The 56,479-nt window shown below is 56.0% G+C and carries 57 protein-coding genes (2 of these 57 cut by a window edge); 44 read left to right on the top strand and 13 right to left on the bottom strand.

The window, feature by feature from the left end; translation table 11 throughout:
• Positions 1-748 carry the 5' portion of a long-chain fatty acid transporter FadL gene (gene fadL, locus ACERY3_RS11225; protein WP_033146109.1) on the bottom strand. 536 nt of this gene lie to the left of the window's left edge, so only the first 748 of its 1,284 coding nucleotides appear in the window; it begins with the start codon at positions 746-748; the stop codon falls past the left edge of the window.
• Positions 749-1,120: 372 nt separating this feature from the next.
• On the opposite strand from fadL, the gene ACERY3_RS11230 reads away from it, so the two are divergent.
• The 4 genes from ACERY3_RS11230 to sixA all read left to right on the top strand — a co-directional run bounded on the left by ACERY3_RS11230 (position 1,121) and on the right by sixA (position 5,835).
• Complete coding sequence (locus ACERY3_RS11230) at positions 1,121-1,405, top strand: YfcZ/YiiS family protein (RefSeq protein ID WP_045888684.1); 285 nt, start codon at positions 1,121-1,123, stop codon at positions 1,403-1,405.
• 277 nt (positions 1,406-1,682) lie between these two features.
• Entirely contained in the window at positions 1,683-2,993 is a 1,311-nt protein-coding gene (gene fadI / locus ACERY3_RS11235) for an acetyl-CoA C-acyltransferase FadI (RefSeq protein WP_087823068.1), read from the top strand.
• Entirely contained in the window at positions 2,993-5,140 is a 2,148-nt protein-coding gene (gene fadJ / locus ACERY3_RS11240; RefSeq protein ID WP_373225659.1) for a fatty acid oxidation complex subunit alpha FadJ, read from the top strand. The genes fadI and fadJ overlap by 1 nt, the downstream gene beginning before the upstream one ends.
• 209 nt (positions 5,141-5,349) lie before the next feature.
• Positions 5,350-5,835: a phosphohistidine phosphatase SixA gene (gene sixA / locus ACERY3_RS11245; protein ID WP_032659231.1), complete on the top strand. Its 486-nt coding sequence runs from the start codon at positions 5,350-5,352 to the stop codon at positions 5,833-5,835.
• Between the two features lie 46 nt (positions 5,836-5,881).
• On the opposite strand, the gene smrB is transcribed toward sixA, so the two are convergent.
• Complete coding sequence (gene smrB / locus ACERY3_RS11250) at positions 5,882-6,433, bottom strand: endonuclease SmrB (RefSeq protein ID WP_033146105.1); 552 nt, start codon at positions 6,431-6,433, stop codon at positions 5,882-5,884.
• A 145-nt stretch (positions 6,434-6,578) separates the two neighbouring features.
• Between smrB and prmB the strand changes: the two genes are divergently transcribed.
• From prmB to ACERY3_RS11280, 6 genes are read left to right on the top strand one after another with little or no spacing between them, the layout of a single operon-like run.
• Positions 6,579-7,511 carry a 50S ribosomal protein L3 N(5)-glutamine methyltransferase gene (gene prmB / locus ACERY3_RS11255; RefSeq protein ID WP_087823066.1) on the top strand — a complete coding sequence of 311 codons (933 nt, stop codon included), beginning with the start codon at positions 6,579-6,581 and terminating at the stop codon, positions 7,509-7,511.
• Positions 7,512-7,571: 60 nt separating this feature from the next.
• Positions 7,572-8,657, top strand: coding sequence for a chorismate synthase (gene aroC, locus ACERY3_RS11260; RefSeq protein ID WP_045888688.1), 1,086 nt, complete (start codon positions 7,572-7,574; stop codon positions 8,655-8,657).
• Positions 8,658-8,659: 2 nt separating this feature from the next.
• Positions 8,660-9,484 (top strand): penicillin-insensitive murein endopeptidase, encoded by an 825-nt coding sequence (gene mepA / locus ACERY3_RS11265; protein WP_058841567.1) that lies wholly within the window; start codon positions 8,660-8,662, stop codon positions 9,482-9,484.
• On the top strand, positions 9,484-10,293 hold the full coding sequence (locus ACERY3_RS11270) for a sulfite exporter TauE/SafE family protein (protein WP_038417370.1): 810 nt from the start codon (positions 9,484-9,486) through the stop codon (positions 10,291-10,293). The genes mepA and ACERY3_RS11270 overlap by 1 nt, the downstream gene beginning before the upstream one ends.
• The gene (locus ACERY3_RS11275) at positions 10,293-10,838 is read left to right on the top strand and encodes an elongation factor P hydroxylase (RefSeq protein ID WP_033146101.1); all 546 of its coding nucleotides are present in this window, start codon (positions 10,293-10,295) and stop codon (positions 10,836-10,838) included. The genes ACERY3_RS11270 and ACERY3_RS11275 overlap by 1 nt, the downstream gene beginning before the upstream one ends.
• Positions 10,839-10,851: 13 nt before the next feature.
• Positions 10,852-11,127 (top strand): YfcL family protein, encoded by a 276-nt coding sequence (locus ACERY3_RS11280; protein ID WP_033146100.1) that lies wholly within the window; start codon positions 10,852-10,854, stop codon positions 11,125-11,127.
• A gap of 97 nt (positions 11,128-11,224) precedes the next feature.
• On the opposite strand, the gene mnmC is transcribed toward ACERY3_RS11280, so the two are convergent.
• Entirely contained in the window at positions 11,225-13,222 is a 1,998-nt protein-coding gene (gene mnmC, locus ACERY3_RS11285; RefSeq protein ID WP_373225663.1) for a bifunctional tRNA (5-methylaminomethyl-2-thiouridine)(34)-methyltransferase MnmD/FAD-dependent 5-carboxymethylaminomethyl-2-thiouridine(34) oxidoreductase MnmC, read from the bottom strand.
• A gap of 158 nt (positions 13,223-13,380) precedes the next feature.
• Between mnmC and fabB the strand changes: the two genes are divergently transcribed.
• Together fabB and ACERY3_RS11295 are read left to right on the top strand one after the other, a co-directional pair.
• Complete coding sequence (gene fabB / locus ACERY3_RS11290; RefSeq protein ID WP_023336433.1) at positions 13,381-14,598, top strand: beta-ketoacyl-ACP synthase I; 1,218 nt, start codon at positions 13,381-13,383, stop codon at positions 14,596-14,598.
• Between the two features lie 208 nt (positions 14,599-14,806).
• A complete protein-coding gene (locus ACERY3_RS11295) occupies positions 14,807-15,985 on the top strand; it encodes an MFS transporter (protein WP_058841565.1) in 1,179 nt (392 codons plus the stop codon).
• An 84-nt stretch (positions 15,986-16,069) separates the two neighbouring features.
• On the opposite strand, the gene flk is transcribed toward ACERY3_RS11295, so the two are convergent.
• Positions 16,070-17,074: a flagella biosynthesis regulator Flk gene (gene flk / locus ACERY3_RS11300; RefSeq protein ID WP_023312569.1), complete on the bottom strand. Its 1,005-nt coding sequence runs from the start codon at positions 17,072-17,074 to the stop codon at positions 16,070-16,072.
• 113 nt (positions 17,075-17,187) lie between these two features.
• Between flk and pdxB the strand changes: the two genes are divergently transcribed.
• The 15 genes from pdxB (at position 17,188) to hisP (ending at position 31,260) form a co-directional block, all read left to right on the top strand.
• Positions 17,188-18,324: a 4-phosphoerythronate dehydrogenase PdxB gene (gene pdxB, locus ACERY3_RS11305; protein WP_058841564.1), complete on the top strand. Its 1,137-nt coding sequence runs from the start codon at positions 17,188-17,190 to the stop codon at positions 18,322-18,324.
• A gap of 67 nt (positions 18,325-18,391) precedes the next feature.
• Positions 18,392-19,405: an aspartate-semialdehyde dehydrogenase gene (locus ACERY3_RS11310; RefSeq protein ID WP_039263237.1), complete on the top strand. Its 1,014-nt coding sequence runs from the start codon at positions 18,392-18,394 to the stop codon at positions 19,403-19,405.
• Complete coding sequence (truA, locus tag ACERY3_RS11315; RefSeq protein WP_023312566.1) at positions 19,405-20,217, top strand: tRNA pseudouridine(38-40) synthase TruA; 813 nt, start codon at positions 19,405-19,407, stop codon at positions 20,215-20,217. Before ACERY3_RS11310 ends, truA begins: the two co-directional genes overlap by 1 nt.
• A gap of 28 nt (positions 20,218-20,245) precedes the next feature.
• Positions 20,246-20,905: a DedA family protein gene (locus tag ACERY3_RS11320; RefSeq protein WP_039263236.1), complete on the top strand. Its 660-nt coding sequence runs from the start codon at positions 20,246-20,248 to the stop codon at positions 20,903-20,905.
• Between the two features lie 154 nt (positions 20,906-21,059).
• Positions 21,060-21,965: an acetyl-CoA carboxylase, carboxyltransferase subunit beta gene (accD, locus tag ACERY3_RS11325; protein WP_003861408.1), complete on the top strand. Its 906-nt coding sequence runs from the start codon at positions 21,060-21,062 to the stop codon at positions 21,963-21,965.
• Between the two features lie 70 nt (positions 21,966-22,035).
• The gene (gene folC / locus ACERY3_RS11330) at positions 22,036-23,304 is read left to right on the top strand and encodes a bifunctional tetrahydrofolate synthase/dihydrofolate synthase (RefSeq protein ID WP_373225668.1); all 1,269 of its coding nucleotides are present in this window, start codon (positions 22,036-22,038) and stop codon (positions 23,302-23,304) included.
• Entirely contained in the window at positions 23,294-23,980 is a 687-nt protein-coding gene (gene dedD, locus ACERY3_RS11335; RefSeq protein ID WP_069303122.1) for a cell division protein DedD, read from the top strand. Before folC ends, dedD begins: the two co-directional genes overlap by 11 nt.
• A gap of 228 nt (positions 23,981-24,208) precedes the next feature.
• Positions 24,209-24,697, top strand: a complete 489-nt coding sequence (cvpA, locus tag ACERY3_RS11340; protein ID WP_000262116.1) for a colicin V production protein — start codon at positions 24,209-24,211, stop codon at positions 24,695-24,697.
• Positions 24,698-24,730: 33 nt separating this feature from the next.
• Positions 24,731-26,248 carry an amidophosphoribosyltransferase gene (gene purF / locus ACERY3_RS11345; protein ID WP_024908947.1) on the top strand — a complete coding sequence of 506 codons (1,518 nt, stop codon included), beginning with the start codon at positions 24,731-24,733 and terminating at the stop codon, positions 26,246-26,248.
• A gap of 89 nt (positions 26,249-26,337) precedes the next feature.
• Positions 26,338-26,907 carry a UbiX family flavin prenyltransferase gene (locus ACERY3_RS11350; RefSeq protein ID WP_029740194.1) on the top strand — a complete coding sequence of 190 codons (570 nt, stop codon included), beginning with the start codon at positions 26,338-26,340 and terminating at the stop codon, positions 26,905-26,907.
• 291 nt (positions 26,908-27,198) lie between these two features.
• Positions 27,199-27,981: a lysine/arginine/ornithine ABC transporter substrate-binding protein ArgT gene (gene argT / locus ACERY3_RS11355; RefSeq protein ID WP_196354936.1), complete on the top strand. Its 783-nt coding sequence runs from the start codon at positions 27,199-27,201 to the stop codon at positions 27,979-27,981.
• 226 nt (positions 27,982-28,207) lie between these two features.
• Positions 28,208-28,990 carry a histidine ABC transporter substrate-binding protein HisJ gene (hisJ, locus tag ACERY3_RS11360; RefSeq protein ID WP_023336423.1) on the top strand — a complete coding sequence of 261 codons (783 nt, stop codon included), beginning with the start codon at positions 28,208-28,210 and terminating at the stop codon, positions 28,988-28,990.
• A gap of 88 nt (positions 28,991-29,078) precedes the next feature.
• The gene (locus ACERY3_RS11365; RefSeq protein ID WP_023336422.1) at positions 29,079-29,765 is read left to right on the top strand and encodes a histidine ABC transporter permease HisQ; all 687 of its coding nucleotides are present in this window, start codon (positions 29,079-29,081) and stop codon (positions 29,763-29,765) included.
• On the top strand, positions 29,762-30,478 hold the full coding sequence (locus tag ACERY3_RS11370; RefSeq protein ID WP_008502590.1) for an ABC transporter permease: 717 nt from the start codon (positions 29,762-29,764) through the stop codon (positions 30,476-30,478). Before ACERY3_RS11365 ends, ACERY3_RS11370 begins: the two co-directional genes overlap by 4 nt.
• A gap of 8 nt (positions 30,479-30,486) precedes the next feature.
• Positions 30,487-31,260: a histidine ABC transporter ATP-binding protein HisP gene (gene hisP / locus ACERY3_RS11375; RefSeq protein ID WP_023312558.1), complete on the top strand. Its 774-nt coding sequence runs from the start codon at positions 30,487-30,489 to the stop codon at positions 31,258-31,260.
• Positions 31,261-31,410: 150 nt separating this feature from the next.
• Here hisP and ACERY3_RS11380 read toward each other — a convergent pair whose 3' ends face one another.
• The 4 genes from ACERY3_RS11380 to yfcG all read right to left on the bottom strand — a co-directional run bounded on the left by ACERY3_RS11380 (position 31,411) and on the right by yfcG (position 33,945).
• Positions 31,411-31,920, bottom strand: coding sequence for a GNAT family N-acetyltransferase (locus tag ACERY3_RS11380; RefSeq protein ID WP_373225673.1), 510 nt, complete (start codon positions 31,918-31,920; stop codon positions 31,411-31,413).
• 44 nt (positions 31,921-31,964) lie between these two features.
• Positions 31,965-32,858, bottom strand: coding sequence for a TIGR01777 family oxidoreductase (locus ACERY3_RS11385; RefSeq protein WP_033146089.1), 894 nt, complete (start codon positions 32,856-32,858; stop codon positions 31,965-31,967).
• 13 nt (positions 32,859-32,871) lie between these two features.
• Positions 32,872-33,240 (bottom strand): dihydroneopterin triphosphate 2'-epimerase, encoded by a 369-nt coding sequence (gene folX, locus ACERY3_RS11390; RefSeq protein ID WP_023312555.1) that lies wholly within the window; start codon positions 33,238-33,240, stop codon positions 32,872-32,874.
• A gap of 75 nt (positions 33,241-33,315) precedes the next feature.
• Positions 33,316-33,945, bottom strand: a complete 630-nt coding sequence (gene yfcG, locus ACERY3_RS11395) for a GSH-dependent disulfide bond oxidoreductase (RefSeq protein ID WP_373225676.1) — start codon at positions 33,943-33,945, stop codon at positions 33,316-33,318.
• Positions 33,946-34,085: 140 nt separating this feature from the next.
• Between yfcG and yfcF the strand changes: the two genes are divergently transcribed.
• Genes yfcF through yfcD form a run of 3 tightly spaced genes read left to right on the top strand, consistent with a single transcriptional unit; the run spans position 34,086 to position 35,948 of the window.
• Positions 34,086-34,730 carry a glutathione transferase gene (gene yfcF / locus ACERY3_RS11400; protein ID WP_373225678.1) on the top strand — a complete coding sequence of 215 codons (645 nt, stop codon included), beginning with the start codon at positions 34,086-34,088 and terminating at the stop codon, positions 34,728-34,730.
• 56 nt (positions 34,731-34,786) lie between these two features.
• Positions 34,787-35,338: a phosphodiesterase gene (yfcE, locus tag ACERY3_RS11405; RefSeq protein WP_373225680.1), complete on the top strand. Its 552-nt coding sequence runs from the start codon at positions 34,787-34,789 to the stop codon at positions 35,336-35,338.
• Between the two features lie 55 nt (positions 35,339-35,393).
• Positions 35,394-35,948, top strand: coding sequence for an NUDIX hydrolase YfcD (yfcD, locus tag ACERY3_RS11410; RefSeq protein WP_023312551.1), 555 nt, complete (start codon positions 35,394-35,396; stop codon positions 35,946-35,948).
• On the opposite strand, the gene ACERY3_RS11415 is transcribed toward yfcD, so the two are convergent.
• Complete coding sequence (locus ACERY3_RS11415; protein WP_029741925.1) at positions 35,949-36,968, bottom strand: LacI family DNA-binding transcriptional regulator; 1,020 nt, start codon at positions 36,966-36,968, stop codon at positions 35,949-35,951.
• A 234-nt stretch (positions 36,969-37,202) separates the two neighbouring features.
• Between ACERY3_RS11415 and ACERY3_RS11420 the strand changes: the two genes are divergently transcribed.
• From ACERY3_RS11420 to ACERY3_RS11440, 5 genes are all read left to right on the top strand, one after another.
• A complete protein-coding gene (locus ACERY3_RS11420) occupies positions 37,203-37,646 on the top strand; it encodes a PTS sugar transporter subunit IIA (RefSeq protein ID WP_023312549.1) in 444 nt (147 codons plus the stop codon).
• A gap of 80 nt (positions 37,647-37,726) precedes the next feature.
• Complete coding sequence (locus ACERY3_RS11425; RefSeq protein ID WP_373225682.1) at positions 37,727-37,999, top strand: PTS sugar transporter subunit IIB; 273 nt, start codon at positions 37,727-37,729, stop codon at positions 37,997-37,999.
• 21 nt (positions 38,000-38,020) lie between these two features.
• Positions 38,021-39,412, top strand: a complete 1,392-nt coding sequence (locus tag ACERY3_RS11430; RefSeq protein ID WP_373225684.1) for a PTS ascorbate transporter subunit IIC — start codon at positions 38,021-38,023, stop codon at positions 39,410-39,412.
• Complete coding sequence (locus ACERY3_RS11435) at positions 39,409-40,239, top strand: transketolase (protein WP_033146083.1); 831 nt, start codon at positions 39,409-39,411, stop codon at positions 40,237-40,239. The genes ACERY3_RS11430 and ACERY3_RS11435 overlap by 4 nt, the downstream gene beginning before the upstream one ends.
• Positions 40,232-41,185 (top strand): transketolase family protein, encoded by a 954-nt coding sequence (locus tag ACERY3_RS11440; protein ID WP_047060614.1) that lies wholly within the window; start codon positions 40,232-40,234, stop codon positions 41,183-41,185. Before ACERY3_RS11435 ends, ACERY3_RS11440 begins: the two co-directional genes overlap by 8 nt.
• A gap of 74 nt (positions 41,186-41,259) precedes the next feature.
• Here the strand turns inward: ACERY3_RS11440 and pta are convergent, their stop codons facing one another.
• A complete protein-coding gene (gene pta / locus ACERY3_RS11445) occupies positions 41,260-43,401 on the bottom strand; it encodes a phosphate acetyltransferase (RefSeq protein ID WP_023312545.1) in 2,142 nt (713 codons plus the stop codon).
• Positions 43,402-43,477: 76 nt separating this feature from the next.
• A complete protein-coding gene (gene ackA / locus ACERY3_RS11450; protein ID WP_033146081.1) occupies positions 43,478-44,680 on the bottom strand; it encodes an acetate kinase in 1,203 nt (400 codons plus the stop codon).
• Positions 44,681-45,017: 337 nt separating this feature from the next.
• On the opposite strand from ackA, the gene yfbV reads away from it, so the two are divergent.
• The 4 genes from yfbV to ACERY3_RS11470 all read left to right on the top strand — a co-directional run bounded on the left by yfbV (position 45,018) and on the right by ACERY3_RS11470 (position 48,639).
• Positions 45,018-45,473 carry a terminus macrodomain insulation protein YfbV gene (yfbV, locus tag ACERY3_RS11455; RefSeq protein WP_023312543.1) on the top strand — a complete coding sequence of 152 codons (456 nt, stop codon included), beginning with the start codon at positions 45,018-45,020 and terminating at the stop codon, positions 45,471-45,473.
• Between the two features lie 92 nt (positions 45,474-45,565).
• Positions 45,566-46,060, top strand: coding sequence for a YfbU family protein (locus tag ACERY3_RS11460; RefSeq protein WP_023312542.1), 495 nt, complete (start codon positions 45,566-45,568; stop codon positions 46,058-46,060).
• 11 nt (positions 46,061-46,071) lie between these two features.
• On the top strand, positions 46,072-46,731 hold the full coding sequence (locus ACERY3_RS11465) for a sugar phosphatase (RefSeq protein WP_033146080.1): 660 nt from the start codon (positions 46,072-46,074) through the stop codon (positions 46,729-46,731).
• A 75-nt stretch (positions 46,732-46,806) separates the two neighbouring features.
• Complete coding sequence (locus tag ACERY3_RS11470) at positions 46,807-48,639, top strand: SLC13 family permease (RefSeq protein ID WP_033146079.1); 1,833 nt, start codon at positions 46,807-46,809, stop codon at positions 48,637-48,639.
• Positions 48,640-48,719: 80 nt separating this feature from the next.
• Here the strand turns inward: ACERY3_RS11470 and yfbR are convergent, their stop codons facing one another.
• On the bottom strand, positions 48,720-49,319 hold the full coding sequence (yfbR, locus tag ACERY3_RS11475; RefSeq protein ID WP_023312539.1) for a 5'-deoxynucleotidase: 600 nt from the start codon (positions 49,317-49,319) through the stop codon (positions 48,720-48,722).
• A gap of 94 nt (positions 49,320-49,413) precedes the next feature.
• Entirely contained in the window at positions 49,414-50,628 is a 1,215-nt protein-coding gene (gene alaA, locus ACERY3_RS11480; RefSeq protein ID WP_008500204.1) for an alanine transaminase AlaA, read from the bottom strand.
• Between the two features lie 937 nt (positions 50,629-51,565).
• Here alaA and lrhA point away from each other — a divergent pair.
• The 5 genes from lrhA to nuoE all read left to right on the top strand — a co-directional run.
• Entirely contained in the window at positions 51,566-52,504 is a 939-nt protein-coding gene (gene lrhA, locus ACERY3_RS11485; RefSeq protein WP_029741933.1) for a transcriptional regulator LrhA, read from the top strand.
• A gap of 631 nt (positions 52,505-53,135) precedes the next feature.
• A complete protein-coding gene (gene nuoA, locus ACERY3_RS11490) occupies positions 53,136-53,576 on the top strand; it encodes an NADH-quinone oxidoreductase subunit NuoA (protein WP_014171000.1) in 441 nt (146 codons plus the stop codon).
• 15 nt (positions 53,577-53,591) lie between these two features.
• Positions 53,592-54,266: an NADH-quinone oxidoreductase subunit NuoB gene (nuoB, locus tag ACERY3_RS11495; RefSeq protein ID WP_003861482.1), complete on the top strand. Its 675-nt coding sequence runs from the start codon at positions 53,592-53,594 to the stop codon at positions 54,264-54,266.
• 89 nt (positions 54,267-54,355) lie between these two features.
• A complete protein-coding gene (gene nuoC, locus ACERY3_RS11500; RefSeq protein WP_023312537.1) occupies positions 54,356-56,158 on the top strand; it encodes an NADH-quinone oxidoreductase subunit C/D in 1,803 nt (600 codons plus the stop codon).
• Positions 56,159-56,160: 2 nt separating this feature from the next.
• Positions 56,161-56,479: the 5' portion of an NADH-quinone oxidoreductase subunit NuoE gene (nuoE, locus tag ACERY3_RS11505; RefSeq protein ID WP_006176513.1), read on the top strand. Its footprint extends 182 nt past the window's final position; only the first 319 of its 501 coding nucleotides appear in the window; its start codon is at positions 56,161-56,163; its stop codon lies beyond the right edge, outside the window.

A 56,479-nucleotide genomic window follows, 5' to 3' on the forward strand; every position in this document is an offset into this window, starting at 1 on the left:
TCACAGGCTTCAGTATGCCGCTCTTGTAATCGCCGTCGAAGTCAATTTTCACTTCGGAACGATAGGTCAGGCCCCAACGGTTGTTTTTGTCCAGCTCGTACAGGATACCGGCGTTCCAGCCATAGCCCCACTCATCACCTTCAAGACTGGCAATTTTATTGCTGTTTTTAGGCAGGCGAGCGGTCTGTTCTCCGGAATAACGTTCGATCTTGGCATCAGCATAGACGGCATCAAAGCCCAGGCCAAAACTCCAGTTATCGTTCAGGCGATACGCACCGCTCAGGTTGAGGTTCAGCGTAGTAAGGTCTGTTTTACCGCCGTATTCACCAGCCGGGTAGTTGTTATTGAACTCGGTAGCCAGACCGTAGTTAGACGTTACGGATGCACCCCAGCCAAACTGTTCGTTGATAGGCGCAACGAAGTGCAGGTTTGGGATCCATGCTGTTGGGGCAATATTGTCCGCTTTAAGGCTCGCACCCGTGTAAGGCGACTTACCAGAAACGTTGACATCAGGATCGATATAAACCGCACCGGCAGAGAAAGTCGGACGATCAAACATCATGATCAACGCGGGGTTACGACTCGCGTTACCCGCATCATCAGCGATAGCGCCTTCCCCGGAATACGCACGGCCAAGGCCAGAGGAAGAAAATTCGTTTAACTGAAAGCCCGCTGACCAGGCGGAAGTGGAGACGAGTGCCACTGCGACTGCCAGCGCAGTCTTGTTGAACAGGGTTTTCTGGCTCATGACCATAACCTCATTGAGTTATTTTTATTCAATAATTGTTACATACCGTAACAGGAGCGCGAAGTGTAGGGTCTGAGGTATGACAGACAAATCAGACCAGTGGCCAGAGTATAGGTCTGACCAGCCGGAATGTTGCAAGTTTGTTTATTAATATTTTCAAACATGTTTCGTGAAACGAGATCTGGTTGGCAAAATTGTGACCATCACGACTCACCCAAAAGGGTGGTTTTTGTTTTAGATCATTTTTTAGTGTGATATTGGTCACTTATCCGCTTTTGCGCCATTAACGGCTGGAGAGCGCCCGCTCCGGGGCGTAAAATATCAGCATCGTGTCTATCTCGCGCGCTGCGCGAATACAGAGGAAATTGAGCTATGAGTAAATGCAGTGCTGATGAAACCCCGGTTTGCTGCTGTATGGATGTTGGGACTATCATGGACAACACCGATTGCACCGCCTCTTACAGCCGTGTATTCACCAACCGTGCCGAAGCGGAAGAGACCCTGACCGCGCTGAGCAAGCGTGCGCGTGACGTTGAATCCGATCCGTGTGAAATCAAGTCTACCTTTACCGAAGTGGAAGGCGGCGTGAAGCTGGACATCGACTTTATCTTCGCCTGCGAAGCAGAAACGCTGATTTTCCAGCTGGGCCTGCGTTAATTTCTGTGGCCTGAAGCCTTCACCCCGACCCTCTCCCACGGGAGAGGGTGCAAACATTAAGAACGGTAACCTGTGGGTTACCGTTTTGCTTTTACCTTGCGCACCCGGCAACAAACCGCACAAATGCCTCTGCCATGCAGGGGCATTTTCTTTTTCTTCTCTGTGTTTTAGCTCGCACTTTTTCGTTTCCCCGATTGGCTGAATGTAAAAAAATGGTTAAGACTATTATCAGGTCAGACCACTTTATGTTTGCGAAAATTTTTTACAGGGGAGTGTTATGAGTCAGGCATTACCGCTTATTACCCGTCAGGGCGATCGCATTGCCATAGTCAGTGGATTACGCACGCCATTTGCGCGTCAGGCAACGGCGTTTCATGGCATACCGGCCGTCGACCTGGGGAAAATGGTAGTGGGGGAGATGCTGGCTCGCAGCGAAATTCCGCCTGAGGTCATCGAACAGCTGGTATTCGGTCAGGTCGTGCAGATGCCTGAAGCCCCCAATATTGCGCGTGAAATCGTCCTCGGTACCGGGATGAACGTGCATACCGATGCCTACAGCGTCAGCCGCGCCTGCGCTACCAGCTTCCAGGCTGTGGCTAACGTCGCTGAAAGCCTGATGGCGGGCACGATTCGCGCCGGGATTGCGGGTGGAGCGGACTCCTCTTCGGTGCTGCCAATTGGGGTCAGTAAAAAGCTGGCGCGCATCCTGGTGGATGCCAATAAAGCCCGCACGACGGGGCAGAAACTCAAACTCTTCTCGCGTTTACGCCTGCGCGACCTCATGCCTGTACCACCTGCCGTCGCGGAATACTCCACCGGCCTGCGCATGGGCGATACCGCCGAGCAGATGGCAAAAACGTACGGCATTACGCGTGAACAGCAGGATGCCCTGGCGCATCGCTCGCATCAGCTTGCGGCAAAAGCCTGGTCGGAAGGCAAGCTGGCCGACGAGGTCATGACCGCCTATATTCCCCCCTACCGTGAACCGCTTGCGGAAGATAACAATATTCGCGGCACCTCAACGCTGGCGGATTACGCCAAACTGCGCCCGGCGTTTGACCGCAAACACGGCACGGTGACGGCGGCGAACAGTACGCCGCTGACGGATGGCGCCGCCGCCGTGATCCTGATGACCGAATCCCGCGCGAAGGAGCTGGGCATCACTCCTCTGGGCTATCTACGCAGCTATGCCTTCACCGCCATTGATGTCTGGCAGGACATGCTGTTAGGTCCGGCGTGGTCCACGCCGCTGGCGCTGGAGCGCGCGGGGCTGACGCTGGCTGATTTAACCCTGATTGATATGCACGAAGCGTTTGCCGCGCAAACCCTGGCAAACGTACAGCTGCTGGCAAGCGAGCGTTTCGCGCGCGATGTGCTGGGCCGCGCCCATGCCACGGGCGAAGTGGATCAGAGTAAATTCAACGTGCTGGGCGGCTCTATCGCCTACGGTCATCCGTTTGCCGCCACAGGGGCGAGGATGATCACGCAAACATTACATGAACTCCGTCGCCGTGGCGGCGGGTTTGGCCTCGTTACCGCCTGTGCGGCGGGTGGCCTTGGCGCAGCAATGGTTCTGGAGGCTGAATAATGGATATGCCATCTGCATTTAATCTGAGGGTTCGCCTCGATAACGTGGCCGTTATCACTATTGATGTGCCTGATGAAAAGATGAATACCCTGAAGGCCGAATTTGGTGTTCAGGTGCGCGCGATGCTAAAGCAGATCCGCGACAACAAAGCGATTCGTGGTCTGGTGTTTATCTCTGCCAAGCCGGATAACTTTATCGCCGGCGCGGATATCAACATGATCGCCCGGGCGCAAAGCGCTCTGGAAGCCGAAGAGCTGGCGCGTCAGGGCCAGCAGGTGATGGCGGAGATCAACGGTCTGCCGATCCCGGTTATTGCCGCGATCCACGGTGCCTGTCTGGGCGGTGGGCTTGAGCTGGCGCTGGCCTGCCACAGCCGGATTTGCACCGACGATGCGAAAACGATTCTGGGCCTGCCGGAAGTGCAGCTGGGCCTGCTGCCTGGCTCCGGCGGAACGCAACGGCTGCCGCGCCTGGTGGGCGTCAGCACGGCGCTGGAGATGATCTTAACCGGTAAACAGCTGCGCGCCCGTCAGGCGCTGAAAGCCGGTCTGGTCGATGACGTCGTGCCGCAGTCCATTTTGCTGGAGGCCGCCGTTGAGCTTGCGCTGAAAGGGCGTCAGGCAAAACGTCCTCTGCCGGTACGTGAGCGCGTACTGGCCGGCCCGCTGGGAAGAACGCTCCTGTTCAACATGGTGGGCAAAAAGACCGAACAAAAAACCAAAGGCAATTACCCGGCGGCAAAGCGGATCCTCGAAGTGATCGAGACCGGGCTGTCGCAGGGAAGCAGCAGCGGCTATGCCGCGGAGGCCAAAGCCTTTGGCGAACTGGCGATGACGCCGCAGTCGCAGGCGCTGCGCAGCATCTTCTTCGCCAGCACGGACGTGAAAAAAGATCCGGGCAGCGAGGCGCAGCCCGCTCCGCTGCGTGCGATTGGCGTACTGGGTGGGGGGCTCATGGGTGGCGGAATCTCTTTTGTTACCGCCAGCAAAGGCAAATTGCCTGTACGAATCAAAGACATTAATCCTAAGGGGATCAATCACGCGCTACAGTACAGCTGGCAGAACCTTGATCAAAAGGTCAAGCGCCGCCATATCAAGGCAAGCGAGCGTGATAAAACCCTGGCGATGATATCCGGTACGACGGATTACAGTGGTTTTGCGCACCGCGATCTGGTGATTGAAGCCGTGTTTGAAGATCTGGCGCTTAAGCAGCAGATGGTGGCAGACGTTGAGCAACATTGCGCCCCGCATACCATTTTTGCCTCCAATACGTCGTCATTACCGATTGGCGATATCGCAGCGAAAGCCGCGCGCCCGGAGCAGGTGATTGGGCTGCATTTCTTTAGCCCGGTCGAAAAAATGCCGCTGGTGGAAGTTATTCCGCACGTGACTACCAGTCCGCAAACTGTTGCCACCGTGGTGAAGCTGGCGAAAAAACAGGGCAAAACCCCGATTGTGGTAGCGGACAAAGCTGGCTTCTACGTCAACCGCATTCTGGCTCCCTACATTAATGAAGCAATGCGGTTGCTGACGGAAGGGGAGAAGATTGAGCACGTCGACGAGGCGCTGGTAAAGTTTGGTTTCCCCGTTGGCCCAATCCAACTTTTGGATGAGGTAGGAATAGACACCGGCACTAAAATTATACCAGTGCTGGAAGCTGCATATGGCGATCGTTTTAGCCCACCTGCAAACATTGTTTCTGCGATTTTGAAGGACGATCGCAAAGGCAGAAAAAATGAACGCGGTTTCTATCTTTACGGCGCGAAAGGGCGTAAAAGCAGGAAACAGGTCGACCCTTCGGTATATGGACTCATTTCGACCACAGGTCAGGGAAAACTGTCCGCCGTTCAGTGCGCTGAGCGCTGCGTGATGATGATGCTCAATGAAGCGGCGCGCTGCTTTGATGAGCAGGTGATCAAGAGTGCACGCGATGGTGACATCGGCGCGGTATTTGGCATTGGTTTCCCGCCGTTCCTTGGCGGCCCGTTCCGTTACATGGATACGCTCGGCGCGGGTGAAGTGGTTGCTATCCTGCAACGTCTGGCTTCGCAATATGGTCCACGGTTTACACCGTGTGACGAATTATTGCAGATGGCGGAACGCGGCCAGACATTTTGGCCTGCAAGGGAAACTGTCCTCGTAAGCTGAGGTCAAAGAAGGGTAAATCCTGAAGTGAATGGACCTGTTCTGGCGATTTTGTAAACAGAGATTGACTATACTTACGCCATTGAGGTAAAAAACAGCGTTTCATTCACCGAATGGATCAGGCACAATGCCCGGCCATCGGGTTTTCTACCTCTTAGCATTTATCGCGGGTAGTTAACGCCGGTGATTCTGGTTAACAAAAGCGGTGCAATATGCAAGTTTTTATCATGCGTCACGGCGACGCGGCACTCGATGCCGCCAGTGACTCAGTACGTCCTTTGACCGTCTGTGGCTGCGACGAATCTCGTCTGATGGCGACCTGGCTTAACGGTCAAAAAGTGGACATCGAACGCGTTCTGGTGAGTCCGTTCCTGCGTGCAGAACAGACGCTGGATGTGGTAGGGGAGTGTATGAACCTGCCGACCAGTGTGGATGTTCTGCCTGAACTCACCCCGTGTGGCGATGTAGGCCTTGTCAGCGCTTATCTTCAGGCGCTGTGCAATGAAGGTGTCGCTTCCGCGCTGGTCATTTCCCACCTGCCACTGGTTGGCTATCTGGTATCTGAGCTGTGCCCGGGCGAGACCCCGCCGATGTTCACGACATCCGCCATTGCCAATGTTTCTCTCGACGAAACGGGCAAAGGTGTCTTCAACTGGCAAATGAGTCCGTGCAACCTGAAGATGGCAAAAGCTATCTGACGTGACGTGCGATATGGCGGGGCGCAATGTGCTTCCCGCCATTCTGTCAGGGCAACTCTGGCGGCTGCCACTCTTCCACTTCAATCAACACCAGCAACGCGGCATCTCCGCCGTATTCTTTCGGTGCCTGATGAAAAGCCATTACGTGTGGGTGCTGAGCCAGCCACAGCGGCGTTTGTTGCTTAAGGATATGTTTACCGTGGCCGTGCATCACGCAGGCGCAAAAAACATGTTCACGGCGACAGGCGGCGATCAACGCCCCCAGCTCCTGTTTCGCCTGCATCTGCGTTAAACCGTGCAGATCGAGAAACAGCTCCGGCGAATAATCTCCGCGGCGTAATTTTTTCAGCTCAAAATGGCTGACGTCTTCGCGTACGTACTTCACAGCCCCTTGCGTGTTGAGCAGCGGCTGAAATTCATCTGAAAAATAGTGGCTGTTATCGGCCTGCTCCTGCAGAAGACGCTTGACCGGTACTTCGCTGATTTTTTTACGCAGCGGGCGATGGACGATGGTGTCCTGCGTGATTTTACGCGTCCCGGTCATCAGCTGACGGAAGAGCGCCTGATCCTCCTCGCTGAGCGATGTTTTCTTTTTCATTCGTCATTCTCATCTCGTATTTCCGACAGTGTACCCGACTAAACGCATTTTTTAACCTCAAGCGCGACGCGTCATTGCTGATTTATCGCCGTCTTCATGGCAAACTAGCCGCCGAAAATTATGCGAGCATGCCCTGGAGGAAAGAGTGGATAAAATATTTGTCGATGAAGCAGTAAACGAGCTGCATACCATACAGGACATGTTGCGCTGGTCGGTTAGCCGCTTCAGCGCCGCCAATATCTGGTACGGTCACGGTACCGATAACCCGTGGGATGAAGCCGTGCAGCTGGTGCTGCCGTCTCTCTACCTGCCGCTGGATATTCCGGAAGACATGCGCACCGCGCGCCTGACTTCCAGCGAAAAACACCGCATCGTTGAGCGCGTGATCCGCCGCGTGAACGAGCGCATTCCGGTCGCCTACCTGACCAACAAAGCCTGGTTCTGCGGCCACGAGTTCTATGTCGATGAACGCGTGCTGGTGCCGCGCTCGCCGATTGGCGAGCTGATCAACAACCACTTTGAAGGTCTGATTGGCCATCAGCCGCAGCACATTCTGGATATGTGTACCGGCAGCGGCTGCATCGCGATTGCCTGCGCGTACGCCTTCCCGGAAGCGGAAGTGGACGCGGTAGATATCTCCACCGACGCGCTGGCCGTGACCGAGCACAACATCGAAGAGCATGGGCTCATCCATCACGTTACGCCAATTCGCTCTGACCTGTTCCGCGATCTGCCGACGCTGCAGTACGATCTGATCGTCACAAACCCGCCGTACGTCGATGCGGAAGACATGTCCGATCTGCCGAACGAATACCGTCACGAGCCGGAGCTGGGTCTGGCGTCAGGCTCTGACGGCCTGAAGCTGACCCGCCGCATTCTGGCCTGCGCGCCGGATTACCTGACCGACGACGGCGTTCTGATTTGTGAAGTGGGCAACAGCATGGTACATCTGATAGAGCAGTACCCGGATGTGCCGTTCACCTGGCTTGAGTTCGACAACGGCGGTGACGGCGTCTTTATGCTGACTAAAGCGCAGCTGCTCGGCGCGCGCGAACACTTCAGCATCTATAAAGATTAATCCAACGGGCTTCGGCCCGTTTCACAACGCTCAAACACAAACTACAACATCGGAGCCGTGATGGCAGGAAACAGTATTGGACAGGTATTCCGCGTGACCACCTTTGGCGAGTCGCACGGGCTGGCGCTGGGCTGTATCGTTGATGGCGTACCGCCAGGCATCGAACTGACCGAAGCCGATTTACAGCACGACCTCGACCGTCGTCGCCCGGGCACCTCTCGCTACACCACGCAGCGTCGCGAGCCGGACCAGGTCAAAATTCTCTCCGGCGTCTTTGAAGGGCGCACTACCGGGACCAGCATTGGCCTGCTGATCGAAAACACCGATCAGCGCTCCCAGGACTACGGCGCCATCAAAGACGTCTTCCGTCCGGGCCACGCCGACTACACCTACGAACAAAAGTACGGCTTCCGCGACTATCGCGGCGGCGGACGTTCTTCCGCGCGTGAAACCGCGATGCGCGTGGCGGCAGGGGCGATTGCTAAGAAATACCTGCAGCAGAAATTTGGCATCGTTATCCGCGGCTGTCTGACCCAGATGGGCGACATTCCGCTGGCGATCAAAGACTGGGATCAGGTTGAACAAAACCCGTTCTTCTGCGCCGATGCCGACAAGCTTGAGGCGCTGGACGAACTGATGCGTGGCCTGAAAAAAGAGGGCGACTCCATTGGCGCGAAAGTGACCGTGGTAGCTGACGGCGTCCCGGCTGGCTGGGGCGAGCCGGTATTCGACCGTCTCGACGCCGACATTGCCCACGCGCTGATGAGCATCAACGCGGTGAAGGGCGTAGAGATTGGCGACGGCTTTGACGTGGTTCAGCTTCGCGGCAGCCAAAACCGCGATGAGATTACGAAAGCGGGCTTCCAGAGCAACCATGCGGGCGGCATCCTGGGCGGTATCAGCAGCGGGCAGCAGATTGTTGCCAACATCGCGCTGAAGCCAACTTCCAGCATCACCGTGCCGGGCCACACGATTAACCGCGATGGCGAAGAAGTTGAGATGATCACCAAAGGACGTCACGATCCGTGCGTGGGGATCCGCGCGGTGCCGATCGCAGAAGCGATGCTGGCGATCGTGCTGATGGATCACTTCCTGCGCCAGCGCGCGCAGAATGCGGATGTGACGACCACCATTCCACGCTGGTAAACATGAAAAAAACCGCAATTGCTCTGCTGGCGCTGCTCGCCAGTGGAGCCAGTCTGGCCGCGACGCCATGGCAAAAAATCACTCATCCGGTGGCGGGGAGCGCGCAGTCCATTGGCGCCTTTTCCAACGGCTGTATCGTCGGTGCCCAGGAGCTTCCTCTCCAGTCTGATACCTATCAGGTGATGCGCACCGATCAGCGGCGTTATTTCGGCCACCCGGACCTGGTGCTGTTCATCCAGCGTCTGGGAAACCAGGTGCATAACCTTGGGCTGGGCACGATGCTGATTGGCGATATGGGGATGCCTGCCGGCGGTCGCTTTAACGGTGGACACGCCAGCCACCAGACCGGACTGGATGTCGATATCTTCCTGCAGCTGCCGAAAACGCGCTGGACCTCCGCCCAACTGCTGAAACCGCAGGCGCTGGACCTGGTGGCGAGCGACGGTAAGCGCGTTGTGCCGTCCCTGTGGACGCGGGATGTATCCAGCATGATCAAGCTGGCGGCAGAAGATAACGACGTCACGCGGATTTTCGTTAACCCGGCCATCAAGCAGCAGCTCTGCCTGGATGCAGGAACCGATCGCGACTGGCTGCGCAAAGTGCGCCCGTGGTTCCAGCATCGTGCGCACATGCACGTTCGTCTGCGCTGCCCGGCGAATAGCCTGGAATGTGAAGATCAGCCGCTACCACCGCCAGGCGATGGCTGCGGTGCGGAACTGCAAAGCTGGTTTGAGCCGTCAAAACCTGGAACCTCTAAGCCTGAGAAGAAGACACCGCCTCCGTTGCCGCCTTCCTGCCAGGCGCTACTGGATGAGCATGTACTTTAATGGATAATTTCGTCGATCTGTTTATGGTGTCGCCGCTGCTGCTGGTGGTGCTGTTCTTTGTGGCCATGCTGGCCGGTTTTATCGACGCGCTCGCGGGCGGCGGCGGGTTGTTAACCGTGCCCGCGCTGCTGGCGGCGGGCATGAGCCCGGCGCAGGCGCTTGCCACCAACAAGCTGCAGGCCTGCGGCGGTTCGCTCTCGGCGTCGCTCTATTTTATCCGCCGCAAGGTGGTGAGCCTTGCCGATCAGAAGCTCAATATCCTGATGACCTTTATCGGCTCCACGTCGGGCGCGCTGCTGGTTCAGCACGTGCAGTCCGATATTTTGCGCCAGATCCTGCCGATTCTGGTCATCTGCATCGGGCTTTACTTCTTGCTGATGCCAAAGCTCGGTGAAGAAGACCGCCAGCGTCGCCTGTACGGCCTGCCGTTTGCCCTGATTGCCGGGGGCAGCGTGGGTTTTTACGACGGTTTCTTCGGGCCGGGGGCGGGTTCATTTTATGCGCTGGCGTTCGTGACGCTGGCCGGGTTTAACCTCGCCAAATCCACCGCCCATGCCAAAGTGCTCAACGCGACCTCAAACGTCGGCGGCCTGCTGCTGTTTATCATCGGCGGCAAGGTTATCTGGGCAACCGGATTTGTGATGATGGCAGGGCAGTTCCTGGGCGCGCGCGCGGGCTCGCGTCTGGTATTAAGCAAAGGACAAAAACTTATTCGCCCGATGATCGTCATCGTCTCGGCCGTAATGAGCGCCAAACTTCTTTATGACAGCCATGGACAGGAGATCCTCACCTGGTTGGGGATGCACTAATGAACAGTACTCATAAATACGAACAGCTGATTGAGATTTTCGACGGCTGTTTTGCCGACGATTTTAATACCCGTCTGATTAAAGGCGACGACGAACCGATCTATCTTCCTGCTGATGCGGAGGTTCCGTATAACCGCATCGTCTTTGCCCACGGCTTTTATGCCAGCGGCTTGCACGAGATTTCGCACTGGTGCATTGCGGGGAAAGCGCGGCGCGAGCTGGTGGACTTCGGTTACTGGTACTGCCCGGACGGACGTGATGCCGCCACTCAGGGCCAGTTTGAAGATGTGGAAGTGAAGCCGCAGGCACTGGAATGGCTATTCTGCGTCGCGGCGGGTTTCCCGTTCAACGTCAGCTGTGACAACCTCGAAGGCGACTTCGAGCCAGACCGTATCGTCTTCCAGCGCCGCGTTCACGCGCAGGTGATGGAATATCTTGAGAAAGGCATCCCGGAACGTCCGGCACGCCTGATCGAGGCCTTACAGAATTATTACCACACGCCGGTTATCACGGCGGAATGCTTCCCTTGGCCGGAAGATCTTTAACAGAGGAAAGAAGATGATCGCAGAATTTGAATCACGCATTCTGGCGTTAATTGATGACATGGTGGAACACGCCAGTGATGATGAGCTGTTCGCCAGCGGTTATCTGCGTGGTCACCTGACGCTCGCGGTAGCCGAGCTGGAAGCGGGGGACGATCACTCTGCCGACGCCGTTCACGCTGAAGTCACTCGCAGCCTGGAAAAAGCCATTCTGGCCGGGGAGCTCTCGCCGCGCGACCAGTCGCTGGTGCTGGGCATGTGGGACACTTTGTTCCAGCAGGCTAAACGCTAAGTCATCGTATTTCACCCGGTGGCGCTGCGCTTACCGGGCCTGTGAATATCCCCTCTCCCTGTGGGAGAGGGTTAGGGTGAGGGCACCAGACCGCACCTTACTTAACCTTCTTCCCCTTCAGCAGTTTCCGTACCCACAAGCGATTCGGATTCAGCCCTGCAAGCGTAACCCTGTCCAGCGGCATCGGCTCGCCGCTCATTTGTGCGGCTAACACTTCTGCCAGTAGCGGTGCGGAACAGAGCCCGCGAGATCCTAATCCACCCAGTATAAACAGCTCCGGATAAACCGGCGCGCTTACCGCGTTATCCCGGTTATCAGCAAGATCCTGATAGGCCTCAAGCGTCGCATCGTAGTCCGGCACATTTCCCGCCATCGGCAAATGGTCGCGAGTGGCGCAGCGCACGCCGCAGCGCGCGTCACCCTCGCTGACGTCAACCTCTCTCGCCCACGCCGCATCCGGGAAACAGTCAATCAGGCGCTGGCGGTTCTGGGCCTGATCCGCTTCGCTGTAGCGCATATCCGCTTCGCCACGATGGTAGCTGGCCCCGATGCAGTGGTGGCCGTTAGACGGATTTTGCGGCGTCAGATAGCCGTCATAGCACAGCACCTGACGCAGTTTGCTCAGTTCGGGCGCGGAAGGAATATGGCTTACCTGGCCGCCGACCGGATAAACCGGCAATGATTCTGTCTGGATAAACTGGCTGATGTGATGCCCGTTTGCCAGCACAACGCTGGCATGACTCGCCTCTTTGCCATCGGCAAAACGCAGATTCCAGCGTTCTGTCCGGCTCAACGATTCAACCTTGTGAGCATAATGCGCCGTCAGCCCGCGCGACTGCACCAGGGCAATGACCGCCGCGGTCAGTTCAGCCGGGCACAGCCAGCCGCCGAGTGGATACTGAATGCCCCCACACCCGGTTTCCACGCCAGCGGTCTCTGCCACCTCTTGCGCACTTACCGCACGGGCAATCTCGTCAGGCAGACCCAGCGACAGCATCTGCGTGATTTTTTGCTGGCTCTTTTCATCCCAGCCGAGCTGCGTCACGCCGCACCAGTCATGGTCAAACGCCACCGGCAGGATATCGTACAGGCGACGAGCGAAGGTAAATGCCGCCGGGAAAAACCGGAACAGGGCCGGGTCGTGCGCGCTTAAAAGCGGATAGAGCGCCCCCTGACGGTTGCCGGACGCGCCGCTTGCTGGCGCATCGTCAGCGCAGTAGAGCGTGACCTGCCAGCCGCGGTGGAGAAGCGCGAGAGACAGCAGAGCGCTGGCGATCCCCCCCCCGACTATCGCCACTTCACGGGATGCGCTGGCGCCGCGTGCAAACCAGGGGGCACTTGCGGGGATATCCAGCGTCTGCTCCATTCTGCCGACCAGCATGTCGCGCTTGCGACCAAAACCTTTGGTTTTCTGCATGGTAAAGCCCGCCTCCTGCAGCCCGCGGCGGACAAAGCCTGCCGAGGTGAAGGTGGCAAGCGTTGCGCCCGGGCGCGCCAGCCGCGCCATCGCGCTAAACAGATGCTGGCTCCACATGTCCGGGTTTTTGGCGGGGGCAAAGCCGTCAAGGAACCACGCGTCCACCGTCTGATTCATCGAGTCATCGAGCGTATCGGTCAGGTCAATGATGTCGCCAAGCCATAAATCCAGCGTCACGCGTCCGCCTTCCAGAATCAGACGGTGGCAGCCGCCGATGTGGGGTGGCCACTGCGCCTGAAGCTGCTCCGCCCAGGCTGCAAGCTCTGGCCAGCGCTGATGAGCGAGCCGCAGATCGTGCGCGGTGAGCGGGAATTTTTCGAAACTGATGAAATGTAATCTTTGTAGCGTAGCCTCAGGGTGGGCAGCGTGAAACTGGTCAAACGCCTGCCAAAGGGTCAGAAAATTGAGCCCGGTACCGAATCCGCTTTCCGCGACCACAAACAGGCTCCGCGGATGCTCCGGGAAGCGGGTGCTGAGCTGGTTTCCGTCGAGGAAAACATAGCGAGTTTCTTCGAGTCCGTTATCATTAGAAAAATAGACGTCATCAAAATCTCGGGAAACAGGTGTACCCTCAGCGTTGAATTCGAGGTTGGCGGGTTGTATAGCGTTTTGTTTCACGTAAGTTACTCGTCTGACAGGCAGTGGCACGATCTTAACGATGTGAGTCCATCGGTGCAAATTTCCGCAGAAAATGTCTGATCGGACTTGTTCGGCGTACAAGTGTACGCTATTGTGCGACTCGAAACTTACTATAGTGCGACTTACAGAGGTATTGAATGAAACGTGCAGTGATTACTGGCCTGGGCATTGTTTCCAGCATCGGTAATAACCAGCAGGAAGTCCTGGCATCTCTGCGTGAAGGACGCTCCGGGATCACTTTCTCTGAAGAGTTTAAAGATTCAGGTATGCGTAGCCACGTATGGGGTAACGTCAAACTGGACACCACCGGTTTGATTGACCGCAAAGTGGTTCGTTTCATGAACGATGCCTCTATTTATGCTTATCTCTCCATGCAGGAAGCGATCAAGGATTCCGGCCTGAGCGAAGAGGTTTATCAGAACAACCCGCGCGTGGGTCTGATCGCCGGTTCTGGCGGCTCATCAAAAGCGCAGGTATTCGGCGCTGACGCAATGCGTAGCCCGCGTGGTCTGAAAGCAGTAGGTCCGTACGTGGTCACCAAAGCCATGGGTTCTGCGGTTTCCGCGTGCCTGGCGACCCCATTCAAAATCCACGGTGTGAACTACTCCATCAGCTCCGCGTGTGCGACTTCCGCACACTGCATCGGTAATGCTGTTGAGCAGATCCAACTGGGTAAACAGGACATCGTATTTGCTGGCGGCGGCGAAGAGCTGGGCTGGGAAATGGCCTGTGAATTCGACGCGATGGGCGCACTGTCCACCAAGTACAATGAAACCCCGGATAAAGCCTCCCGTACCTATGATGCACACCGTGACGGTTTCGTTATCGCGGGCGGCGGCGGTATGGTTGTGGTTGAAGAGCTGGAGCATGCCCTGGCACGTGGCGCGCACATCTACGCTGAAATCGTGGGCTACGGTGCAACGTCTGACGGCGCCGACATGGTTGCGCCATCCGGCGAAGGCGCGGTGCGCTGCATGAAGATGGCGATGCACGGCGTTGACACCCCAATCGACTACCTGAACTCCCACGGTACCTCTACTCCGGTAGGCGACGTGAAAGAGCTGGGTGCGATCCGTGAAGTCTTCGGCGACAACAGCCCGGCAATCTCCGCGACCAAAGCCATGACCGGTCACTCTCTGGGGGCGGCTGGCGTGCAGGAAGCGATCTACTCTCTGCTGATGCTGGAAAACGGCTTTATCGCGCCAAGCATCAACATCGATGAGATGGACGAGCAGGCTGCTGGCCTGAACATCGTGACCAAACCAACGGAAGCGACGCTGACCACCGTCATGTCAAACAGCTTCGGCTTCGGTGGCACCAACGCCACGCTGGTTATGCGTAAGCTGAAAGCATAAGTTTTACGTTTGATTCCGGAAGGGAGCCATAAGGCTCCCTTTTTTTATGCATTGACAAGCGGCTGATCTCACAGGCAAACTTCACCCCTCAACATTATCCTCACGATAATGCGTAAGCGTTTAACGTCAACCAACGCACCTTAATCCTGATAATCAGGTAGAGGGGGCGTGGCATTTCCTCGCCTTACTCTTCATTTCGGAGTAAAGCATGACTGCAGTAACTCAAACAGAAACAACCCCTTCAGCGAACGTCTCGCTGTTCCGTATCGCTTTCGCGGTATTTCTGACCTATATGACCGTCGGCCTGCCGCTGCCGGTGATCCCGCTGTTCGTTCATCAGGAGCTGGGCTATGGCAACACCATGGTCGGCATTGCCGTGGGCATTCAGTTTTTAGCCACGGTATTGACCCGCGGTTACGCCGGACGGCTGGCGGATCAGCACGGTGCAAAACGCTCGGCGCTACAGGGGATGTTTGCCTGTGGGCTGGCGGGCGGCGCATGGCTGCTGGCTTCTCTCCTGCCGGTAGACGCCGCGTATAAGTTTGCGCTGCTGGTGCTGGGCCGCTTAATCCTGGGCTTTGGTGAAAGCCAGCTGCTGACCGGCACCCTGACCTGGGGAATGGGTCTGGTGGGGCCGGCACGCTCCGGCAAGGTGATGTCCTGGAACGGTATGGCCATCTATGGCGCGCTGGCCGCAGGCGCACCGCTTGGGCTGCTGATCAATAGCCAGTTTGGATTTGCGGCGCTGGCTGCCACCACGATGGCTTTACCCCTGCTGGCGTGGGCGTTTAACGGCTCGGTGCGTAAAGTGCCCGCGCACAAAGGCGAGCGTCCTTCCCTGTGGAGCGTGGTTGGCCAGATCTGGCAGCCGGGTCTTGGCCTGGCGCTGCAGGGCGTGGGTTTTGCGGTGATTGGTACCTTCGTCTCGCTCTATTTTATGAGCCGCGGCTGGGCGATGGCCGGTTTTACGCTCACCGCGTTTGGCGGCGCGTTTGTGCTGATGCGCGTGCTTTTCGGCTGGATGCCGGATCGCTTTGGCGGCGTGAAGGTGGCGGTGGCGTCGCTGGTGATTGAAACCATCGGTCTGCTGCTGCTGTGGAATGCACCCGTGGCCTCCGTTGCGCTGCTTGGTGCGGCGCTGACTGGGTGCGGCTGTTCACTGATCTTCCCGGCCCTGGGCGTTGAAGTGGTGAAGCGCGTGGCCCCACAGGTGCGCGGTACGGCGCTGGGCGGCTATGCGGCCTTTCAGGATATCTCATACGGGGTAACCGGGCCGCTGGCCGGGGTGTTAGCCACCTCGTTCGGTTATCCGTCCGTCTTTCTGGCCGGTGCGGTTTCTGCGGTGGTTGGGATCGTGGTGACGCTGGTGGCGTTTCGCAGATCGTAGTTTTTGCCCGGTGGCGCTTCGCTTACCGGGCCTACAATCGCACTAGCCGTAGGCCGGGTAAGGTGAAGCCGCCACCCGGCAGTGTTAAGCAACCAGCCAGAAAATCGCCAGCGCAATCAGTAGCGCAATAAACATTAATCCCGGACGCGCAGAGAGCGTTCTGAACGTCTCCACGACTGGCGCAAACAGCGGGCTGTAGATTGGCTGAATATTTCTCACCTCCGGCACGCCGCCCTCGCGCTCGGCGCGGCGAACGAAGATTTGATTGAGCAGATCCTGCACCTGCGCGGTGGTCAGAACCGTTTGCGGCGTGGCCTGCCAGTTTTGCTGGGCGTAATCCCGGATGACTTCAAACTCGTGCGGCTCAAGCGGCTGCTTCAGTGCCGCCTGGACGGTATGCAGGGTAGGGGTATTCTGGGTGCTGAGCGTCTGGCGCGCCTGGAGCCAGGTCACCAGATGCGTAAACTGTTTGGCCGGGATCAGCTCACCCGCCTTCACGCCGGACAGCTCCAGCATGGATTGCCAGATAAGCTTCGTCGGTTCGCCGGTGGCCGCAGCCAGCTTCGTCACCATCTGCTTGAGCGTGTTGTGCTCGGCAGGCAGCAGCGGACGCTCGGTCGCCGGGCGCACCTGAGGCTGCGGGATAGACAGCTCGTTGTTCTGCAGCAGGGTCAGCACGGTTTTGAGCTGGTCGGGCGTCAGCTGGCCCAGCGCGGTCTGACCATACTGCTGGCGAATAAAATCGCTCACCGCCTGGCGGTTATTGCCCTGGCCCAGCAGCTCGGTCAGCTGAGCGACAATCTGGCGCGTGGTGTGGTTCTGCTGCGCGGTATTAATACGCTGGTTCAGGTTTTGCTCGGCCGCAGGAAAATGGCGCGACTGCAGCGGTGCGTCGTTCCTCACGCCTAAATCATGCTTTACCCCTGCCCAGACTTCCGCGTTTTGCTGTGAAGTCAGCGCAATCAGGCGCGTGATCAGTCGCTCCAGCACGGTGCGCTGTTGCGTGGATAGCGGTTGTTCACCGGCAACGTTTGGCGTGACGGGGCCTTCACCCGGAGGGCGTGGCGGCGTACCTGAAATGGGCTGCATCGTCAAAAATCCTTAAAGTCAAAACTCAGCGTAAACCAGGCATACATATATGCCTGGCGGCGAGATTATGGCACACTTGGCAGGTTTTCTTCCTCTCAAACAGGTACTCAGACGTGAAAATCCTCGTTGATGAAAATATGCCTTACGCCCGTGAGCTGTTTAGCCGCCTGGGTAACGTTAAGGCTGTCCCTGGTCGCCCGATCCCGGTCAACGAACTGGATGACGCAGACGCGCTGATGGTGCGCTCGGTGACTAAAGTAAATGAGGCGTTGCTTGCCGGTAAAGCGATTAAGTTTGTCGGAACCGCAACGGCAGGGACCGATCATGTGGATGATAAATGGCTGAAGCAGGCCGGAATCGGTTTTTCCGCCGCGCCGGGCTGTAACGCCATTGCCGTTGTGGAATACGTTTTCTCCTCCCTGCTGATGCTGGCCGAGCGCGACGGGTTTGCGCTGAAGGACCGCACCGTGGGGATTGTCGGCGTGGGTAACGTCGGCGGGCGCCTGCAAAAGCGCCTTGAAGCGTTAGGGATCCGCACGCTGCTGTGCGATCCACCGCGTAAAGATAACGGCGATGACGGGGATTTCCGCTCGCTGGATGAGCTGGTTGAACAGTGTGACGTGCTGACGTTCCACACGCCGCTGTTTAAAGAGGGGCCGTATAAGTCGCTGCATCTTGCTGACGAGGCGCTGATCCGTCGTCTGAAGGCTGGCACTATTCTGATAAATGCCTGCCGTGGTCCGGTGGTAGATAACGCCGCGCTGCTGACATGCCTGAACGAAGGACAAGACCTCAGTGTAGTGCTGGACGTCTGGGAGCCGGAGCCGGATCTCGACGTTGAGCTGCTTAACAAGGTAGACGTGGGCACGGCGCATATCGCCGGTTATACCCTCGAGGGGAAAGCGCGCGGCACGACGCAGGTCTTCGAAGCCTACAGCGCTTTTATCGGCCATCCGCAGCAGGTGGCGCTGGATACCTTACTCCCCGCGCCTGAATTTGGCCGCATTACCCTGCACGGTCCGCTCGATCAGGCAACGCTGAAAAGGCTGGTGCATTTGGTGTATGATGTGCGCCGCGATGATGCGCTGCTGCGTAAAGTGGCGGGGATCCCGGGTGAGTTTGATAAGCTGCGCAAGAACTACGTTGAGCGCCGCGAGTGGTCTTCCCTGTATGTAATATGCGACGACGCTCCGTCGGCGACGCTGCTGCATAAGCTGGGATTTAACGCCGTTCATCACCCGGCGCATTAATGTCTTCTTAATGCTCCCTGTCGGATACTCCGACAGGGACGCTTTTTTATTTCTGGAGTAAACCACCATGTCTGAAGGCTGGAACATTGCCATTTTAGGTGCCACGGGTGCCGTGGGCGAAGCCCTGCTCGAAACCCTTGCTGAGCGTCAGTTCCCGGTGGGCGATATCTATGCGCTGGCCCGTACCGACAGCGCAGGTGAGCATCTGCGTTTTAACGGTAAATCCGTCATGGTCCAGGACGCGGCCGCGTTCGACTGGACGCAGGCGCAGCTGGCGTTTTTCGCCGCGGGGGCTGAAGCGACGGCTGCGTACGTTGAAGAGGCGACCAACGCTGGCTGCCTGGTGATTGACCTGAGCGGTCTGTTCTCAATGGAGCCGGATGTGCCGCTGGTGGTGCCGGACGTGAACCCGTTTGTGCTGGCTGACTACCGCAACCGTAACGTCATTGCGGTTCCGAACAGCCTCACCAGCCAGCTGCTGACCGCGCTGAAACCGCTGATCGACGACGGCGGCCTGTCGCGTATTACCGTCACCAGCCTGCTGTCCGCGTCTGCGAACGGCAAAAAGGCCGTTGACGCCCTGGCCGGGCAGAGCGCGAAGCTGCTGAACGGTATCCCGATTGACGAAGATGATTTCTTTGGCCGCCAGCTGGCGTTCAACATGCTGCCGCTGCTGCCGGACCGCGAGGGCTCCGTGCGCGAAGAGCGTCGTATCGTCGATGAAGTGCGTAAAATTCTGCAGGACGATGGCCTGATGATTTCCGCGAACGTCGTGCAGTCTCCAGTCTTCTACGGCCACGCGCAGATGGTTGGCTTTGAAGCCCTGCGTCCGCTGGCGGCAGAAGAGGCGCGCGACGCGTTTGGCCGCGGTGAAGACATCGTGCTCTCCGAAGAGAGCGAGTTCCCGACCCAGGTTGGCGATGCCACCGGCAGCGCGCATCTTTCCGTTGGCTGCGTGCGTAACGATTACGGCATGCCGGAACAGGTTCAGTTCTGGTCCGTTGCCGATAATGTTCGCTTCGGCGGCGCGCTGATGGCGGTCAAAATCGCTGAAAAACTGGTGCAGGAGTACCTGTACTGATGTCAGACGTGGAACAAAAGCCGGTCCATAGAATTGCCCTCGGAATTGAGTACGACGGCAGTAAATATTATGGCTGGCAGCGTCAGAACGAGGTGCGCAGCGTCCAGGAGAAGCTGGAGAAAGCGCTCTCTCAGGTGGCAAACGAGCCGATTAACGTCCTGTGCGCGGGACGTACGGACGCGGGAGTTCACGGCACGGGACAGGTGGTGCACTTTGAAACCACCGCCGTGCGTAAGGATGCCGCCTGGACGCTGGGTGTAAATGCGAATTTGCCTGGTGACATTGCGGTGCGTTGGGTAAAAGCTGTGCCGGATGATTTTCACGCGCGCTTCAGCGCCACGGCGCGTCGCTACCGTTATGTCATCTACAACCAGCGCCTGCGTCCGGCGGTGTTAAGCCAGGGCGTCACGCATTTTTATGAACCGCTTGATGCAGAACGTATGCATCGCGCGGCGCAGTGTCTGATTGGTGAAAATGACTTTACGTCGTTTCGTGCGGTGCAGTGTCAGTCCCGCACGCCGTGGCGCAACGTCATGCACATAAACGTCAGCCGTTTTGGCGCATATGTGGTGGTGGATATCAAAGCCAATGCCTTTGTACATCATATGGTTCGGAATATTGTAGGCAGCCTGATGGAAGTGGGTGCCGGACACCAGCCGGAGAGCTGGATTGCAGACCTGCTGGCAGCGAAGGACAGAACGCTTGCGGCAGCCACGGCGAAAGCGGAAGGATTGTATCTGGTCTCAGTAGACTATCCGGATCGATTTGACCTGCCGAAACCGCCAATGGGCCCGCTGTTTTTAGCGGACTAAACAAAGGTGCAATTAGGGCTTAGACAATATGGACGTAATACGTTTTCTGATTGATTTCATTCTGCATATTGATGTTCACCTGGCGGAGCTGGTCGCGCAGTATGGCGTCTGGGTTTACGCCATTCTGTTCCTCATTCTGTTTTGTGAAACCGGTCTGGTCGTTACCCCATTCCTGCCAGGGGATTCACTGCTGTTCGTTGCCGGGGCGCTATCGGCGTTACCCACTAACGATCTGAACGTGCATCTTATGGTTGTGCTGATGGTGATTGCCGCCATTGTCGGTGATGCGGTCAACTATACGATTGGACGGGTGTTCGGTGAGCGGCTTTTCAGCAATCCTGATTCGAAAATTTTCCGTCGCAGCTATTTAGATAAAACCCATGCGTTTTATGAACGCCATGGCGGGAAAACCATTATCCTTGCGCGTTTTGTGCCTATCGTGCGCACATTTGCACCGTTTGTGGCGGGAATGGGGCATATGTCCTATCGTCATTTTGCGGCATACAACGTGGTTGGCGCGCTGCTGTGGGTACTGCTGTTTACCTACGCAGGCTATCTGTTTGGCGATCTCCCGGTGGTGCAGGAAAACCTTAAGTTACTGATTGTAGCGATTATTGTGCTTTCCGTACTGCCTGGCGTTATCGAAATCATTCGTCACAAACGTGCGGCGGCAAAACAAGCGAAGTAAATGCACACTGGCGGTTCGACCACTTTTTTATCCAAAGTTTCGGGCTGTTATGTTTTAATGTGCAACATTCATGGTCTGTTGGAGGCAAAAATGGCATTATTCGCCTCTTATAGCAAAACTGGCATACGACCAGGTTCAGGCAGAAAGGTTATCAATGAGCTGGATTGAACGAATTAAAAGCAACATTACCCCAACGCGCAAAGCGAGCATTCCTGAAGGGGTATGGACGAAGTGTGATAGCTGCGGTCAGGTTCTGTATCGCGCAGAGCTGGAGCGCAACCTTGAGGTGTGTCCGAAGTGTGACCACCATATGCGTATGTCGGCGCGCAACCGCCTGCATAGCCTGCTGGACGAAGGCTCTCTGGTAGAGCTGGGTAGCGAACTTGAGCCAAAAGACGTGCTGAAGTTCCGCGATTCCAAAAAATATAAAGATCGTCTGGCCTCTGCACAGAAAGAGACCGGCGAGAAAGACGCGCTGATCGTCATGAAAGGCACCCTGCATGAGATGCCGGTTGTCGCCGCTGCTTTTGAGTTCTCCTTTATGGGCGGCTCAATGGGCTCCGTGGTCGGTGCGCGCTTCGTGCGTGCCGTTGAGCAGGCGCTGGAAGACAACTGTCCGCTGATCTGCTTCTCAGCCTCCGGCGGCGCGCGTATGCAGGAAGCGCTGATGTCGCTGATGCAGATGGCGAAAACCTCTGCTGCGCTGGCGAAAATGCAGGAGCGCGGTCTTCCGTACATCTCCGTGCTGACCGACCCAACCATGGGCGGCGTCTCCGCGAGCTTCGCGATGCTGGGCGACCTGAACATCGCTGAGCCAAAAGCGCTGATCGGCTTTGCGGGTCCTCGCGTTATCGAGCAAACCGTTCGTGAAAAACTGCCGCCGGGCTTCCAGCGCAGTGAGTTCCTCATTGAGAAAGGCGCTATCGATATGATCGTCCGCCGTCCGGAAATGCGCCTGAAGCTGGCGAGCATTCTGGCGAAGCTGATGAATCTGCCAGCGCCGAACCCGGATGAGCCGCGCGAAGGCGTGGTGGTACCGGATCAGGAACCCGAGGCCTGATAACTGAAAAGGGCAGGGCCGGTTGGCGCTGCCCTTTTGCTTTCTAATCTGTTAATGACAACCGGGCATTATGGAAAATAAAAGCATTCCCCAAGCCACGTCGCCCCTGGCCGCGTGGCTTTCTTATCTGGAAAACCTGCACAGTAAAACCATCGATATGGGGCTTGAGCGCGTAAGCCAGGTCGCCGCGCGTCTTGATGTGCTCAAACCGGCACCTTTCGTGTTCACCGTCGCGGGTACCAACGGTAAAGGCACAACCTGCCGCACGCTGGAATCTGTCCTGATGGCTGCGGGTTACAGGGTAGGCGTTTACAGCTCTCCACACCTGGTACGCTACACCGAGCGGGTTCGCGTGCAGAACAGCGAGCTGCCGGAATCGGCGCATACGGCGTCGTTCGCGGAAATTGAAGCCGCACGCGGTGAGATCTCATTAACCTATTTTGAATACGGCACCCTGTCGGCGCTGTGGCTGTTCAAACAGGCGCAGCTGGATGTAGTGATCCTTGAGGTTGGCCTCGGAGGACGTCTTGATGCCACCAATATGGTGGATGCGGACGTGGCGGTGGTCACCAGCATCGCGCTGGACCATATCGACTGGCTGGGACCGGATCGTGAAAGCATTGGCCTCGAGAAGGCCGGTATTTTCCGGGCGAATAAACCCGCCGTGGTCGGCGAGCCGGACATGCCGCACACCATTGCTGACGTGGCAAATGAGAAGGGCGCGCGTCTGCTGCGCCGCGGCGTTGACTGGCAGTATGAGGTTCAGGATAACGGCTGGCGCTTCAGCGATGCCCAGGGCGCGCTGGACAATCTGCCGGTGCCGCAGGTGCCGCAGCCGAACGCAGCAACCGCGCTGGCGGCTCTGCGCGCCAGCGGATTAGCGGTCAGCGAGCAGGCAATTCGCGACGGCATTCAGAGCGCAATTCTGCCCGGGCGTTTCCAGGTTGTCAGCGAGTCACCGCGCCTGATTCTGGACGTGGCGCATAACCCGCATGCGGCGGCGTATCTCGCGGGACGTCTCAAATCGTTACCAAAAACCGGGCGCGTGCTGGCGGTTATCGGTATGCTTCATGATAAAGATATCGGCGGTACGCTGGCCTGCATGGAGACTGTGGTCGATAGCTGGTATTGTGCTCCTCTGGAGGGGCCGCGCGGCGCGACGGCTGAGCAGTTGATGGAACATCTCGGCAAAGGCGCAATCTATAGTAGCGTGGCGCAGGCCTGGCATGCCGCGATGGCGGATGCTAAACCAGAAGATACCGTGCTGGTGTGTGGTTCATTCCACACGGTGGCACATGTCATGGAAGTGATGGACGCGGGGAGAACCGGTGGCGAGTAAGTTTCAGAACCGTTTAACAGGAACCATTGTGCTGGTCGCGCTCGGGGTGATTATTCTCCCGGGTCTGCTCGACGGGCAGAAAAAGCATTATCAGGACGAGTTTGCCGCTATTCCGCTGGTGCCGAAACCGGGTGACCGCGATGAGCCGGATATGCTGCCAGCGGCGACGCAGGCGCTGCCTGCCCAGCCGCCGGAAGGTGCGGCGGAAGAGGTGCGCGCAGGCGATGCCGCCGCCCCGTCGCTCGATCCGTCTCGTCTGGCGGCAGCGAGCAGCAGCGATATCGATCCGGTGCCGGTTGAGCAGCCTAAACCCGTTGAAAAAACGAAGCCGGTTGAGAAGCCGCAGCCGAAACCGCAGCGGGATAAAGCCGCAGAGCAGCTGGCTGCCGCATCAGAAACCCCACCGCCGGCAAAACAAGACGCGGCACCGACCGGAAAAGCGTACGTTGTGCAGCTCGGCGCGCTGAAAAACGCCGACAAAGTTAACGAGGTCGTGAGCAAACTGCGCAGTGCGGGATATCGTGTTTACACTTCACCTTCCACGCCGGTGCAGGGTAAAATTACCCGTATCCTCGTGGGGCCAGAAGCGTCCAAAGATAAGCTTAAAGGTTCGCTCGGCGAGCTGAAGCAGATCTCCGGCCTGAGCGGTGTGGTGATGGGCTACAGCGCGAACTGATAAGATCTTACCCAACCTCGGAGTGGTTTGCTCCCTCTCCCTTGAGGGAGAGGGCCGGGGTGAGGGGGAGCAGACGTCCACAGAGACGTCAAATGGACCGTGGCGTTGAACATTTTTTCAGCGCCTTTTTTATTTACGCGCGGGAAGGAAATCCCTACGCAAACGTTTTCTTTTTCTGTTAGAATTCGCCCCGAACTGGATGACAGGGCGTTAAATCGTGGGACACATATGGTCTGGATTGATTACGCCATCATTGCGGTGATTGGTTTTTCCTGTCTGGTTAGCCTGATCCGTGGCTTTGTTCGTGAAGCGTTATCGCTGGTAACCTGGGGTTGTGCTTTCTTTGTTGCCAGTCATTACTACACTTACCTGTCTGTCTGGTTCACGGGCTTTGAAGATGAACTGGTCCGAAACGGAATTGCCATCGCGGTGCTGTTTATCGCAACGCTGATTGTCGGCGCTATCGTGAATTACGTGATAGGTCAGCTGGTCGAGAAAACCGGTCTGTCAGGAACGGACAGGGTGCTCGGGATCTGTTTCGGGGCGTTACGAGGCGTGCTGATTGTGGCCGCGATCCTGTTCTTCCTGGATACCTTCACCGGGTTCTCCAAAAGCGAAGACTGGCAGAAATCGCAGCTCATTCCAGAGTTCAGCTTCATCATCAGATGGTTCTTTGACTATCTGCAAAGCTCGTCGAGTTTTTTGCCCAGGGCATAAACCCTGAGATGTGGCTTAACGAGGAAAAGACGAATGTGCGGTATTGTCGGTATCGCCGGTTTCATGCCGGTAAACCAGTCGATTTATGACGCGTTAACGGTGCTTCAGCACCGTGGGCAGGATGCTGCGGGTATCATCACCATTGATGCAAACAACTGCTTCCGTTTACGCAAGGCGAATGGCCTGGTAAACGATGTGTTTGAAGCCCGCCATATGCAGCGTCTGCAAGGTAATATGGGGATCGGTCACGTTCGTTATCCTACTGCTGGCAGTTCCAGCGCCTCCGAGGCACAGCCTTTCTACGTCAACTCACCGTATGGCATCACCCTTGCTCATAACGGCAACCTGACCAACGCGCATGAGCTGCGTAAAAAGCTGTTCGAAGAGAAACGTCGCCACATTAACACCACCTCTGATTCTGAAATCCTGCTCAATGTGTTCGCCAGCGAGCTGGATAACTTCCGTCACTACCCGCTGGAAGCAGACAACATCTTTGCTGCGATTGCCGCGACCAACCGCCAGATCCGCGGCGCGTACGCGTGCGTAGCGATGATTATCGGTCACGGCATGGTAGCCTTCCGCGATCCAAACGGCATTCGTCCCCTGGTGCTCGGCAAGCGCGACCTTGGCGATGGCCGTACCGAATATATGGTTGCCTCTGAGAGCGTGGCGCTGGATACCCTGGGCTTTGAGTTCCTGCGTGACGTTGCGCCGGGCGAAGCGGTCTATATCACCGAGAAGGGCCAGCTGTTTACCCGCCAGTGTGCCGATAACCCGGTCAGCAACCCGTGCCTGTTTGAATACGTTTACTTCGCCCGCCCGGATTCCTTCATCGACAAGATTTCCGTCTACAGCGCGCGCGTGAACATGGGCACCAAGCTGGGCGAGAAGATTGCCCGCGAGTGGGACGATCTTGACATCGACGTGGTTATTCCTATTCCGGAAACCTCCTGCGATATCGCGCTGGAGATCGCCCGCATCCTGGACAAGCCATACCGTCAGGGCTTCGTGAAGAACCGCTACGTTGGCCGCACCTTTATCATGCCGGGCCAGCACCTGCGCCGTAAGTCCGTGCGCCGCAAGCTGAATGCCAACCGCGCGGAATTCCGCGACAAGAACGTTCTGCTGGTGGATGACTCCATCGTTCGCGGCACCACCTCTGAGCAGATTATCGAGATGGCGCGCGAAGCGGGTGCGAAGAAAGTCTACCTGGCCTCTGCTGCGCCGGAGATTCGCTTCCCGAACGTGTACGGCATCGATATGCCAACCGCCAACGAGCTGATCGCTCACGGGCGTGAAGTGGATGAAATTCGCCAGATCATCGGTGCCGACGGCCTGATTTTCCAGGATCTGAACGATCTCATCGACGCGGTGCGCGCCGAGAACCCGGAAATCCAGCAGTTTGAATGTTCCGTGTTCAACGGTATTTACGTGACCAAAGACGTTGACCAGCAGTACCTCGACTATCTTGATTCTCTGCGCAACGACGATGCGAAAGCCGTTCAGATGCAGAACGATCTTGAAAGCTTAGAGATGCACAACGAAGGTTGATGCTCCGGCAGGTGAGGGCGAATGCCCTCACTTGCAACTCCCCGCAAAATCCTGCACAGTCTGCCCTGAAATCAGTAAGGGCGAAAATCATGAAACGACTCATTGTTGGGCTCAGCGGCGCCAGCGGCGCGATCTACGGCGTACGTCTGTTACAGGTTCTGCGTAACGTGGCGGAAGTCGAGACCCATTTGGTGATGAGCCAGGCGGCGCGGCAGACCCTCTCTCTGGAAACCGATCTCTCCCTGCGCGATGTTCAGGCACTGGCGGACGTGGTTCACGATGCCCGTGATATCGCCGCCAGCATCTCCTCAGGCTCGTTTAAAACGGCCGGCATGGTTATCCTGCCCTGTTCAATTAAAACGCTCTCCGGCATTGTGAACAGCTATACCGACACCCTGGTGACGCGCGCGGCGGATGTGGTGCTGAAGGAGCGTCGTCCTCTTGTGCTCTGCGTGCGGGAAACGCCGCTGCATCTCGGTCATCTGCGTTTAATGACCCAGGCCGCCGAGCTTGGGGCCATCATCATGCCGCCGGTTCCGGCGTTTTATCATCGCCCGACCTCGCTGGATGACGTGATTAATCAGACCGTTAACCGCGTGCTGGATCAGTTTGACATCGACCTGCCCGAAGATCTCTTCACCCGCTGGCAAGGGGCCTGATTCTGTGCACAAACAGAGTGCATGAAAAGAGACGTTGCCCTGTTTCAGGGCAATTATGCAACGGCGATCATATCCTCGACATTTAATTCGTTTTTTCCCTTTTTCTCTTTCCGGTTCGTTCGGCAGACCTGCTATCTTTCACCATTAAGGCAATATCGCAACGTTTTATTAACATATTTAACGTCGAAGTTTTGACCAGACGGCAATGTGGCATAAGACCTGCAAGATGAAGCCTGCAACACAACACACAACACAATACATAATAAAATCACGGTACTTGAGGGTAAATGTATGAAGAAGACGGTTCTGGCTCTGTCTTTGCTCGTGGGGTTAAGTGCGGCAGCAGGTAGCTACGCAGCGCTTCCACAGACGGTTCGTATCGGTACAGACGCAACCTACGCGCCATTCTCTTCCAAGGATGCGAAAGGCGATTTCGTGGGGTTTGATATCGATCTGGGAAATGAAATGTGCAAACGCATTGCGGTGAAATGCACATGGGTGGGCAGCGACTTTGACGCGTTAATCCCGTCGCTGAAAGCCAAGAAAATCGACGCCATTATCTCTTCTCTCTCCATCACCGAAAAACGCCAGCAGGAGATTGCCTTCTCTGACAAGCTCTACGCCGCGGATTCTCGCCTGATTGCGCCGAAAGGCTCCCCGATTAAGCCCACCATCGACTCGCTGAAAGGCAAGCATGTTGGCGTGCTTCAGGGGTCGACGCAGGAAGGTTATGCCAATGCGACCTGGCGTGAGAAGGGCGTAGACGTGGTGGCTTACCAGAACCAGGATCTTATTTACTCTGACCTGGCCGCAGGCCGTCTGGATGCGGCATTCCAGGATGAAGTCGCCGCGAGCGAAGGCTTCCTGAAACAGCCTGCGGGTAAAGACTATGCGTTTGCGGGCCCGTCGGTAAAAGACAAAAAATACTTTGGTGACGGCACCGGTGTTGGCCTGCGTAAGGATGATACCGAGCTGAAAGCCGCCTTTGACAAAGCCTTTGCAGAGCTGCGTAAAGACGGTACTTACGACAAACTGGCGAAGAAATACTTCGACTTCAACGTATACGGTGAATAATGCCTGACGCTAACGCACTGCAAAGGTGCGTTGCGGGAGCGGTTGACCCAATGCGGTGCATTTGTTGCACCGTATTGGATCACTTTGTGCATACTTACGCATTTATAATGCAAAAATTCCCGACTGAAGGGCATTAGTCTTTGCCTGAAAGAGGGGATTAATGGCACATTAGCACCACCCCGTCGTCGTAAAAATCCCGTATGAAGACAGTTTGTTGAGGACAAATATGAAAAAACTCGTGTTGTCACTATCTCTGGTACTGGCCTTTTCCAGCGCCACCGCGGCATTCGCAGCCATTCCGCAGAAAATTCGGATTGGTACCGATCCAACCTATGCGCCGTTCGAATCGAAGAATTCAAAGGGTGAACTGGTCGGTTTTGACATCGATCTGGCCAATGAGCTGTGCAAACGCATCAAAGCACAGTGTACCTACGTTGAGAACCCGCTGGATGCGCTGATCCCGTCCCTGAAAGCGAAAAAAATCGACGTAATCATGTCCTCGCTCTCCATCACCGAAAAACGCCAGCAGGAGATTGCCTTCACCGACAAACTCTACGCGGCCGATTCTCGTCTGGTGGTGGCTAAAGCTTCTGACATTCAGCCAACGCTGGAGTCCCTGAAAGGCAAACGCGTCGGCGTGCTGCAGGGCACCACGCAGGAAACCTACGGCAACGAACACTGGGCGCCGAAGGGGATTGAAATCGTCTCCTATCAGGGCCAGGAAAATATCTACGCTGACCTGACGGCAGGCCGAATTGATGCAGCATTCCAGGATGAAGTCGCGGCAAGCGAAGGCTTCCTGAAAACGCCGGTGGGTAAAGATTACAAGTTTGGCGGCCCGTCCATTAAGGACGTGAAGTTGTTTGGTGTGGGTACCGGTATGGGCCTGCGCAAAGAAGACAACGAGCTGCGTGAGGCGCTGAACAAAGCGTTTGCTGAAATGCGCGCTGACGGCACCTATGACAAGCTGGCGAAAAAGTACTTTGATTTTAATGTTTACGGCGGCTAATCGCCCCGTCAAATAACGTGCGGCCCCTCCCTCGCTGGGAGGGGAAAAGACACGGTTCCACCACTCACGATACGACAGGGCTCGCGGTATGCTGTACGGATTTTCTGGCGTTATTTTACAGGGCGCGCTTGTCACCCTTGAGCTGGCTATCAGCTCCGTGGTGCTGGCGGTGCTGATAGGTCTGGCGGGCGCAGGGGCGAAGCTTTCGGCTAACAAACCGCTGGCGCTTATTTTTGAAGGCTACACCACGCTTATTCGCGGGGTTCCCGATCTGGTGCTGATGCTGCTGATCTTTTACGGTCTGCAGATTGCGTTGAACAGCGTGACGGACGCGATGGGCATGGGACAAATTGATATCGACCCGATGGTGGCCGGTATTATTACCCTCGGTTTTATCTATGGTGCCTACTTCACCGAAACCTTCCGCGGTGCCTACATGGCCGTGCCGAAAGGCCACATTGAGGCGGCAACCGCATTTGGTTTTACCTCTTCACAAACGTTTCGTCGGATTATGTTCCCGGCCATGATGCGCTATGCGCTGCCGGGTATCGGCAACAACTGGCAGGTTATCCTCAAAGCGACAGCGCTGGTCTCGCTGCTCGGTCTGGAAGACGTCGTGAAAGCGACTCAGCTGGCGGGCAAGAGCACCTGGGAGCCGTTCTACTTTGCGGTGGTCTGTGGCGTGATTTATCTGGTCTTTACGACCGCCTCCAATGGTGTGCTGCTTCTGCTCGAGCGTCGCTACTCCGTGGGTGTGAAGAGGGCTGACCTGTGATTGAGATTATTCAGGAATACTGGAAATCGCTGCTGTGGACGGATGGCTACCGCTTTACCGGCGTGGCGATTACGCTCTGGCTGCTGATCTCCTCCGTGGTGATGGGCGGCATTCTGGCGGTGTTTCTTGCCATTGGCCGCGTGTCGAACAATAAATTTATCCAGTTCCCGATCTGGCTGTTTACCTACGTGTTTCGCGGTACGCCGCTGTACGTGCAGCTGCTGGTGTTCTATTCGGGGATGTATACGCTTGAGATCGTAAAAGGCACTGAGATGCTGAATGCGTTCTTCCGCAGCGGCCTGAACTGTACGGTGCTGGCGTTGACGCTCAACACCTGCGCCTACACCACCGAGATTTTCGCCGGGGCAATTCGCTCTGTCCCTTACGGTGAAATTGAAGCGGCGCGCGCGTACGGCTTTTCCTCGGTGAAGCTTTATCGCTGCATTATTCTGCCGTCGGCACTGCGTATCGCGTTACCGGCGTACAGTAACGAAGTGATTTTGATGCTGCACTCCACCGCGCTCGCCTTTACCGCGACGGTGCCGGATCTGCTCAAAATCGCGCGCGATATTAACTCCGCGACCTATCAGCCGTTTACCGCGTTTGGCATTGCGGCGGTGCTCTATTTAATTATCTCCTATGTTTTGATTAGCCTGTTCCGTAAGGCTGAAAAACGCTGGTTGCAGCATATAAAACCTTCTTCGACGCACTGAGAAAGATGATGGCTGAGAACAAATTAAACGTTATTGATTTGCACAAACGCTACGGCGAACATGAAGTGCTGAAAGGGGTGTCGCTGCAGGCGAATGCGGGCGACGTGATCAGTATTATCGGCTCATCCGGCTCGGGTAAAAGTACCTTCCTGCGCTGCATTAACTTCCTCGAAAAACCGAGCGAAGGCTCGATTGTGGTGAGCGGGCAGAATATTAACCTGGTCCGTGATAAAGACGGCCAGCTGAAGGTCGCGGATAAGCACCAGCTGCGCCTGCTGCGTACGCGCCTGACGATGGTGTTCCAGCACTTCAATCTCTGGAGCCACATGACGGTGCTGGAGAACGTGATGGAAGCGCCGATTCAGGTGCTGGGCCTGAGCAAGCAGGAAGCCCGCGAGCGTGCGGTGAAATACCTGGCGAAAGTGGGTATCGACGAGCGCCAGCAGATGAAATACCCGGTGCATCTCTCCGGCGGTCAGCAGCAGCGCGTCTCCATCGCCCGCGCGCTGGCGATGGAACCGGAGGTGCTGCTGTTCGACGAACCGACCTCCGCGCTGGACCCGGAACTCGTTGGCGAAGTGCTGCGCATCATGCAGAAGCTGGCCGAAGAGGGCAAAACGATGGTGGTGGTGACGCACGAGATGGGCTTCGCCCGTAACGTCTCGAACCACGTTATCTTCCTGCATCAGGGGAAAATTGAAGAGCAGGGCCACCCGGACGAGGTGCTGGCGAACCCGCAAAGCCCGCGCCTGCAGCAGTTCCTGAAAGGGTCGTTGAAGTAGGTTTTGCCTTTCCCCCTCTCCCTGTGGGAGAGGGGCGGGGTGAGGGCATCAGACCGCAGTGCAGCCCAATCGCCCGGTGGCGCTTCGCTTACCGGGCCTACGGACTGGGTGTTCTCCCTCTCCCTGTGGGAGAGGGCCGGGGTGAGGGCATCAAGCCGCACCGCACTCCAGCCGATACACCCAGTCGTCATAGCGCACGCCGTCAATTTCATACGCCTTTTCCAGCACCTGCGTACGCACAAACCCTGCTTTCTCCAGCACGCGCACCGAACCGCCGTTGTCCGCCAGCACATATGCGTTAATCGCTTTTACGCTGGTCTTGTTAAACGCGTAATCGCACACCGCGCGCAGCGCCTCGCTGGCAATCCCTTTTCCCTGCGCGGCAGGCACAACCGTATAGCCAATATCGGCCTCTTCACGATTCTCAGGGCTGATTTGCAGGCCGATATCGCCCAGCGGCGTATCGTCCTCCAGAGAGCGGATCACAAAGACATGCTCCGCCATCAGGCGTGCGGCAAACGTGCGTCGGGTCTCTTTTTCCGGCGCGATGGCGGCCATGTAGCGCATGATGCTGCGATCTTCACGCAGCGAGCGGAAGAAGGCCCAGTCAGTGGGTTCGAAAGGGGTGAGGTGAAGCCGGGGAGTGGTGATCGTTGCCATTGTTACGCCATATCTTCGGAACATGGCCTGTCACTGTAACATATTCACCGCACCACATCCCCCAGCGCCTCTTCTAATTCATACCAGCGGAACGCAAACCCGGCCGCTTCCAGCCGTTTTGGCAGCGCCCGCTGTCCGCCTAATACCAGCACAGAGGCTTCCCCCATCATCAGGCGAATGACCGTGGCAGGCACGCGCAAAATCGCCGGGCGGTGCAGGGCATGACCCAGCGCGTGGGCGAACTGTTCGTTACGCACCGGATACGGCGCAACCATGTTAAACGGCCCGCGCAGATCGTTATCCAGCAGCCAGAGAATACCGTTGACCATATCGTCGATATGGATCCAGGCCAGATACTGACGGCCATTACCGATCGGCCCACCGAGTCCAAGCCGGAAAGGGGGAAGCATCTTCGCCAGAATGCCGCCCTTCGGCGCAAGCACGACGCCGGTCCGCAGCAGGCAGACGCGGGTACGATCGCTCTGCGCCGCGCAGGCGATACGCTCCCACTGGGCGCAGAGCTTATGGGTAAACTCGTTATGCGGCGGCTCTTCCTCGGTCACCACCACCTCGCCGAGATCGCCGTAATAGCCCACTGCTGAACCTGAAATCAGCACCGAAGGCGGCGTGTGGCTATTGCGGATCAGCTCGACCAGCTTTTCGGTGATGTTCCACCGGCTGCTGCATAACAGCTGTTTTTGCTCTTCCGTCCAGCGCTTATCGGCGATGGGTTCCCCCGCGAGGTTAATGACGGCGTCGAAGCCGTCCAGATTTTGCTGCTCGGCCAGATTTTTCCAGATATCGATACCCGCCCCGAGCACCTGGCGCGCTTTCTCCGGGCTGCGCGTGACCACGGTAATGTCGTGATGCAAGGCCTGCAGACGCGCAATGAGGTGACGACCAATAAGGCCCGTGCCGCCGGTCAGCAAAATCTTCATACAACCTCCAGGATTACGCCTGGCGTCGCCAGCTTAGCGTCATGGAGACGGAATCGGCGTAGCGCAGGGCGTGAAGTTTATCGATCTCAACTTCAGCATAAGTGACCCAGTGATGTTCGCGTGCGATATCGAGCACATCCTGAGTTAATTTTTCCAGCAGAGAGAAGCGGTTATTCTCCACGTACTGAATGATGTTTTTGGTAATTGTGCGGTAGTTCAGCGCGTCGTTGATGTCTTCGCTGGCCCGCGCTTTGTCTGCGGGATAGTGAATTACCACGTTAATGACAATATCCTGACGGTTGGCGATCTCTTCCTCTTTGATGCCGATGAAGGTGCGCAAGCGTAAATTTTTTATGCGAATAATAGCGTCTGGCTGTGACATTGCAGGTCTTCTCCGTGTCAGTATTTCCTGCTCATCATACATGAGAGGCTCGCGGGCACCCAGCCTCATAGAGGGTTAAATCTGCTGGATTTTTTGCATCGCCCGCTCGGTGGCCGGGCGGGTCCGAATGCGCTCAAACCAGTTATTCACCGCCGGGTAAGCGGCCAGGTCAATTCGGTGTTTTTCATGCGTATTCACCCAAGGCCAGCAGGCGATATCGGCAATACTGTAATGATCGCCCCCGAGCCACGGCGTTTTCTTCAGCCGACGGTTCAGAACGTCATACAGCCGTTGAGTCTCAACCTGATAGCGTTCGATCGCGTAGGGAATGGGCTGCGGGGCGTAAGCGGTAAAATGATGATTTTGCCCCAGCATGGGCCCCAGCCCGCTCGCCTGCCAGAAGAGCCATTGCAGGGTATGGTGACGCTCGCGCAGTTCGCCGCTCAGCAGTTTGCCGGTTTTCTCCGCCAGGTAGAGCAAAATCTCACCGGACTCAAACAGGCTCAGCGGCCTGCCTCCGTCCGCCGGGTGGTTATCAATAATGGCCGGGATTTTATTATTCGGCGAGATAGCCAGAAAGAGAGGGCTGAACTGATCGCCTTTGCTGATATCCACGCGAATGATCCTGTAATCCAGCTCGGCTTCTTCAAGAAAAAGGGTGATCTTATGGCCGTTTGGGGTAGGGGCGTAATAAAGATCGATCATTCTTAACTCCTGTCCATGCGAATAGCGGTGCCATGACAAATGAGTATAGGTGGTTGTTGTAAATCGTGAGTTTTCATCAAGTGACAGCGGGGCAAAGAGATTATATGTTGAGTAAAAACCGATCAGCCTATGAGGATGTTATGAACCAGCCCGTCATCACGTTGTGGTCCGATGCGAATTTCTTTTCTCCCTATGTTATGAGCGTATACGTTGCGCTGGCCGAAAAAGGGCTCACTTTTACGCTGAAGACCGTCGATCTTGACGGCGGTGAACATCTCAAACCGCAGTGGCAGGGCTACGACCTGACCCGACGCGTGCCGGTGCTGGAGATCGGCGGTTTTGCCCTGAGCGAATCGTCGGCGATCGATGAATATCTGGAAGATCGGTTCGCGCCGCCTGAGTGGGAGCGCATTTATCCTCACGATCTGCAAAAACGCGCGCGGGCGCGGCAGATCCAGGCGTGGCTGCGGAGCGATCTGGTGCCGATTCGCGTGGAACGCTCAACGGACGTCGCGTTTGCCGGGGTCAAAAAGCCAGCGCTCAGCGCAGAAGGCCGTGAAAGCGCGCAAAAACTGATTGAAACCGCCACCTCGCTGCTCGCCCATGGCAACCCGAACCTGTTCGGCGAGTGGTGCATCGCCGACGCCGATCTGGCGTTGATGCTAAACCGCCTGATCCTCAACGGCGATGAGGTGCCGCAGCTGCTGGTGGATTATGCCGCGTTTCAGTGGCAACGCGCCTCCGTGCAGCGCTATGTGGCACTATCTGCCAGGCGCGCGGGCTGATAAGCCCTGACGCTTCAGGTATGATGGGGGCAGTCTGTTTTCCCGAGGAGTGACTGATGAAACTGATGTTTGCGTCGGATATCCATGGATCGCTGCCCGCTACCGAGCGTGTTCTTTCCCTGTTTGCACAAAGCGGCGCGCAGTGGCTGATTATTCTGGGGGATGTCCTCAACCACGGCCCGCGCAACGCGCTGCCGGAGGGCTACGCCCCGGCGCAGGTCGCGGAAAAGCTCAACCCGTACGCCTCGCGCATCATTGCCGTTCGCGGCAACTGCGACAGCGAGGTGGACCAGATGCTGCTGCATTTTCCCCTTACCGCGCCATGGCAACAGGTGCTGCTGGAACAAAACCGCCTGTTCCTGACGCACGGGCATCTTTTTAGCCCGGATAATCTCCCGGCGCTCGCGGCTGGCGATGTCCTGGTTTACGGTCATACTCATATTCCGGTTGCTGAAAAACGCGGTGAGATTTATCACTTCAATCCGGGTTCGGTCAGCATACCGAAAGGCGGTTATCCTGCGAGCTATGGCATGCTGGATGGAAATACCCTGAGCGTTATCGCACTTAATGATCAGCAAGTTATTGCGCAGGTAGCGATTAATCCGTAAGTTACACCTCAACTGCAAACGCGCCGAAAGAGCGCTTAGAAGAGAAGGTTTCCCGATGGTGGAGCAGAGTCATTTGGCAAGTACAGAGTGGGTTGACATTGTCAGCGAAGAGAATGAAGTGATCGCGCAGGCCAGCCGCGAACAAATGCGTGCGGAGCGTCTGCGTCACCGCGCAACATACATCGTTGTGCACGACGGTATGGGCAAAATTCTGGTCCAGCGCCGCACGGACACCAAAGATTTTCTCCCGGGTATGCTGGATGCCACCGCTGGCGGTGTTGTTCAGGCAGATGAAGTGCTGCTGGATTCCGCACGTCGCGAAGCAGAAGAAGAGTTAGGCATCGCCGGTGTGCCGTTTGCCGAGCACGGTCAGTTCTATTTCGAAGACGAAAACTGCCGAGTCTGGGGCGGGCTGTTTAGCTGCGTCTCCCACGGCCCGTTCGCTCTGCAGGAAGAAGAGGTGAGTGAAGTCAGCTGGATGACGCCGGAAGAGATCACCGCGCGCTGCGACGAGTTCACGCCGGATTCGTTAAAAGCGCTGGCGCTGTGGATGACCCGCAACGCCAAAAACGAATCGACCAAATCAGAGAAAGAGGAAGAGGCTGAGTAATCAGCAACTCTCTCTCAGACACAGACTGGACGCGATGGGCTTTTGATCGCGCCAGTCACCGTCATTCAGACGCTCCAGCAACGCTTTCCCGGCTTCAATTCCAATCTTACGATGCGGCACCGCCATCGTCGTCAGCGGCGGCTGACAGACGCGGCTCACGTCGCTATCGCCAAAGCCTACCACCGCCAGATCGTCCGGCACCTTGATTCGTCTGCGCTGACACTCATACAGCGCCCCGCAGGCCAGCTCGTCAGAGACGCACACCAGCGCATCCAGCTCCGGCCACGCCAGCAGGAATTCAGGCAGCTGTGCCGCGCCGGTCGAGAAGCTCGGCGGCATCGCCGCGTTAATGACCCGGTTCGGCGACATATGGTGGCGAAGCATGGCTTTGTACCAGCCCTGCAGATGCTGCTGGAAAATCCACTGCTCCTGGTTGGCGCACAGCAGGCCTATATTTTGGTAGCCGCGCTTAATCACCATTTCCGTGAGTTCATACATGGCCGCTACGTTATCAATCCCGATATTCATATCGATCGGGTCGGCGCGCATGGCACCCATTTCCATCACCGGAATAGAGGCGTTTTTCAGCCAGTGGCGAACGGTATCGGTATGTTCAACGCTGAGCAGGATTGCGGCGGCAATATTCGATGCCAGCAGCGTCTCCAGCAATTTCTCCTCCTGCTCCAGGCGATGCTGGGATTCAGCCAGCATGATCTGATACCCCGCAGGCTGTAGCACCTGCTGTAGCCCGGCGAACATCTCCGAGCAGCCGGCTTCGGAGAGGTTAGGCACCACCATGGCTATCGTCCATGACGACGCCGAGGCCAGCGCGCTGGCCGCAAGATTAGGCATATAGCCCAGCTCCTGCACGGCAGCTTCAATTTTTTCTCGTAATTTATCGGAAACCTGTTCGGGCGTGCGGAGTGCACGGGACACGGTCATCGTGCCCACACCGGCAAGCTGTGCGACATCGGCGAGTGTCACTTTACCGGTACTGCGCCGTTTTCGGGTTAGAGACATACACCTTCCTGCTGACCAGACGCGTTCTTCATTTCCTTCGCTTCACGTGACAGGCAGTATACGCCTTAAATCCCTTTTTTTGCTGTGATTTAGCGCCGTGATTGCAATTTGATAGCGCTATCACATTTCTGCATGTTAACGATTGGTAGCGCTATCTTTGTGATCGCGATCGCAGTCATCCAGCGATGTGTTGAATAAAGTTTGCTCATCTTTAGCGTGTAGCGGGAGTGAAAAGTGCTCAAAAAATGGATATATGATACAACCATCACGCTGCAGGATAGCGTGGAAAACTGGCCGCAGGCGCTGGAGCTGTGCGCGAAGCCGCTTCTGGATTTGCAGGTGATTGAGCCTGAATACGTCACGGCCATCATCCAGCAGCACCACGCGTTAGGACCCTATTATGTGCTGGCACCAGGGCTGGCGATGCCGCATGCGCGGCCGGAGGAAGGCGCCAAAGGACTGGGGTTGTCTTTATTAAAACTAAAACAGGGCGTCTCGTTTGGTGCCGGTGAGTTTGACCCTGTCGATGTAATTATTATGCTCGCGGCACCGGATAAACATAGCCATATCGAAATGATATCCGCACTCGCAGAATTATTTTCCAGCGACGAGGATATGGAGAAACTGCATCAGGCGAATACCCTGGAGGAAATTAAAACGATTATTGACCGCTTCTGATTTAATTCTTTAATCCGATTATTCACAACATTACGCGACAGCGTGATGGGGCGTGCTCTACTCAAAATAAGGGGACAACAATGAAAATCATGGCTATTTGCGGCTCCGGCCTGGGCAGCAGTTTTATGGTCGAAATGAATATTAAAAAGGTACTTAAAAAACTGGAGATTGAGGCTGAGGTTGAACATTCCGATCTCTCCTCGGCCACGCCGGGCGCGGCCGATCTGTTCGTGATGGCAAAAGACATTGCGGCCAGCGCCAGCGTGCCGGAAAACCAGCTGGTGGTGATTAACAACATCATCGACATCAACGAACTTGAAGCGCAGCTGCGCGCCTGGTTCGAAAGACAATAACCCTGATAAGGCGAGGTGGATATGTTTATCCTTGAAACGCTGAATTTCGTTGTTGATATTTTAAAAGTCCCTTCGGTGCTGGTCGGTTTAATTGCGCTAATTGGTCTGGTTGCGCAGAAAAAAGCGTTTTCCGACGTGGTGAAAGGGACGATTAAAACCATTCTCGGCTTTATTGTGCTGGGTGGCGGCGCCACGGTGCTGGTGGGGTCATTAAATCCTTTGGGCGGTATGTTTGAGCACGCCTTTACGATTCAGGGCATTATTCCAAACAATGAAGCGATTGTGTCAATTGCGCTGGAAAAATACGGTGCAGCGACCGCGCTTATTATGGCCTTCGGCATGGTGGCGAATATTATCGTCGCGCGCTTTACCCGCCTGAAGTACATCTTCCTGACCGGGCACCACACGTTTTATATGGCGTGCATGATTGGCGTGATCCTGACGGTAGCGGGCTTTGAGGGCGTGGGGCTGGTCTTTACCGGCTCGCTGATCCTCGGCCTGATCATGGCCTTCTTCCCGGCGATTGCCCAGCGCTACATGAAGCGCATTACCGGCAACGATGAGATTGCCTTCGGGCACTTCGGCACGCTGGGCTACGTGCTGTCCGGCTGGATTGGCAGCAAGGCTGGCAAAGGCTCCCGCTCAACCGAAGAGATGAACCTGCCGAAGAACCTGAGCTTCCTGCGCGACAGCTCGATCTCGATCTCCCTGACCATGATGATTATCTACCTCATCCTGGCGGTGAGCGCCGGGCGTGAGTACGTGGAGGCCACCTTCAGCGGCGGTCAGAACTACCTGGTCTACGCCATCATCATGGCGATCACCTTTGCGGCGGGCGTGTTCATCATCCTGCAGGGCGTGCGCCTGATTCTGGCGGAAATCGTTCCGGCCTTTACCGGCTTCTCGGAAAAACTGGTGCCGAACGCGCGTCCTGCGCTGGACTGCCCGGTGGTGTATCCGTATGCGCCAAACGCGGTGCTGATTGGCTTCCTGTTCAGCTTCCTCGGCGGGATTGTAGGGTTGTTCATCTGCGGTCAGTTTAGCTGGGTGCTGATCCTCCCGGGCGTGGTGCCGCACTTCTTCACCGGCGCAACGGCGGGCGTGTTCGGTAACGCCACCGGCGGACGCCGCGGGGCAATGATTGGCGCCTTTGCTAACGGCCTGCTGATCACCTTCCTGCCGGTCCTGCTGCTGCCGGTGCTGGGCGCAATTGGCTTTGCCAACACCACCTTCTCGGACGCCGACTTCGGCGCGGTCGGGATTGTGCTCGGCAACCTGGCGCGCTTCCTGTCGCCGCTTGCCATCACCGGACTGGTTGTGGCGTTGTTCGCGCTGCTGGTGGCGTACAACGTCTTCGCGAAAAACAAACCTGCGGGCGGTAACGCGCAGGAAAACACCGGAGCCAAATCATGAATGAGAAAGAGATAACCGAACTCGCGCGTCAGATCCGTCTTGAGACGCTGAAATCCCTGACGCAGCTGGGCTTTGGGCACTATGGCGGCAGTATGTCGGTGGTCGAAACCCTGGCCGTGCTGTACGGCGCGGTGATGAAAATCGACCCGGCGGATCCGGACTGGCCGGAGCGAGACTATTTTGTCCTGTCGAAAGGCCATGCGGGCCCGGCGCTCTACAGCACGCTGGCGATCAAGGGCTACTTCCCGGTGGAAGAGCTGAGCACCCTGAACCAGAACGGCACGCGCCTGCCAAGCCACCCGGACCGTCTGAAAACGCGCGGCGTGGACGCCACCACCGGTTCGCTGGGGCAGGGGATCTCGATTGCCGGCGGTATGGCGCTCTCGCACAGGCTGGCGGGGCGACCGAATCGCGTCTTCTGCATCGTCGGTGACGGCGAGCTGAACGAGGGGCAGTGCTGGGAAGCCTTCCAGTTTATTGCCCACCATCGTCTGAACAACCTGACGGTATTCGTGGACTGGAACAAACAGCAGCTCGACGGCGAGCTGGACGAAATTATCAGCGCGTTCGACCTGGAGGGGAAATTCCGAGCCTTTGGCTTTGACGTGGCGACGGTGAAGGGTGACGACATCCCGGGACTGCTGGCGGTGACGTCGCGGGTCCCGGCTGCCGACGCGCGTCCGATAGTCGTCATCCTCGACAGCATCAAAGGGCAGGGGGTGCCGTACCTGGAACAGCTCAGCAACTCGCACCACCTGCGGTTGACCGCGGAGAGCAAAGCGGCCCTCAACGAGACGATTCGCCAACTGGAGGCTTCACATGATTAAAGTTGCACCGGCAGGAGAGAAAGACGCCGTTGAGATGCGTAAGGTCTACGCGGGCTTCGTAGCAAAGCAGATTGAAGCAGGAAGCGAGATTATCGCCCTGGAAGCGGATCTGATGAGCTCGATGGCGATGGACGGCGTGGCGCGCGATTATCCGCAGCACGTGATTAACTGCGGCATTATGGAGGCCAACGTCATCGGCACGGCGGCGGGGCTGTCGCTTACCGGGCGTAAACCGTTCGTTCATACCTTCACCGCGTTTGCCAGCCGTCGCTGCTTCGACCAGCTGTTTATGTCCCTGGACTATCAGCGCAACAACGTGAAGGTGATTGCCTCGGATGCGGGCGTGACGGCCTGTCACAACGGCGGGACGCATATGTCGTTTGAGGATATGGGCATCGTACGCGGTCTGGCGCATTCGGTGGTGCTGGAGGTGACCGACGCGGTGATGTTTGAGGACGTGCTGCGCCAGCTTATCGACCTCGAAGGCTTCTACTGGGTACGCACCATCCGTAAGCAGGCGCCGAGCGTGTATGCGCCTGGCTCAACCTTCACCATTGGCAAAGGCAACGTGCTGCGCGAAGGAACCGATATAACCCTGATTGCCAACGGCATCATGGTGGCGGAAGCGCTGGAAGCGGCGAGCCAGCTTGAGCAGGAGGGGGTCAGCGCGGCGGTCATCGACATGTTTACCCTGAAGCCTATCGACCGGATGCTGGTGAAAAACTATGCCGAGAAAACCGGTCGCATCGTCACCTGTGAAAACCACAGTATTCACAACGGCCTGGGATCGGCGGTGGCGGAGGTGTTGGTGGAAACCTGCCCGGTACCGATGCGGCGGGTGGGCGTCAAGGAGCGTTACGGCCAGGTGGGGACGCAGGATTTCCTGCAGAAGGAGTATGGCCTGACGGCACATGACATTGTATCGGCGGCGCGAGAGCTGCTGTAAATAAAAAAGGCGACCCGTTAAGTGGTCGCCTTTTTGTTGCCCGGTAAGCGCTAGCGCCACTGGGCTTTTTAACATTACTGCTGCTGTGAAGACTGGATCGCGGTCAGCGCGATGGTGTAGACGATATCGTCAACCAGCGCGCCACGAGACAGGTCGTTCACAGGTTTGCGCATGCCCTGCAGCATTGGCCCGATGGAGATCAGGTCTGCAGAACGCTGTACCGCTTTGTAGGTGGTGTTACCGGTGTTCAGATCCGGGAAGATGAACACGGTAGCGCGACCTGCAACCGGCGAGTTCGGCGCTTTGGATTTCGCAACGTCGGCCATAACGGCGGCGTCGTACTGCAGCGGGCCGTCGATCATCAGGTCAGGACGTTTTTCCTGCGCCAGACGGGTCGCTTCACGTACTTTCTCTACGTCGCTACCAGCACCAGAGGTACCGGTGGAGTAGGAGAGCATCGCTACGCGCGGTTCGATACCGAAGGCAATCGCGGAGTCTGCAGACTGGATAGCGATTTCTGCCAGCTGCTCTGCGGTTGGATCCGGGTTGATCGCGCAGTCACCATAAACGTAAACCTGTTCAGGCAGCAGCATGAAGAACACGGAAGAAACCAGAGAGCTGCCTGGCGCGGTTTTGATCAGCTGCAGCGGTGGACGGATGGTGTTCGCCGTGGTGTGAACCGCACCGGAAACCAAACCGTCAACTTCGTCCTGCTCAAGCATCAGCGTGCCCAGCACCACGTTGTCTTCCAGCTGTTCGCGCGCAACGGCTTCGGTCATGCCCTTGCTCTTACGCAGCTCAACCAGACGAGCAACGTAGCTCTCGCGAACCACTTCCGGGTCAACGATTTCGATGCCAGCGCCCAGCTCAACGCCCTGAGACGCCGCAACGCGGGTGATCTCATCCGGGTTACCCAGCAGCACACAGGTCGCGATGCCGCGCTCTGCACAGATAGCAGCCGCTTTAACGGTACGTGGTTCGTCGCCTTCTGGCAGAACAACGCGTTTGCCCGCTTTACGCGCCAGCTCGGTCAGCTGGTAACGGAATGCTGGAGGAGACAGGCGGCGGCTGCGCTCGGAGGTCGCAGTCAGGGATTCGATCCAGTCTGCGTTGATGTAGCCCGCAACGTATTCCTGAACTTTCTCGATACGCTCGTGGTCATCAACCGGCACTTCCAGGTTGAAGCTCTGCAGGCTCAGGGAGGTCTGCCAGGTGTTGGTGTTCACCATGAAGACCGGCAGGCCGGTAGCGAACGCGCGTTCGCACAGCTTGCTGACGCGTGGGTCCATCTCGTAGGCACCGGTCAGCAGGATCGCACCGATTTCCACGCCGTTCATTGCGGCCAGGCAGGCTGCAACCAGAACGTCAGGACGGTCTGCGGAGGTTACCAGCAGGGAACCTGCGCGGAAGTGTTCCAGCATGTGCGGAATGCTGCGCGCACAGAAGGTCACGGACTTCACGCGGCGGGTGTTGATGTCGCCTTCGTTAACGATGGTGGCGTTCAGGTGACGCGCCATATCGATTGCACGGGTGGCAATCAGATCGAAGCTCCATGGCACCGCGCCCAGTACTGGCAGAGGGCTGGATTCCTGCAGCTTAGCCGGGTCAACTTTGATGACTTTCGCTTTGGAAGAGTCGTCGAAGATCTCGGACAGGTCAGGGCGAGTACGGCCCTGCTCATCCACCGGTGCGTTCAGCTTGTTCACGATCACGCCGGTGATGTTGGTGTTTTTCGCGCCGCCGAAGCTGCTGCGCGTCAGTTCGATACGCTCGTTCAGCTGCTCTGGGGTGTCGGTGCCCTGAGACATCACGAAAACGATCTCTGCGTTCAGGGTTTTCGCGATTTCAAAGTTCAGAGACTGGGCAAACTGGTGTTTGCGCGTCGGGACCAGACCTTCAACCAGCACCACTTCCGCGTCTTGCGCGTTAGCATGGTAGTTGGCGATGATCTCTTCCATCAGCACGTCTTTCTGGTTGCTGGACAGCAGAGATTCAACGTGGCTCATCTTCAGCGGTTCAGCCGCTGGCAGATTGGAGTTCTTGCGAACGATAGTGGTGGTCTGGTCTGGCGCATCGCCACCAGCACGTGGCTGGGCGATTGGCTTAAAGACGCTCAGACGAACGCCTTTGCGTTCCATAGCACGGATAACGCCAAGGCTGACGCTGGTCAGGCCGACGCTGGTTCCGGTAGGGATCAGCATAATAGTACGGGACACGGTTTATCCTCTTTCGTTACCGCCGCAATTGGGCGGGTTACAAAACAGCACCGCCAGCATTGCTGGCGGTGTGGAATCAGGCAGTCAGGCGGTGCGCGTCTTGCGCAATGACCAGTTCTTCGTTAGTTGGGATAACGAGAGCAGGGCGGGTGCCTTCTTTGTTGATGAAGCCAGACTTGCCGAAGCGGGCAGCCAGGTTACGCTCGTGATCAACGTCGAAGCCCAGAACGCCCAGTTTGCCCAGGGACAGTTCACGAACCATTGCCGCGTTCTCACCGATACCACCGGTGAAGATAACCGCGTCCAGACGACCGTCCATCAGCGCAGTGTAAGAGCCGATGTACTTCGCCAGACGGTGGCAGTAAACGTCCATTGCACGTTTAGCGTCTTCTTTCTCTGCGTAGTTGTCTTCAACGTAACGGCAGTCGCTGGTGACTTCGGTCAGACCCAGCAGGCCAGACTCTTTGGTCAGCATTTTGTTGATCTGGTCAACGCTCATGCCCAGGGTGTCGTGCAGGTGGAAGATGATCGCCGGGTCGATGTCACCGGAACGGGTACCCATCACCAGACCTTCCAGCGGGGTCAGACCCATGGAAGTATCAACACATTTACCGTTGCGGATAGCAGAAACAGAACCACCGTTGCCCAGGTGGCAGGTGATGATGTTCAGTTCTTCAACCGGCTTGTTCAGAACTTTTGCGGCTTCCTGAGTTACATAGAAGTGGCTGGTGCCGTGCGCGCCGTAGCGACGTACGCCGTGTTCTTTGTACAGGCTGTATGGCAGGGCATAGAGGTAAGACTCTTCCGGCATGGTCTGATGGAACGCGGTGTCGAATACGGCCACGTTTTTGTCTTTCAGATTCGGGAAGGATTTCAGCGCTTCAGCGATACCGATCAGGTGAGCCGGGTTGTGCAGCGGTGCGAAGGACGCAGAGTCCTTGATGCCCTGGATCACAGATTCGTCGATCACGACGGAGCTGGTGTATTTTTCGCCGCCGTGGACGATACGGTGACCAATCGCAGTCAGCTGAGCAGACAGTTCTGGTTTTTGTGCCAGAATAGTGTTAACGATAAAGTTCAGCGCTTCACTGTGAGCGGCGCCTGCACCTAAAGCCGCTTCTTGTTTGCTGCCGTCCATCTTCCACTTGATACGTGCTTCAGGCAGATGGAAACATTCGGCCAAACCAGAGAGGTATTCGTCACCGTTGAGCGCATCGATGATGGCGAATTTCAGTGAGGAGCTACCGCAGTTCAGAACCAGTACTAACTTACTCGACATGGAAGTACCTATTATTGATACGTGGCTAAAAAAACGTCAGTGAGTCTAACAGCGTAACGCATGAGGACTCAGACATTTATGATTAACATCATGCCAAACGAACATTGTGGCATGATGGAAGAAATAACTATGATTTTATGCCATTTTGCACAATTTTCAGCCAATGGCATAATGTGCAATAATTTGACGAGTTAATGATTCTCGTCTAGGGCCCTATCAGGCTGGCACAGGATACCCGATACGGGGTAGAGATGACAAAATATTTTGAACGTTGTCATAGCTTGTTGTGGTTTTGCACGAAAATTTTAATTTTTATATGTGAAGTTGAGGTACAGCCATGTCGACACCAGAGAACCCGTCCGTAAATTTCTTTAGTCTGTTTCGTCGGGGACAGCATTACGCAAAGACGTGGCCGATGGAAAAGCGCCTTGCGCCAATGTTCATTGAGAATCGCACCATCCGCGCTACGCGCTATGCGATTCGCTTTATGCCGCCTGTCGCTGTCTTTACGCTGTGCTGGCAGATTGCGTTGGGCGGGCAGCTTGGTCCTGCAGTCGCGACGGCGCTCTTCGCCTTAAGCCTGCCGATGCAGGGCCTGTGGTGGTTAGGTAAACGGTCCATCACTCCGCTTCCCCCTTCTATTTTACACTGGTTTTATGAAGTGCGCGGAAAACTGGAGGAGGCCGGACAGGCGCTCGCCCCGGTCGAAGGCAAGCCGGACTACCAGGCGCTGGCGGACACGTTAAAGCGCGCTTTTAAGCAACTGGATAAAACATTTCTCGATGATTTGTGATTGATCATCGAAACGACGACGAAAAGAAGGCACAGTAACAATCAGTTACCGTGTCTTTTTTTTAAAGTGCAATGCGCTACAGGAGTCGAAAGATGGAAATGACCCATGCTCAACGTCTGATTTTGTCCAACCAGTACAAGATGATGACTATGCTTGATCCCGATAACGCTGCGCGCTACAGCCGCCTGCAAACCATCGTCGAACGCGGTTTTGGTTTGCAAATGCGTGAACTGGACCGCGAGTTTGGCGAGCTGAAAGAAGAAACCTGTCGCATCGTGATCGACATTATGGAGATGTATCACGCCCTGCACGTGTCCTGGACGAATCTCAAAGATCAGCAGTCCATCGACGAGCGCCGCGTGACCTTCTTAGGCTTTGATGCCGCAACGGAAGCGCGTTATCTGAGCTATGTTCGCTTTATGGTGAATACAGAAGGGCGCTATACCCACTTTGACGCGGGCACCCACGGCTTCAACGCGCAGACCCCAATGTGGGAAAAATATCAGCGTATGCTGAGCGCGTGGCACGCCTGCCCGCGTCAGTACCATTTAAGCAGCAACGAAATTCAACAAATCATTAATGCCTGACGGAGGTGCGTGTGCAGTGTAGAGGTTTTCTGTTTGATCTGGACGGTACGCTGGTGGATTCGCTGCCGGTTGTGGAGCGTTCCTGGTGCCATTGGGCTGACAGACATGGCATCGACCATCAGGACGTGCTGAATTTTATCCATGGCAAACAGGCCATCACCTCGCTACGGCACTTCCTGGCCGGACGCTCTGAGGACGAAATTCAGGCGGAGTTCAAATACCTGGAACATATTGAAGCCACGGATACGGACGGCATCACAGCCTTACCGGGCGCGCGCGAGCTGCTTGAGCATCTGAACGAGGCGCAGATCCCATGGGCTATCGTTACCTCAGGCTCCATTCCCGTCGCCCACGCCCGTCACAAGGCGGCAGGTCTGCCGACGCCAGAAGTGTTTATCACGGCGGAGCGCGTAAAGCGCGGTAAACCGGAGCCCGACGCGTTTTTACTGGGCGCTGAACTGCTGGGCCTCGCCCCTGAAGAGTGCGTGGTGGTGGAAGACGCGGCCGCTGGCGTACTGGCCGGGCTGAACGCCGGAAGCCACGTTATCGCCGTTAACGTTCCGGCGGGATCCTCCCGGCTGGAGGAGGCAGACTTTGTGCTGGATTCCCTGACGGCGCTGGCTGTTTCGAAAGCCTCTGACGGGGTTGTAACCGTCTCGCTAAAAATGTAATCACATGATATAGCCCCACATTGCTGGGGCTTTTTTATGGCACAATTTCTCATCTCCCACTGACAAGGACATGTTGTGAACGGTGAACTGATTTGGGTCCTGAGCCTGCTTTTAATCGCCATCCTTCTTTTTGCAACGGGCAAGGTACGCATGGACGCCGTCGCCTTGTTTGTCATCGTCGCGTTTGTGCTGAGTGGAACGCTCACGCTACCGGAAGCGTTTTCCGGGTTTAGCGATCCCAACGTTATCCTGATTGCCGCCCTGTTTATTATTGGTGATGGGCTGGTGCGTACCGGCGTGGCGACCATCATGGGGTCGTGGCTGGTGAAGGTGGCGGGCAGCAGCGAAACCAAAATGCTGATCTACCTGATGGTGACCGTCGCCGGGCTGGGGGCGTTTATGAGCTCAACGGGCGTGGTCGCCATCTTTATCCCGGTGGTGCTGAGCGTCTCCATGCGGATGCAGATCTCGCCGTCGCGCCTGATGATGCCCCTGAGTTTTGCCGGTTTGATCAGCGGCATGATGACGCTGGTGGCAACGCCGCCGAACCTGGTCGTCAACAGCGAGCTTATCCGGGAAGGATTCCAGGGCTTCAGTTTTTTCAGCGTCACCCCGCTTGGGCTGGTCATTCTGGTGATGGGCGTGGTCTACATGCTGCTGACCCGGTTTGCCCTGAAAGGTGAAAAACAGGACAAAAATAAAGAAGGGTGGAAGCGACGCACCTTCCGCGATCTGATTAAGGAGTACCGCCTTACCGGGCGCGCGCGCCGTCTGGCTATTCGCCCCGGCTCGCCGATGGTGGGACAGCGTCTTGACGACCTGAAGCTGCGTGAGCGCTATGGCGCGAACGTGATCGGCGTTGAGCGCTGGCGTCGTTTTCGCCGGGTGATTGTCAACGTCAACGGGGTGTCGGAATTCCGCGCGCGGGATGTCCTGCTGATTGATATGTCCACCGCGGACGTGGATCTGCGCGAGTTTTGCAGCGAACAGCTGCTGGAACCGATGGTGCTGCGCGGGGAGTATTTTTCGGATCAGGCGCTGGATGTCGGCATGGCCGAAGTATCGCTGATCCCGGAATCGGAACTGCTGGGCAAAACCGTGCGGGAAATGGGGTTCCGAACCCGCTATGGCCTGAATGTCGTGGGGCTGAAGCGCGATGGCGTAGCGATGGAAGGGGCGGTGGTGGATGAGCCGATCCTGCTGGGCGATATCTTCCTCGTTGTCGGTAACTGGAAGCTGATTAGCCAGCTTGGGCAAAAAGGGCGCGATTTTGTGGTGCTCAACATGCCTGTCGAGGAGAGCGACGCGTCGCCTGCGCACAGCCAGGCGCCCCACGCGATTTTTTGTCTGGTGCTGATGGTGGCGCTGATGCTGACCGATGAAATTCCCAATCCGGTCGCGGCAATCATCGCCTGCCTGTTGATGGGCAAATTCCGCTGCATTGACGCCGAAAGCGCCTATAAAGCCATTCACTGGCCGAGCATTATCCTGATCGTCGGGATGATGCCCTTCGCCCTGGCGCTGCAAAAAACCGGCGGGGTGGATCTGATTGTTAAAGGCTTAATGGACGTTGGCGGCGGGTATGGGCCGTACATGATGCTGGTCTGTCTGTTCATTATGTGCGCCACCATCGGTCTGTTTATCTCCAATACCGCGACGGCGGTACTGATGGCGCCGATTGCGCTGGCGATGGCCAAATCCATGGGCGTGTCACCGTATCCCTTTGCGATGATGGTCGCAATGGCGGCCTCCGCGGCATTTATGACGCCAGTCTCTTCACCGGTGAATACGCTGGTGCTGGGGCCCGGGAATTATAAGTTCAGTGATTTCGTGAAGCTGGGCGTGCCGTTCACCGTGCTGGTAATGGTAGTGTGCGTGGTGTTGATACCGGTCCTGTTCCCGTTCTGATAATTTTGCCGGGTGGCGGCTGCGCCTTACCCGGCCTGTAACCCGCAGGCCCCGCAAACGCAGCGCTGCTGGGCAACAGATTACAAAGGTGAATCCTGGCTAATCTCATCCAGCGACAGATGGAAGCTCGGCACAAACACCTGCATAAAATAGTCCATCTCTTCGCTGCGGCGAGATTCCAGCGTTTTTTCCAGACGCGTTTTCGCCAGTAAAAATTCGTTATTCCCCGCAGACAGCTCTTCCAGACACTTCAGATAGGCGCAGAGCGCGTCGGCCTGCTTGACCAGCGACTTTTCATCTTCCGTGTACTGATGCTCATCGATGAGCGGCTCAAAAATGTCGCGCAACTCATCCGGCACCATGTCAATCAGCTTCTGCTGGGCAATTTTCTCGATGGCCTTATATTCCTGCGCAATTTGCGAGTTGAAATATTTCACCGGCGTGGGCAGGTCGCCGGTCAGCACTTCTGACGCATCGTGGTACATCGCCAGCAGGGCGATGCGCTCTGGATTGACCTGACCGTTGAATTTGCGGTTTTTAATGGCGGCCAGCGCGTGAGCGACCATCGCAACCTGCAGACTGTGCTCTGAGACATTTTCCGTGCGGACATTACGCATCAGCGGCCAGCGGTTGATGAGTTTCAGGCGGGAGAGGTGGGCGAAGAAATGACTCTGACTCATAGGTTACCTTTTGTCTTCATTGCGACAGGCGTTCATTGTGCGGGGAGGGGAGGGAAGATGCAAATCAGGCTACCGAAGTAGCCTGATTTTAAGATTACTGATGGTATCCGGAGAGGAAGCGCCCGAAGCGGCTGATGGCCATTTCGAGGTCATCTTCGCGCGGCAGCGTCACGATGCGCACGTGATCCGGCCACGGCCAGTTAAACGCCGTCCCCTGAACCAGCAGCACTTTTTCCTGAAGCAGGAAATCCAGCACCATTTTCTGATCGTCATGAATATTGAAGCGCTTCGCGTCAATTTTCGGGAACATATACAGCGCGCCATTCGGCTTCACGCAGGAGACGCCCGGGATATCGTTGATCAGCTCCCACGCGCGGTTGCGCTGTTCATACAGGCGACCACCGGGAACGATGAACTCGCTAATGCTCTGATAACCACCCAGCGCCGTCTGGATTGCGTGCTGCGCCGGCACGTTGGCGCATAAACGCATCGAGGCCAGCATCTCCAGCCCTTCGATATAGCCTTTGGCGTGCTTTTTCGGGCCGTTCAGTACCATCCAGCCCTGACGGAAACCGGCCACGCGGTAGGTTTTAGACAGGCCGTTAAAGGTGACGGTCAGCAGATCCGGTGCCAGCGCAGCGATTGAGTGGTGCTGTGCCGCGTCGTACAGGATCTTGTCGTAAATTTCGTCGGCAAAGATGATCAGGTTGTGCTGGCGGGCGAGCTCGACGATCTCCATCAGCAACTCTTTTGAGTACACTGCACCCGTCGGGTTGTTCGGGTTAATGATCACGATGCCGCGCGTGCGGGGCGTGATTTTTGCGCGAATATCATCGAGGTCCGGGAACCAGTCGGAGGACTCGTCGCACAGATAGTGCACGGCTTTCCCGCTCGACAGTGATACGGCAGCCGTCCACAGCGGATAGTCCGGCGCGGGCACCAGCATTTCGTCCCCGCTGTTCAGCAGCGCCTGCATCGCCTGCACGATCAGTTCGGAAACGCCATTGCCGATATAGATATCTTCAACGGTAACATCACGCATACCGCGCGCCTGGTAGTGCTGCATGATGGCTTTACGTGCGGAGTAAAGTCCTTTTGAATCGCAATAGCCTTGTGCAGTTGGAAGGTTGCGGATCACATCAACCAGAATTTCATCCGGCGCTTCAAAACCAAATGGCGCAGGGTTACCAATGTTGAGTTTCAGAACCTTGTTGCCTTCCTCTTCAAGGCGTTTTGCCTCTTTCAGAACCGGGCCGCGGATGTCATAACAGACGTTATCTAGCTTGCTGGATTTTTCGATAGGGGACATGAACCTTTAACCTTTTCGCTATTATTGCCGCTCCCTGCCGTGGAAGTCAGCACGGAATAATGTACTCCCCCCTCGCTTCGTTTTGAAGGGTGTGCAGTAGAAGATTTTGTGCCGGGAGCAAAATTTTGATAAATCTTTTTCGCTGTGCGTTAGCTTTTTTACTGTCTTAAAGTTGTGCGCATGGCACGATGATAGGTTAAATGTGCTATTCATTTGTCAGAATTCTGTATATTGTGCTGGTAAAAATAAGTGGTGAACCTGACAACGGTAGCAATCACCCTGCGTGACTTTTCGTAAAACCTGAATGCTTGATACATGTTCCTGTAAAAGCATAATGTGGCTAAAAGTTACTCATGTGAAATTAATGTTAAGTGCCATTAATGAATGGTCTTAATCTAAATTAAAATTTATTTATTATTAACCTATAAAATGCAACTTTAGTTAATTTTAATAAAATTAGTTTAGAAGCTTAACATCCTTCTTTAATCCTCAATATTGCAATAAGACTTATAAATAAAGTGGATTTGGGTTAAGATGTCTTTCAGGAAAGCAGAGGACAGATGCAAGAATTTTGTATATCTGGCACTGACTTTTCGAATTAATTGATTGTTATTGTTGGAGTTATCTCTGGCTGGAATGTGTCGCACATCTCCTGCTACGTTGACAGCGCTGCGATAAAGATGGCAGAAAAGGTGTTATACCTTTAATGTAATTTACATAAACCTGCGAACATCTAAATATCCTGAACGTTTAAGAGAATAAAAATAACGTCATGAAACGTGCTTTCTGACTGTTGATATAAAGCAGCACAATAACTATCTGTCAGGCAGTCTGCCGGGCCGGGATGCGAGGGAAAACCTTCAGAGGGAATTGCTTAACTGTTACACACAGCTTCAACCCGGGCAGCTCCGCACGAGCAACCTGAAAGTGAATAGATATGATAAATGCAAATCGTCCGATAATGAATCTCGACCTCGATCTGCTGAGAACGTTTGTTGCGGTCGCCGATCTCAACACTTTTGCAGCAGCTGCTGCCGCCGTTTGCCGAACTCAGTCCGCCGTTAGCCAGCAAATGCAGCGGCTGGAGCAACTGGTTGGTAAAGAGCTTTTTGCACGTCACGGGCGTAATAAGCTCTTAACGGAACACGGTATTCAGCTACTGGGTTATGCCAGGAAAATTCTTCGCTTTAATGATGAAGCATGTATGTCATTAATGTTTAGCAACCTTCAAGGGGTGCTAACGTTAGGCGCATCTGATGAGTCAGCGGATACTATATTGCCGTTTCTTCTCAACCGTATTAGTTCGGTTTATCCGAAGCTTGCGCTGGACGTTAGCGTGAAACGTAATGCCTTTATGGTTGAGATGTTAAATGAGCACAAAGTCGACCTTGTGGTGACGACGCATCGTCCCGGGCAGTTTGATTGCCTGACGCTGCGCACATCACCTACGCACTGGTATTGCGCAGCCGAGTACGTGCTGCAAAAAGGGGAGCCGGTTCCGCTGGTCTTGCTGGATGACCCGAGCCCGTTCCGCGATATGGTGCTCACGGCGCTGAATGAGGCCAATATTCCGTGGCGTCTGGCGTATGTGGCTTCCACGCTGCCAGCGGTTCGTGCCGCCGTGAAGGCCGGTCTGGGCGTAACGGCCCGTCCGGTAGAGATGATGAGCCCCGATCTGCGCGTTCTGGGGAAATCCGACGGTCTTCCTGCGCTGCCGGATACGGAGTATCTGCTCTGCCACAATTCGTCCAGCCATAACGAGTTGGCCAAAGTGGTGTTCGAGGCGATGGAAAACTACCATAACCCGTGGCAATTCGAGCGCGTTACCTCGGAAGGGGGGGATGACTCCCTTATCGTCGAAGGGGATTTTGAGTGATCGATAGCTCAATATTCTGGTAACAAAATGTAAGTGTAAAAAACAGCCACTCGTGTGATTTTCACATGCAGTGGCTTTTTTTACGCAATAATACCCGCTTATGGCGCAAGGGTTTTCAGGATACTCTCTTATTTATCAATAAGCTGAATACTTTTGCTTAAAACTTGTCCGTTTTCCGTTCTAACTTCGCCCATATCCCTCTCATGTTAAAAAAACAGGAAATATGTTGCCGTTTTCCATGTTGAATTAACAAAAGCGTGTCGCAGATCAAGAAAATACTCCTATTTGGGGGGAGGAATCGTTGGCAAATCCTGTCAAAATAGGAGGGTTATTTTTTTTACTTCCGAAACGGACACGATTCAACAACATACATTTGACGGAAAGTCATGCACCCACCAAGGTTAAAGGGCACCAAATGTTAATGAGAATCGCTCGATGTAATTTAATGTGAAGAAACCTTTGTTAAAGTTGACAATAGGTTATAGAAAGGAGTAAAAAACCCCATCATTTTGCTGTCTACGTCTCATTTCTGACAGTTAGTGTAAGGTTATTTGTTCCTCCCCATGAATCGATGTGATGCCCATCTGCCAGCAAGAGCAGTGTCGTTGGTATCACTTTTGATGAGTAAGCAATGAGTATGTCAACATCCACAGAAGTCATCGCTCATCACTGGGCATTCGCAATCTTTCTTATTGTAGCCATTGGCCTGTGCTGCCTGATGTTAGTCGGCGGCTGGTTCCTGGGCGGTCGCGCCCGTGCAAGGCACAAAAACACACCTTTCGAATCAGGTATTGATTCAGTAGGTTCCGCTCGCTTACGCCTGTCTGCCAAGTTCTATCTGGTAGCCATGTTCTTCGTCATCTTCGACGTGGAAGCGCTTTACCTTTTCGCATGGTCAACGTCCATCCGCGAAAGTGGTTGGGTGGGCTTTGTCGAGGCCGCAATTTTCATTTTAGTGCTACTGGCCGGTCTGGTTTATCTGGTGCGTATTGGCGCGCTTGACTGGACGCCTGCGCGTTCACGTCGTGAACACATCAACCCGGAAAACAGTATCTCTAATCGTCAGCAGTAACAGCGAGGCAATAAGATGGATTATACGCTCACCCGCATAGATCCTAACGGTGAGAATGACCGTTACCCCCTGCAAAAACAGGAGATCGTAACCGACCCCCTGGAGCAAGAAGTCAATAAAAGCGTGTACATGGGCAAACTCGAACATGCCATGCATGATATGGTCAACTGGGGTCGTAAGAACTCCATCTGGCCTTACAACTTTGGCCTTTCTTGCTGCTACGTTGAAATGGTGACGTCATTCACTGCGGTGCATGACGTTGCGCGTTTTGGGGCCGAGGTACTCCGTGCTTCCCCGCGTCAGGCTGACCTGATGGTGGTTGCCGGTACGTGCTTTACCAAGATGGCACCTGTTATTCAGCGTCTTTACGACCAGATGCTGGAGCCAAAATGGGTTATCTCCATGGGCGCATGTGCAAACTCTGGCGGTATGTACGACATTTATTCCGTCGTGCAGGGCGTAGATAAATTTATCCCAGTGGATGTGTACATCCCGGGTTGTCCGCCACGTCCGGAAGCCTACATGCAGGCGCTGATGCTGCTGCAGGAATCTATTGGTAAAGAACGTCGCCCACTGTCGTGGGTTGTTGGCGATCAGGGTGTGTATCGCGCGAACATGCAGTCTGAGCGCGAGCGTAAACGTGGTGAACGTATTGCCGTCACCAATCTGCGTACGCCTGACGAAATTTAATTTGCGCCTGTAGGCCTGGAGAACACCTTCGCATATCACTACTCAAATAGCGCGAAGCCAGGCTCAACAGTCACCACGGACCATTTGCAATGGTGAACAATATGACCGACTTAACCGCGCAAGAAGCTGCCTGGCAGACCCGGGATCATCTGGATGACCCAGTCATTGGCGAACTGCGCAACCGTTTTGGGCCGGATGCCTTTACTGTTCAGGCTACCCGCACCGGGGTACCCGTTGTTTGGGTGAAGCGTGAGCAATTGCTGGAAGTTGTCGATTTCCTTAAGAAATTGCCAAAACCGTACGTCATGCTGTTTGACTTACACGGCATGGATGAACGTCTGCGTACCCACCGCCAGGGTCTCCCTGCTGCGGATTTTTCCGTTTTCTACCACCTGATCTCAATAGACCGTAATACGGATATCATGCTCAAGGTGGCATTGTCTGAAAACGACATGCATCTGCCGACGATCACCAAACTTTTCCCGAACGCGAACTGGTATGAGCGTGAAACCTGGGAAATGTTCGGCATGACCTTCGACGGCCACCCGCATCTGACGCGCATCATGATGCCGCAGACCTGGACCGGCCACCCGCTGCGTAAAGACTACCCTGCGCGTGCAACCGAATTCGACCCGTTTGAGCTGACCAAAGCCAAACAGGATCTGGAGATGGAAGCGCTGACCTTCAAACCGGAAGACTGGGGCATGAAGCGCGGTACCGACAACGAGGACTTCATGTTCCTCAACCTCGGTCCAAACCACCCGTCTGCGCACGGTGCATTCCGTATTATCCTTCAGCTTGATGGCGAAGAGATTGTCGACTGCGTTCCGGACATCGGCTACCACCACCGTGGTGCTGAGAAGATGGGCGAGCGTCAGTCCTGGCACAGCTACATTCCTTATACCGACCGTATCGAGTACCTCGGCGGCTGCGTCAACGAAATGCCATACGTGCTGGCCGTTGAGAAACTAGCGGGTATCGTTACGCCGGATCGCGTTAACGTGATTCGCGTTATGCTGTCAGAACTGTTCCGTATCAACAGCCACCTGCTGTACATCTCCACGTTCATTCAGGACGTCGGCGCGATGACTCCGGTCTTCTTCGCCTTTACCGACCGTCAGAAAATCTACGATCTGGTGGAAGCGATTACCGGTTTCCGTATGCACCCGGCCTGGTTCCGTATCGGCGGCGTGGCACACGATCTGCCGCGCGGCTGGGACCGTCTGCTGCGTGAGTTCCTCGACTGGATGCCAAAACGTCTGGCGTCATACGAGAAAGCCGCGCTGCGTAACACCATCCTGAAAGGCCGTTCCCAGGGCGTTGCTGCCTACGGCGCGAAAGAAGCGCTGGAGTGGGGTACGACAGGTGCAGGTCTGCGTGCGACCGGTATTGATTTCGACGTGCGTAAAGCCCGTCCTTACTCTGGCTACGAGAACTTCGACTTTGAAGTCCCGGTGGGCGGCGGTGTTTCCGACTGCTACACCCGCGTGATGCTGAAAGTGGAAGAGCTGCGCCAGAGTCTGCGCATCCTTGAGCAGTGCCTCAACAACATGCCGGAAGGCCCGTTCAAGGCGGATCACCCGCTGACGACGCCGCCACCGAAAGAGCGCACGCTGCAGCATATCGAAACCCTGATCACCCACTTCCTGCAGGTTTCCTGGGGTCCGGTCATGCCGGCGCAAGAATCCTTCCAGATGATTGAAGCGACCAAGGGTATTAACAGTTACTACCTGACCAGTGACGGCAGCACCATGAGCTACCGTACCCGCGTGCGTACGCCGAGCTTTGCGCACCTGCAGCAGATCCCGTCCGCCATCCGCGGCAGTCTGGTCTCCGACCTGATTGTGTATCTGGGTAGTATCGATTTTGTTATGTCAGATGTGGACCGCTAATTATGCACGAGAATCAACAACCACAAACCGAGGCTTTTGAGCTGAGTGAAGCAGAACGTGCCGCGATTGAGCACGAGATGCACCACTACGAAGACCCGCGTGCGGCGTCCATTGAAGCGCTGAAAATCGTACAGAAACAGCGTGGTTGGGTGCCGGATGGGGCGATCTATGAGATCGCGAAAGTGCTGGGTATTCCGGCAAGTGACGTAGAGGGCGTAGCCACGTTCTACAGCCAGATCTTCCGTCAGCCGGTAGGCCGCCACGTGATCCGCTACTGTGACAGCGTTGTCTGCCACATCACCGGTTATCAGGGCATTCAGG

Origin of the sequence: Enterobacter cloacae complex sp. ESBL7 (assembly GCF_041679625.1) — a bacterium.
GTDB classification, from domain to species: Bacteria; Pseudomonadota; Gammaproteobacteria; order Enterobacterales; family Enterobacteriaceae; genus Enterobacter; species Enterobacter asburiae_B.

Coding starts and splice junctions, on each gene's coding strand:
- ACERY3_RS11230 (WP_045888684.1), top strand. CDS start 1,121: ATGAGTAAATGCAGTGCTGATGAAACCCCGGTTTGCTGCTGTATGGAT.
- fadI (WP_087823068.1), top strand. CDS start 1,683: ATGAGTCAGGCATTACCGCTTATTACCCGTCAGGGCGATCGCATTGCC.
- fadJ (WP_373225659.1), top strand. CDS start 2,993: ATGGATATGCCATCTGCATTTAATCTGAGGGTTCGCCTCGATAACGTG.
- sixA (WP_032659231.1), top strand. CDS start 5,350: ATGCAAGTTTTTATCATGCGTCACGGCGACGCGGCACTCGATGCCGCC.
- smrB (WP_033146105.1), bottom strand. CDS start 6,433: ATGAAAAAGAAAACATCGCTCAGCGAGGAGGATCAGGCGCTCTTCCGT.
- aroC (WP_045888688.1), top strand. CDS start 7,572: ATGGCAGGAAACAGTATTGGACAGGTATTCCGCGTGACCACCTTTGGC.
- mepA (WP_058841567.1), top strand. CDS start 8,660: ATGAAAAAAACCGCAATTGCTCTGCTGGCGCTGCTCGCCAGTGGAGCC.
- ACERY3_RS11270 (WP_038417370.1), top strand. CDS start 9,484: ATGGATAATTTCGTCGATCTGTTTATGGTGTCGCCGCTGCTGCTGGTG.
- ACERY3_RS11275 (WP_033146101.1), top strand. CDS start 10,293: ATGAACAGTACTCATAAATACGAACAGCTGATTGAGATTTTCGACGGC.
- ACERY3_RS11280 (WP_033146100.1), top strand. CDS start 10,852: ATGATCGCAGAATTTGAATCACGCATTCTGGCGTTAATTGATGACATG.
- fabB (WP_023336433.1), top strand. CDS start 13,381: ATGAAACGTGCAGTGATTACTGGCCTGGGCATTGTTTCCAGCATCGGT.
- ACERY3_RS11295 (WP_058841565.1), top strand. CDS start 14,807: ATGACTGCAGTAACTCAAACAGAAACAACCCCTTCAGCGAACGTCTCG.
- flk (WP_023312569.1), bottom strand. CDS start 17,074: ATGCAGCCCATTTCAGGTACGCCGCCACGCCCTCCGGGTGAAGGCCCC.
- ACERY3_RS11310 (WP_039263237.1), top strand. CDS start 18,392: ATGTCTGAAGGCTGGAACATTGCCATTTTAGGTGCCACGGGTGCCGTG.
- truA (WP_023312566.1), top strand. CDS start 19,405: ATGTCAGACGTGGAACAAAAGCCGGTCCATAGAATTGCCCTCGGAATT.
- ACERY3_RS11320 (WP_039263236.1), top strand. CDS start 20,246: ATGGACGTAATACGTTTTCTGATTGATTTCATTCTGCATATTGATGTT.
- accD (WP_003861408.1), top strand. CDS start 21,060: ATGAGCTGGATTGAACGAATTAAAAGCAACATTACCCCAACGCGCAAA.
- folC (WP_373225668.1), top strand. CDS start 22,036: ATGGAAAATAAAAGCATTCCCCAAGCCACGTCGCCCCTGGCCGCGTGG.
- cvpA (WP_000262116.1), top strand. CDS start 24,209: ATGGTCTGGATTGATTACGCCATCATTGCGGTGATTGGTTTTTCCTGT.
- purF (WP_024908947.1), top strand. CDS start 24,731: ATGTGCGGTATTGTCGGTATCGCCGGTTTCATGCCGGTAAACCAGTCG.
- ACERY3_RS11350 (WP_029740194.1), top strand. CDS start 26,338: ATGAAACGACTCATTGTTGGGCTCAGCGGCGCCAGCGGCGCGATCTAC.
- argT (WP_196354936.1), top strand. CDS start 27,199: ATGAAGAAGACGGTTCTGGCTCTGTCTTTGCTCGTGGGGTTAAGTGCG.
- hisJ (WP_023336423.1), top strand. CDS start 28,208: ATGAAAAAACTCGTGTTGTCACTATCTCTGGTACTGGCCTTTTCCAGC.
- ACERY3_RS11365 (WP_023336422.1), top strand. CDS start 29,079: ATGCTGTACGGATTTTCTGGCGTTATTTTACAGGGCGCGCTTGTCACC.
- hisP (WP_023312558.1), top strand. CDS start 30,487: ATGGCTGAGAACAAATTAAACGTTATTGATTTGCACAAACGCTACGGC.
- ACERY3_RS11380 (WP_373225673.1), bottom strand. CDS start 31,920: ATGGCAACGATCACCACTCCCCGGCTTCACCTCACCCCTTTCGAACCC.
- ACERY3_RS11385 (WP_033146089.1), bottom strand. CDS start 32,858: ATGAAGATTTTGCTGACCGGCGGCACGGGCCTTATTGGTCGTCACCTC.
- folX (WP_023312555.1), bottom strand. CDS start 33,240: ATGTCACAGCCAGACGCTATTATTCGCATAAAAAATTTACGCTTGCGC.
- yfcG (WP_373225676.1), bottom strand. CDS start 33,945: ATGATCGATCTTTATTACGCCCCTACCCCAAACGGCCATAAGATCACC.
- yfcF (WP_373225678.1), top strand. CDS start 34,086: ATGAACCAGCCCGTCATCACGTTGTGGTCCGATGCGAATTTCTTTTCT.
- yfcE (WP_373225680.1), top strand. CDS start 34,787: ATGAAACTGATGTTTGCGTCGGATATCCATGGATCGCTGCCCGCTACC.
- yfcD (WP_023312551.1), top strand. CDS start 35,394: ATGGTGGAGCAGAGTCATTTGGCAAGTACAGAGTGGGTTGACATTGTC.
- ACERY3_RS11415 (WP_029741925.1), bottom strand. CDS start 36,968: ATGTCTCTAACCCGAAAACGGCGCAGTACCGGTAAAGTGACACTCGCC.
- ACERY3_RS11425 (WP_373225682.1), top strand. CDS start 37,727: ATGAAAATCATGGCTATTTGCGGCTCCGGCCTGGGCAGCAGTTTTATG.
- ACERY3_RS11430 (WP_373225684.1), top strand. CDS start 38,021: ATGTTTATCCTTGAAACGCTGAATTTCGTTGTTGATATTTTAAAAGTC.
- ACERY3_RS11435 (WP_033146083.1), top strand. CDS start 39,409: ATGAATGAGAAAGAGATAACCGAACTCGCGCGTCAGATCCGTCTTGAG.
- ACERY3_RS11440 (WP_047060614.1), top strand. CDS start 40,232: ATGATTAAAGTTGCACCGGCAGGAGAGAAAGACGCCGTTGAGATGCGT.
- ackA (WP_033146081.1), bottom strand. CDS start 44,680: ATGTCGAGTAAGTTAGTACTGGTTCTGAACTGCGGTAGCTCCTCACTG.
- yfbV (WP_023312543.1), top strand. CDS start 45,018: ATGTCGACACCAGAGAACCCGTCCGTAAATTTCTTTAGTCTGTTTCGT.
- ACERY3_RS11460 (WP_023312542.1), top strand. CDS start 45,566: ATGGAAATGACCCATGCTCAACGTCTGATTTTGTCCAACCAGTACAAG.
- yfbR (WP_023312539.1), bottom strand. CDS start 49,319: ATGAGTCAGAGTCATTTCTTCGCCCACCTCTCCCGCCTGAAACTCATC.
- alaA (WP_008500204.1), bottom strand. CDS start 50,628: ATGTCCCCTATCGAAAAATCCAGCAAGCTAGATAACGTCTGTTATGAC.
- lrhA (WP_029741933.1), top strand. CDS start 51,566: ATGATAAATGCAAATCGTCCGATAATGAATCTCGACCTCGATCTGCTG.
- nuoA (WP_014171000.1), top strand. CDS start 53,136: ATGAGTATGTCAACATCCACAGAAGTCATCGCTCATCACTGGGCATTC.
- nuoB (WP_003861482.1), top strand. CDS start 53,592: ATGGATTATACGCTCACCCGCATAGATCCTAACGGTGAGAATGACCGT.
- nuoC (WP_023312537.1), top strand. CDS start 54,356: ATGGTGAACAATATGACCGACTTAACCGCGCAAGAAGCTGCCTGGCAG.